The organism is Nocardia sp. NPDC055029 (assembly GCF_053608525.1).
In genome coordinates this window covers 1-56,051 of record NZ_JBSGVQ010000006.1, presented here as the reverse complement: position 1 = coordinate 56,051, position 56,051 = coordinate 1, and the positions used below count along the sequence as shown (strand labels likewise).

At 68.8% G+C, this 56,051-nt stretch carries 57 protein-coding genes (1 of these 57 running past the window's edge); 28 read left to right on the top strand and 29 right to left on the bottom strand.

From position 1 onward, the window contains the following. On the bottom strand, nt 1–37 hold the start of the coding sequence (locus tag ACWF9G_RS07730) for a deoxyguanosinetriphosphate triphosphohydrolase (protein WP_379311370.1). 1,217 nt of this gene lie to the left of the window's left edge; 37 of the gene's 1,254 nt are visible here — the first part of the coding sequence; it begins with the start codon at nt 35–37; its stop codon lies off the left edge, out of view. Nucleotides 38–117: 80 nt separating this feature from the next. Here ACWF9G_RS07730 and ACWF9G_RS07725 point away from each other — a divergent pair, with 80 nt between their 5' ends. Next, entirely contained in the window at nt 118–1,224 is a 1,107-nt protein-coding gene (locus ACWF9G_RS07725) for an RNA-guided endonuclease InsQ/TnpB family protein (protein ID WP_452514459.1), read from the top strand. Between the two features lie 104 nt (nt 1,225–1,328). Here the strand turns inward: ACWF9G_RS07725 and ACWF9G_RS07720 are convergent, their stop codons facing one another. The 3 genes from ACWF9G_RS07720 to ACWF9G_RS07710 all read right to left on the bottom strand — a co-directional run bounded on the left by ACWF9G_RS07720 (nt 1,329) and on the right by ACWF9G_RS07710 (nt 4,147). Beyond that, a complete protein-coding gene (locus ACWF9G_RS07720; RefSeq protein ID WP_452514458.1) occupies nt 1,329–2,021 on the bottom strand; it encodes a YdcF family protein in 693 nt (230 codons plus the stop codon). After that, entirely contained in the window at nt 2,018–2,956 is a 939-nt protein-coding gene (locus ACWF9G_RS07715) for a LysR substrate-binding domain-containing protein (protein ID WP_452514457.1), read from the bottom strand. The genes ACWF9G_RS07720 and ACWF9G_RS07715 overlap by 4 nt, the downstream gene beginning before the upstream one ends. A gap of 513 nt (nt 2,957–3,469) precedes the next feature. Then, on the bottom strand, nt 3,470–4,147 hold the full coding sequence (locus tag ACWF9G_RS07710) for an MBL fold metallo-hydrolase (protein ID WP_379311374.1): 678 nt from the start codon (nt 4,145–4,147) through the stop codon (nt 3,470–3,472). 121 nt (nt 4,148–4,268) lie between these two features. On the opposite strand from ACWF9G_RS07710, the gene ACWF9G_RS07705 reads away from it, so the two are divergent. Next, nucleotides 4,269–6,248: a TPM domain-containing protein gene (locus ACWF9G_RS07705; protein WP_452514585.1), complete on the top strand. Its 1,980-nt coding sequence runs from the start codon at nt 4,269–4,271 to the stop codon at nt 6,246–6,248. A gap of 48 nt (nt 6,249–6,296) precedes the next feature. After that, complete coding sequence (locus ACWF9G_RS07700) at nt 6,297–7,115, top strand: MerR family transcriptional regulator (RefSeq protein ID WP_452514456.1); 819 nt, start codon at nt 6,297–6,299, stop codon at nt 7,113–7,115. A gap of 14 nt (nt 7,116–7,129) precedes the next feature. On the opposite strand, the gene ACWF9G_RS07695 is transcribed toward ACWF9G_RS07700, so the two are convergent. Beyond that, nucleotides 7,130–8,398, bottom strand: a complete 1,269-nt coding sequence (locus ACWF9G_RS07695; protein WP_452514455.1) for a phthiocerol/phthiodiolone dimycocerosyl transferase family protein — start codon at nt 8,396–8,398, stop codon at nt 7,130–7,132. 125 nt (nt 8,399–8,523) lie between these two features. Then, on the bottom strand, nt 8,524–9,924 hold the full coding sequence (locus tag ACWF9G_RS07690; protein WP_379308589.1) for a glycine--tRNA ligase: 1,401 nt from the start codon (nt 9,922–9,924) through the stop codon (nt 8,524–8,526). A gap of 184 nt (nt 9,925–10,108) precedes the next feature. Between ACWF9G_RS07690 and ACWF9G_RS07685 the strand changes: the two genes are divergently transcribed. From ACWF9G_RS07685 to ACWF9G_RS07645, 9 genes are all read left to right on the top strand, one after another. Then, entirely contained in the window at nt 10,109–10,459 is a 351-nt protein-coding gene (locus tag ACWF9G_RS07685; protein ID WP_379308590.1) for an ArsR/SmtB family transcription factor, read from the top strand. After that, nucleotides 10,431–10,913, top strand: a complete 483-nt coding sequence (locus tag ACWF9G_RS07680; RefSeq protein WP_379308591.1) for a Fur family transcriptional regulator — start codon at nt 10,431–10,433, stop codon at nt 10,911–10,913. Before ACWF9G_RS07685 ends, ACWF9G_RS07680 begins: the two co-directional genes overlap by 29 nt. 128 nt (nt 10,914–11,041) lie before the next feature. Next, a complete protein-coding gene (locus ACWF9G_RS07675; protein ID WP_452514454.1) occupies nt 11,042–11,332 on the top strand; it encodes a type VII secretion target in 291 nt (96 codons plus the stop codon). Beyond that, a complete protein-coding gene (locus ACWF9G_RS07670; RefSeq protein ID WP_452514453.1) occupies nt 11,332–13,188 on the top strand; it encodes an alpha/beta hydrolase in 1,857 nt (618 codons plus the stop codon). Before ACWF9G_RS07675 ends, ACWF9G_RS07670 begins: the two co-directional genes overlap by 1 nt. Beyond that, complete coding sequence (locus ACWF9G_RS07665) at nt 13,185–13,688, top strand: hypothetical protein (RefSeq protein ID WP_452514452.1); 504 nt, start codon at nt 13,185–13,187, stop codon at nt 13,686–13,688. The genes ACWF9G_RS07670 and ACWF9G_RS07665 overlap by 4 nt, the downstream gene beginning before the upstream one ends. 78 nt (nt 13,689–13,766) lie before the next feature. Next, nucleotides 13,767–14,351 carry a DUF3558 domain-containing protein gene (locus ACWF9G_RS07660; RefSeq protein WP_452514451.1) on the top strand — a complete coding sequence of 195 codons (585 nt, stop codon included), beginning with the start codon at nt 13,767–13,769 and terminating at the stop codon, nt 14,349–14,351. A gap of 12 nt (nt 14,352–14,363) precedes the next feature. After that, nucleotides 14,364–14,744 carry a hypothetical protein gene (locus ACWF9G_RS07655; RefSeq protein ID WP_452514450.1) on the top strand — a complete coding sequence of 127 codons (381 nt, stop codon included), beginning with the start codon at nt 14,364–14,366 and terminating at the stop codon, nt 14,742–14,744. Further along, nucleotides 14,741–16,045, top strand: a complete 1,305-nt coding sequence (locus tag ACWF9G_RS07650) for a hypothetical protein (RefSeq protein ID WP_452514449.1) — start codon at nt 14,741–14,743, stop codon at nt 16,043–16,045. Before ACWF9G_RS07655 ends, ACWF9G_RS07650 begins: the two co-directional genes overlap by 4 nt. Further along, a complete protein-coding gene (locus ACWF9G_RS07645) occupies nt 16,032–16,802 on the top strand; it encodes an ESX secretion-associated protein EspG (protein WP_452514447.1) in 771 nt (256 codons plus the stop codon). The genes ACWF9G_RS07650 and ACWF9G_RS07645 overlap by 14 nt, the downstream gene beginning before the upstream one ends. 4 nt (nt 16,803–16,806) lie before the next feature. On the opposite strand, the gene ACWF9G_RS07640 is transcribed toward ACWF9G_RS07645, so the two are convergent. Then, nucleotides 16,807–17,643 carry a hypothetical protein gene (locus tag ACWF9G_RS07640; RefSeq protein WP_452514445.1) on the bottom strand — a complete coding sequence of 279 codons (837 nt, stop codon included), beginning with the start codon at nt 17,641–17,643 and terminating at the stop codon, nt 16,807–16,809. Nucleotides 17,644–17,808: 165 nt separating this feature from the next. Between ACWF9G_RS07640 and ACWF9G_RS07635 the strand changes: the two genes are divergently transcribed. Further along, entirely contained in the window at nt 17,809–19,419 is a 1,611-nt protein-coding gene (locus tag ACWF9G_RS07635) for a GMC family oxidoreductase (RefSeq protein WP_452514443.1), read from the top strand. A 67-nt stretch (nt 19,420–19,486) separates the two neighbouring features. Here the strand turns inward: ACWF9G_RS07635 and ACWF9G_RS07630 are convergent, their stop codons facing one another. After that, complete coding sequence (locus tag ACWF9G_RS07630; RefSeq protein WP_452514441.1) at nt 19,487–20,461, bottom strand: hypothetical protein; 975 nt, start codon at nt 20,459–20,461, stop codon at nt 19,487–19,489. A 102-nt stretch (nt 20,462–20,563) separates the two neighbouring features. On the opposite strand from ACWF9G_RS07630, the gene ACWF9G_RS07625 reads away from it, so the two are divergent. Continuing rightward, on the top strand, nt 20,564–21,160 hold the full coding sequence (locus ACWF9G_RS07625; protein ID WP_452514439.1) for a TetR/AcrR family transcriptional regulator: 597 nt from the start codon (nt 20,564–20,566) through the stop codon (nt 21,158–21,160). Nucleotides 21,161–21,268: 108 nt separating this feature from the next. Beyond that, nucleotides 21,269–22,021, top strand: coding sequence for an LGFP repeat-containing protein (locus ACWF9G_RS07620; protein ID WP_379308603.1), 753 nt, complete (start codon nt 21,269–21,271; stop codon nt 22,019–22,021). A gap of 3 nt (nt 22,022–22,024) precedes the next feature. Here ACWF9G_RS07620 and ACWF9G_RS07615 read toward each other — a convergent pair whose 3' ends face one another. The 5 genes from ACWF9G_RS07615 to ACWF9G_RS07595 form a co-directional block, all read right to left on the bottom strand. Then, on the bottom strand, nt 22,025–22,378 hold the full coding sequence (locus ACWF9G_RS07615) for a YbjN domain-containing protein (protein WP_379308629.1): 354 nt from the start codon (nt 22,376–22,378) through the stop codon (nt 22,025–22,027). Between the two features lie 74 nt (nt 22,379–22,452). After that, on the bottom strand, nt 22,453–23,268 hold the full coding sequence (locus ACWF9G_RS07610) for an isoprenyl transferase (protein WP_452514437.1): 816 nt from the start codon (nt 23,266–23,268) through the stop codon (nt 22,453–22,455). A 65-nt stretch (nt 23,269–23,333) separates the two neighbouring features. After that, nucleotides 23,334–24,101: a DNA repair protein RecO gene (gene recO / locus ACWF9G_RS07605; protein WP_379308605.1), complete on the bottom strand. Its 768-nt coding sequence runs from the start codon at nt 24,099–24,101 to the stop codon at nt 23,334–23,336. A 54-nt stretch (nt 24,102–24,155) separates the two neighbouring features. Then, nucleotides 24,156–24,758: a TetR/AcrR family transcriptional regulator gene (locus ACWF9G_RS07600; RefSeq protein WP_379308606.1), complete on the bottom strand. Its 603-nt coding sequence runs from the start codon at nt 24,756–24,758 to the stop codon at nt 24,156–24,158. Beyond that, nucleotides 24,745–25,611, bottom strand: coding sequence for an alpha/beta fold hydrolase (locus ACWF9G_RS07595; RefSeq protein WP_452514434.1), 867 nt, complete (start codon nt 25,609–25,611; stop codon nt 24,745–24,747). Before ACWF9G_RS07595 ends, ACWF9G_RS07600 begins: the two co-directional genes overlap by 14 nt. Before the next feature lie 150 nt (nt 25,612–25,761). Between ACWF9G_RS07595 and ACWF9G_RS07590 the strand changes: the two genes are divergently transcribed. Beyond that, nucleotides 25,762–27,189, top strand: a complete 1,428-nt coding sequence (locus ACWF9G_RS07590) for an amidase (RefSeq protein WP_452514432.1) — start codon at nt 25,762–25,764, stop codon at nt 27,187–27,189. Between the two features lie 18 nt (nt 27,190–27,207). Here ACWF9G_RS07590 and ACWF9G_RS07585 read toward each other — a convergent pair whose 3' ends face one another. From ACWF9G_RS07585 to hrcA, 9 genes are all read right to left on the bottom strand, one after another. Beyond that, on the bottom strand, nt 27,208–30,039 hold the full coding sequence (locus ACWF9G_RS07585) for an ABC transporter substrate-binding protein (RefSeq protein WP_379308609.1): 2,832 nt from the start codon (nt 30,037–30,039) through the stop codon (nt 27,208–27,210). A gap of 90 nt (nt 30,040–30,129) precedes the next feature. Then, nucleotides 30,130–31,035, bottom strand: a complete 906-nt coding sequence (era, locus tag ACWF9G_RS07580; RefSeq protein ID WP_379308610.1) for a GTPase Era — start codon at nt 31,033–31,035, stop codon at nt 30,130–30,132. Then, nucleotides 31,028–31,363 carry a cytidine deaminase gene (locus ACWF9G_RS07575; RefSeq protein WP_365042915.1) on the bottom strand — a complete coding sequence of 112 codons (336 nt, stop codon included), beginning with the start codon at nt 31,361–31,363 and terminating at the stop codon, nt 31,028–31,030. Before ACWF9G_RS07575 ends, era begins: the two co-directional genes overlap by 8 nt. Further along, entirely contained in the window at nt 31,356–32,687 is a 1,332-nt protein-coding gene (locus ACWF9G_RS07570; protein WP_379308611.1) for a hemolysin family protein, read from the bottom strand. Before ACWF9G_RS07570 ends, ACWF9G_RS07575 begins: the two co-directional genes overlap by 8 nt. Then, complete coding sequence (gene ybeY, locus ACWF9G_RS07565) at nt 32,684–33,238, bottom strand: rRNA maturation RNase YbeY (RefSeq protein WP_379038254.1); 555 nt, start codon at nt 33,236–33,238, stop codon at nt 32,684–32,686. Before ybeY ends, ACWF9G_RS07570 begins: the two co-directional genes overlap by 4 nt. Before the next feature lie 63 nt (nt 33,239–33,301). Next, nucleotides 33,302–34,363 carry a PhoH family protein gene (locus ACWF9G_RS07560; protein ID WP_379308630.1) on the bottom strand — a complete coding sequence of 354 codons (1,062 nt, stop codon included), beginning with the start codon at nt 34,361–34,363 and terminating at the stop codon, nt 33,302–33,304. A gap of 206 nt (nt 34,364–34,569) precedes the next feature. Next, on the bottom strand, nt 34,570–35,310 hold the full coding sequence (locus ACWF9G_RS07555) for a 16S rRNA (uracil(1498)-N(3))-methyltransferase (protein WP_452514429.1): 741 nt from the start codon (nt 35,308–35,310) through the stop codon (nt 34,570–34,572). A gap of 4 nt (nt 35,311–35,314) precedes the next feature. Continuing rightward, nucleotides 35,315–36,469 carry a molecular chaperone DnaJ gene (gene dnaJ / locus ACWF9G_RS07550; RefSeq protein ID WP_189033068.1) on the bottom strand — a complete coding sequence of 385 codons (1,155 nt, stop codon included), beginning with the start codon at nt 36,467–36,469 and terminating at the stop codon, nt 35,315–35,317. A 129-nt stretch (nt 36,470–36,598) separates the two neighbouring features. Beyond that, nucleotides 36,599–37,633 (bottom strand): heat-inducible transcriptional repressor HrcA, encoded by a 1,035-nt coding sequence (hrcA, locus tag ACWF9G_RS07545; RefSeq protein ID WP_189033067.1) that lies wholly within the window; start codon nt 37,631–37,633, stop codon nt 36,599–36,601. A gap of 293 nt (nt 37,634–37,926) precedes the next feature. Between hrcA and ACWF9G_RS07540 the strand changes: the two genes are divergently transcribed. Beyond that, nucleotides 37,927–38,325, top strand: a complete 399-nt coding sequence (locus ACWF9G_RS07540) for a hypothetical protein (RefSeq protein ID WP_379308613.1) — start codon at nt 37,927–37,929, stop codon at nt 38,323–38,325. Further along, nucleotides 38,322–39,734: a hypothetical protein gene (locus ACWF9G_RS07535; protein ID WP_452514426.1), complete on the top strand. Its 1,413-nt coding sequence runs from the start codon at nt 38,322–38,324 to the stop codon at nt 39,732–39,734. The genes ACWF9G_RS07540 and ACWF9G_RS07535 overlap by 4 nt, the downstream gene beginning before the upstream one ends. Before the next feature lie 103 nt (nt 39,735–39,837). Here ACWF9G_RS07535 and ACWF9G_RS07530 read toward each other — a convergent pair whose 3' ends face one another. The 4 genes from ACWF9G_RS07530 to ACWF9G_RS07515 form a co-directional block, all read right to left on the bottom strand. Then, a complete protein-coding gene (locus tag ACWF9G_RS07530) occupies nt 39,838–40,062 on the bottom strand; it encodes a hypothetical protein (protein WP_189033064.1) in 225 nt (74 codons plus the stop codon). Nucleotides 40,063–40,250: 188 nt separating this feature from the next. Further along, a complete protein-coding gene (locus ACWF9G_RS07525) occupies nt 40,251–40,805 on the bottom strand; it encodes a DinB family protein (protein WP_452514424.1) in 555 nt (184 codons plus the stop codon). 42 nt (nt 40,806–40,847) lie between these two features. After that, complete coding sequence (gene hemW, locus ACWF9G_RS07520) at nt 40,848–42,035, bottom strand: radical SAM family heme chaperone HemW (RefSeq protein ID WP_452514584.1); 1,188 nt, start codon at nt 42,033–42,035, stop codon at nt 40,848–40,850. Nucleotides 42,036–42,137: 102 nt separating this feature from the next. Continuing rightward, nucleotides 42,138–42,566 carry an SgcJ/EcaC family oxidoreductase gene (locus ACWF9G_RS07515; protein ID WP_452514422.1) on the bottom strand — a complete coding sequence of 143 codons (429 nt, stop codon included), beginning with the start codon at nt 42,564–42,566 and terminating at the stop codon, nt 42,138–42,140. 435 nt (nt 42,567–43,001) lie between these two features. On the opposite strand from ACWF9G_RS07515, the gene ACWF9G_RS07510 reads away from it, so the two are divergent. The 7 genes from ACWF9G_RS07510 (at nt 43,002) to ACWF9G_RS07480 (ending at nt 50,169) form a co-directional block, all read left to right on the top strand. Then, complete coding sequence (locus ACWF9G_RS07510) at nt 43,002–44,795, top strand: nitrite/sulfite reductase (RefSeq protein WP_379308616.1); 1,794 nt, start codon at nt 43,002–43,004, stop codon at nt 44,793–44,795. Nucleotides 44,796–44,815: 20 nt separating this feature from the next. After that, complete coding sequence (locus tag ACWF9G_RS07505; RefSeq protein ID WP_379308617.1) at nt 44,816–45,535, top strand: phosphoadenylyl-sulfate reductase; 720 nt, start codon at nt 44,816–44,818, stop codon at nt 45,533–45,535. Continuing rightward, on the top strand, nt 45,514–46,491 hold the full coding sequence (cysD, locus tag ACWF9G_RS07500; protein WP_379308618.1) for a sulfate adenylyltransferase subunit CysD: 978 nt from the start codon (nt 45,514–45,516) through the stop codon (nt 46,489–46,491). The genes ACWF9G_RS07505 and cysD overlap by 22 nt, the downstream gene beginning before the upstream one ends. Further along, the gene (locus ACWF9G_RS07495) at nt 46,491–47,786 is read left to right on the top strand and encodes a sulfate adenylyltransferase subunit 1 (RefSeq protein WP_452514419.1); all 1,296 of its coding nucleotides are present in this window, start codon (nt 46,491–46,493) and stop codon (nt 47,784–47,786) included. Before cysD ends, ACWF9G_RS07495 begins: the two co-directional genes overlap by 1 nt. Continuing rightward, the gene (locus tag ACWF9G_RS07490; protein WP_452514417.1) at nt 47,786–48,649 is read left to right on the top strand and encodes a sirohydrochlorin chelatase; all 864 of its coding nucleotides are present in this window, start codon (nt 47,786–47,788) and stop codon (nt 48,647–48,649) included. Before ACWF9G_RS07495 ends, ACWF9G_RS07490 begins: the two co-directional genes overlap by 1 nt. A gap of 32 nt (nt 48,650–48,681) precedes the next feature. After that, on the top strand, nt 48,682–49,104 hold the full coding sequence (locus tag ACWF9G_RS07485) for a VOC family protein (protein WP_452514415.1): 423 nt from the start codon (nt 48,682–48,684) through the stop codon (nt 49,102–49,104). 105 nt (nt 49,105–49,209) lie between these two features. Continuing rightward, nucleotides 49,210–50,169: a hypothetical protein gene (locus ACWF9G_RS07480; RefSeq protein ID WP_452514414.1), complete on the top strand. Its 960-nt coding sequence runs from the start codon at nt 49,210–49,212 to the stop codon at nt 50,167–50,169. Nucleotides 50,170–50,247: 78 nt separating this feature from the next. On the opposite strand, the gene ACWF9G_RS07475 is transcribed toward ACWF9G_RS07480, so the two are convergent. After that, nucleotides 50,248–50,874 (bottom strand): TetR/AcrR family transcriptional regulator, encoded by a 627-nt coding sequence (locus ACWF9G_RS07475; protein WP_379308623.1) that lies wholly within the window; start codon nt 50,872–50,874, stop codon nt 50,248–50,250. Nucleotides 50,875–50,976: 102 nt separating this feature from the next. Here ACWF9G_RS07475 and ACWF9G_RS07470 point away from each other — a divergent pair, with 102 nt between their 5' ends. Further along, nucleotides 50,977–52,401 (top strand): MFS transporter, encoded by a 1,425-nt coding sequence (locus ACWF9G_RS07470; protein ID WP_452514412.1) that lies wholly within the window; start codon nt 50,977–50,979, stop codon nt 52,399–52,401. Between the two features lie 10 nt (nt 52,402–52,411). Continuing rightward, nucleotides 52,412–53,104 carry an SGNH/GDSL hydrolase family protein gene (locus ACWF9G_RS07465; protein ID WP_452514410.1) on the top strand — a complete coding sequence of 231 codons (693 nt, stop codon included), beginning with the start codon at nt 52,412–52,414 and terminating at the stop codon, nt 53,102–53,104. Nucleotides 53,105–53,215: 111 nt separating this feature from the next. On the opposite strand, the gene ACWF9G_RS07460 is transcribed toward ACWF9G_RS07465, so the two are convergent. Next, nucleotides 53,216–54,154 carry a helix-turn-helix transcriptional regulator gene (locus tag ACWF9G_RS07460; protein ID WP_452514408.1) on the bottom strand — a complete coding sequence of 313 codons (939 nt, stop codon included), beginning with the start codon at nt 54,152–54,154 and terminating at the stop codon, nt 53,216–53,218. Nucleotides 54,155–54,244: 90 nt separating this feature from the next. Between ACWF9G_RS07460 and ACWF9G_RS07455 the strand changes: the two genes are divergently transcribed. Beyond that, complete coding sequence (locus tag ACWF9G_RS07455; RefSeq protein WP_379308627.1) at nt 54,245–54,667, top strand: VOC family protein; 423 nt, start codon at nt 54,245–54,247, stop codon at nt 54,665–54,667. 4 nt (nt 54,668–54,671) lie between these two features. Here ACWF9G_RS07455 and ACWF9G_RS07450 read toward each other — a convergent pair whose 3' ends face one another. Next, a complete protein-coding gene (locus tag ACWF9G_RS07450; protein WP_379308628.1) occupies nt 54,672–55,472 on the bottom strand; it encodes an HAD family hydrolase in 801 nt (266 codons plus the stop codon). Nucleotides 55,473–56,051 lie beyond the last annotated feature (579 nt).

Sequence of the window (56,051 nt, the reverse complement as noted above, 5' to 3'; positions counted from 1 at the left end):
TCCGTTCCCGGTCGTGCGGAGTGTAGCTGTCGCTCATCAGATGCATGGCTGCCCTTCAGGACCGGAAAGGACACGCCACCCTCCCTTCTTACATTCAAGTGCAATATTGTGTGAGACATGTCGAAGGTGGTGAAGCGGGCGTACAAGTTCCGCTGCTACCCCTCGCCCGAGCAAGCGGCGGAGCTGTCGCGCACATTCGGGTGTGTTCGTTTGGTGTGGAACAAGGCGCTCGACGCCCGCCAGCGGCGGTATGCCACGGAGTCGAAGTCCACTACGTATGTGCAGGCTTCCGCCGAACTGACCGGGTGGAAGAAGTCCGAGGATCTCACGTTCCTGAACGAGGTGTCGTCGGTGCCGTTGCAGCAGACATTGCGGCATCAGCAGGCCGCGTTCGCGGCGTTCTTCGCCAAGCGTGCCCGCTACCCCCGGTTCAAGTCCCGCAAGCGCTCGCGAGCCTCGGCCGAGTACACCCGGTCTGGGTTCCGGTGGCGCGACGGGCAACTCACCCTGGCGAAGATGACCGAGCCACTCGACATTCGCTGGTCGCGGGCGCTGCCCGAGGGTGCAGCGCCGTCGACGGTGACGGTGTCCCGCGACAGTAGTGGTCGGTGGTTCGTGTCCCTGCTTGTCGAAGAGTCCATCACGCCGCTGCCGACCACGACGAATGCCATCGGCGTGGACGTCGGCCTCAACTCGCTGGCCGCGCTGTCCACCGGGGAGAAGATCGTCAATCCGCGGCACGAGCGAGCTGATCGGCGCAGGCTGGCGACGGCGCAACGCGACCTCGCCCGGAAGGTGAAGGGGTCCGCCAACCGGGAGAAGGCCCGTCGAAAGGTGGCCCGCATCCATGCGCGGATCACCGACCGGCGCACCGACTTCCTGCACAAACTGTCCACGAGGCTGATCCGCGAGAACCAAGCAGTCGCCATCGAGGACCTGACGGTGCGCAACATGGTCGCCAACCACACGCTCGCCCGCGCGATCTCGGACGCGAGCTGGCGGCAGTTGCGCACCATGCTCGAGTACAAGGCCGACTGGTACGGCCGCGAGGTGCTGGTGGTGGATCGCTGGTATCCGTCGACCAGGGTGTGTTCGCACTGCGGTGCGCTGCACGACAAGCTGTCGCTGAACATTCGGGAGTGGACATGCCGCTGTGGGTCGGTCCATGACCGGGATGTTAACGCGGCCCGCAATATCCTCGCTGCCGGGCTGGCAGAGAGGTGAAACGCCTGTGGAGTCGGTGTAAGTCCGCAAAGGAGTTCTCCTTTATGGCAACTGATGGTGAAGCAGGAATCCCCGTCTTTCAGGCGAGGAGTAGTCAACGAATCTCACTGTCCCGCCGTGTAAGAGAAGTCTGCCGAGAAATGGGTGAGCTGATACCAGAGCAGCGCGCCGGTCTCGCGGGCGATGCCGTGGAACTGCGACTCCCTGGTGTAGACCGCCGGTCCGGTGCGGGTCGGCGCGGTCCACGCGGCCAGTCCGGCGTCGCGAGCCATCGTCCTGGTCCGCAGTGAATGCCACGGATCGCTGACGAGTACGGCCGATGACATCCCGCGCGACTCCATCTCGGTCGCCACCGCTTCGACGCTGCGCAGGGTGTCCGATCCGGTCTCCACCGCGAGGATGTCCGCGCTCGGCACGCCCTTGTCCTCGAGGTACCACTTGCCCGAAGCGGCCTCGGTGTAGAGATCGCCGTCCTGCTTGCCGCCGACGGTGATCACCCGCGGCGCCACGCCCGCCTCGTAGAGCCGCCACGCCTGGTACAGCCGCGCCTCGAACACCGACGACGGCGTGCCCGAGTACTGCGCGGCGCCGAGCACCACGATCGCGTCGGCGTTGGTGTAGTCGTCGATCCGCGCGACCTGCCACACCCGGACTGCGGTCCCGGCGACCAGTACCACCGCCATCAGTACCGCCCCCGCGATCAACCGGCCGACCCACAGCGAGACCGTCGGCACGAGCCCACGCGGACGCCGTGCGTCCGGGGCAGGGGCGGCCGTTCGCGGGAAACCCGATTTCATCCTGAAGAGTCTGCCAGGTCGGTCCGACGACCGATCATGCCAGCGGTCACCGCCCGATTCCGGTCCGGTGAACGGTCGGCCGCGGCGACGCTGTCCCAGGAAATCGTCGCCGCGATGTCGGTGATCGAGCGGACCAGCGGGCTGTGCCCGGCGCTGTTCCACGCCAGCACAAGGCTGCTCGGCGGCTTGTCGGCGAGCGGGATCACGGCGAGGCCGTCAGGCACCGGGTGGCCCAGCGGGGTGAGTCCGACGGTGCCGTTCCACAGGACGGTCTGCTGGCATTCGTGGACGGTGCGCACCACGGGACCGGTGTCCGGGTCGGTGGGGTGCGACCAGTAGCCGCGCCAGACCGGGTCGGCGTCACCGGGTAGCTGGAACCACGGCCGGGCGGTGAGTTCGTGCAGGTGCAGACTCGTGCGGTGGGCCAGGGGATCGTCGGCACGGAGCACGACGCCGACCGGGTCGGTGCGCAGCACCCGGGTGGTGATGCCGGTTTCGTCGAACGGGGTGCGGGTGAGGGCGATATCCACGCGCCCGGCGCGCAACCCCGCGGTCGGGTCGGCGAAGTCGCCCTCCCTGATGTGGACCTGCACGCCGGGGTGCCGGGCACGGTAGGCCGCGGCGAGTCGCGTGCCCGCCTGTTCGGCGATGGTGCCGATGGTGATCGCGGATCCCCCGGCGGCGACCGCGACCCTGGTCCGCAGCTGATGGGCCTGGGCCAGCAGCTCGCGTGCCTCGTCGTAGAGCGCGGACCCCGCGGGCGTGAGCGTCACGCCGGTCGGCGAGCGATGCAGCAGTGCACAGCCGAGATCGGCCTCGAGCTGTTTGATCGCCCGGCTCAGCGGCGGCTGGGTCATGTGCAGCCGGGCGGCGGCGCGACCGAAGTGGAGTTCCTCGGCCACCGCCGTGAAATATCTCAGCAGGCGAAGATCCATGAGCTGCGACGATACTCGCTCGGTATCGGGTTCGCCGGATCGGTCTTCTGATCCCGTCGCTCGTCAGAGGGCACGCCCATGCGCGGCGCGCAGGTCGATCTGGAGCGAGCCAGGGCGACCATGGCCTGACCGACCCTCGATTCGAGTAGCCGAGGCACTCGACATCACCTTGTCCGAAGGGTGTACTGGGTAGTGGTGACCTGCGACGGCAGGGCGCCACGATGGGTGGTCCGGGCAACCGGATCCCACCCGCGGCCGCCTGCACAGCGGGGCAGGCGACAGCTCAACCGAATTGTTGTTTATCGCGGTTCCTCGAAGGGGGTGCCCAACCGAACAACTACACCTCCTCGCGGCCTCCGTTCACCATCAGGAGGTCACGTGACCCGAACCGCCGGTCTCGTTGTCGGCCTCGGGTTGACGGTGTGACAACCGTCGGAGTCGACGGCGTTCGGACCGTCGGAGAACGGCACCTCGGCCCGCGTCTGGTGCCGTTCTTTTTGTGCCGGGACCGGTTCACCAGCCCCGATCGCGCCACTCGCCGAGGTGGGGGCGCTCGTCGCCGAGGGTGGTGTCGTCGCCGTGGCCCGGGTAGACGACGGTGTCGTCGGGGTAGCGGTCGAACAGCTTGGTGGTGACGTCGGTGAGCAGGGTGTCGAAGTCTGCCGGGCTGTGCGTTTTGCCCACTCCACCGGGGAACAGGGAGTCGCCGGTGAAGAGGTGGGTGCGGCCCGCGCCGTCGATGAGGGCCAGCGCGACCGAGCCGGGGGTGTGGCCGCGCAGGTGGATCACCTCGAGGACGAGGTCACCGACCTGGATGGTGTCGCCGTCGGCGAGCAGGTGCTCGGGGTGCACCGGCAGGATGCCCGCGTCGAGAGGGTGGGCGGCCGTCGGGACGTCGAGTGACGTGGTGACCTCGGTGAGGGCCTGCCAGTGGTCGGGGTGCTGGTGGGTGGTGATGATCAACGCGATCTGGCCCGGGGTTTCCTGGCCGATCAGTTCGATGATGCGCGCGGCGTCGTTGGCGGCGTCGAGGAGCACCGCGGCGCCGGTGGCCGTGCTCTGCACGAGGTAGGTGTTGTTGTCCATCGGGCCGACGGACATCTTCACGATGCGAGCTCCGGGCACGTCCCGCTGCTGGGCGGCCGCGCCTGCGGTGACATGTCCGGTGTAGAGGCGATCGACTGTGACCATGCGCCGATCGTAGAAGCCGCGCCCCGCGCCGTCGCACCCGCGGTCGCCGCGCGCCCGTTAGATTCGACACATGCCGCTGTCGAGGAAGAGTTCGGCCCCACGATCGGTTCCGGTGCGCACGATGGCCGGCCTGCTCTGCGCGGCATTGGCCGCGATCAGCCTGCTCTGCGCGCCGAGCGCGACAGCGGAGCCGCCGTCGCGGATGGGTCCGCGGGTGGTCGACAGCGCGGACGCGCTCAGCGGCGCCGACGAAGCCAGGGTGCTCGAGGCCGTCGACCGGCTCTCCCGCGACCACCAGGTCAAGCTCTGGGTGATCTACGTGCACGATTTCGCCTCGATGGCCCCGCGCGACTGGGCGGCGCGCACCTCCGAGCTGTCCGGTTTCAGCGACCACGATCTCCTGCTCGCGGTGGCCGTGGACGATCGCGGCTACTGGCTCGACGGCATCCTGCCCGACGGTGTCAGCGACGGCGAGCTGGATTCGCTGCTGGCTGGCACGGTGGAACCCGATCTGCGGGACGGCAAATGGGCGCAGGCCGGTGTCGACACCGCCGACGGCATCGGGTCGGCGATACGCGGCGGTGGGGTGCCGTGGGGATGGCTCGTCGGTATCGGACTTGTGGTCGTTCTCCTCGCCGGTGGCCTGCTCCTGTTCTCCCGCAAGCGCCGTCGCGATCGTGACCGCGCCGAACTCGGCAGCGCCCGTGCCGTCGACCCGGGTGATCCGGCCGCGCTGGCGAAACTGTCGCTGCCGACCTTGCAGGCGCTCTCGCGCGAACGGCTCGTCGAGATCGACGACGCCGTGCGCACCAGTTCCGAGGAATTGGCCTTGGCCACCGGCGAATTCGGGGAGACCGCGGTGACACCGTTCCGCACCGCGCTCGACGTTGCCCGTGCCGCCACCGCCACGGCGTTCACGATCCGCCAGCAACTCGACGACGCGGTCCCGGAAACCCCCGACCAGCAGCGCAGCATGCTGATCGAGCTGATCTCCACCGCGGGCAAGGCCGACCGCGAACTCGATGCCCAGGTCGCCGATTTCGATGCGATGCGCGATCTGCTCATCGACGCACCGGCCCGGCTGGACGGTCTGACCCGCGACATCGTCGACCTGACCGCCCGCAAGCCCGCCTCCGAAGCCGAACTGGCCCGGCTGAATTCGGCCTACCCGGCCTCGGTGCTCGCCCCGATTCACGACAACGTGCGGATGGCGGCGGAGCGAATGACCTTCGCCGAGCAGAACATCGACACCGCCCGCACCGCGCTGACCCAACCGGTCGGTCAGCAGGGCGGGGCGGTCGCGGCGATCCGCGGGGCGGAGGGCGCGATCGGTCAGGCGCGCCGCCTGCTCGATGCGGTCGACCAGGCGGCGACGAATATCCAGCAGGCACGCGACGGGCTGCCCGCCGCCCTCGACGAACTGCGCGCCGATCTCGGCGCCGCCTCGGGACTGACCGACTTCGGCGGTCCCGAACTGGCCGCCGCGGTCACCAGGGCGAACACCGCCGTGAATACCGCGGCGGCCACTGCCGAATCCGATCCGCTCGGCGCCTTTCACGAGGCGGTGACCGCCGACGCCGAGCTGGATCGCGCGATCGCGGCGGCCTCGGATCGCAAACTCGCCGTGGAGGATCTGCGGCGCAGGCTCGATCGCACGCTCACCGACGCGGCCGCCCGGATCGATGCCGCGTCCTCGTTCATCACCACCCGGCGTGGTGGAGTCGATGCCGAGGCACGCACGAGGCTGTCCGAGGCACAGCGTCATCTCGACGAGGCGCGCAGGCTGGCAGCCACCGCACCGGATCGCGCGTTGACCAGCGCGCAGACCGCCGCCGACCTCGGCGGACGGGCCTTGCAGCAGGCGCAGGCCAGCGTGCGGGCGTGGGAGTCAAGGCAACCGGTGGCAGGCGGCGGATCGCAGGCCGGTGCGGTGCTCGGCGGCATCCTGCTCGACGGTTTCCTGCGCGGCTCGATCGGCGGTGCGACACGACGCGGTGGTGGTGGATTCGGCGGGGGCGGACTCGGTGGCGGCGGGTACCGGCCGGGTTCCTACGGCGGATCATCGGGATCGCGCAGAGTCAGCCGAGGTGGCCGGTTCTGAAGCCGGCTTGACCCTCACACCGTGTGAGGTCGTACACCGGAGGGCGTCATGTTCAGTATCGGAGATTTCGCCAGACACGGTCAGGTGTCGGTGCGCATGCTGCGCCACTACGACGCCGTGGGATTGTTGCGGCCCGCACGGGTCGACCCGGCCACCGGTTACCGGTTCTATACGGCCGCGCAGCTGGCCAGGCTCAACCGCCTGGTCGCGCTCAAGGAGCTTGGGTTCACGCTGGAGCAGGTGGGCCGGATGCTCGATCCGGGTCCCGGCCTGGAGGAACTGCGCGGCATGCTCACGCTGCGCAGGGCCGAGCTGGAACAGCAGATCGCGGCCGACCACGCCCGGTTGACCGATGTCGAAGCGAGACTCCGCATCATCGAGAAGGAGGGCGTCATGCCCGATCAAGATGTGGTGATCAAGTCGGTGCCCGCGGTGCGGGTGGCCGAATCGACCGGACGGGCAGCGGGTTTCGAGCCGCAGGCGATCAGCCCGGTGATCCAGCCGCTGTTCGGCGATCTCAGTGATCGCCTGGCACAGGCAGGCATCGCCATCGCCGGACCCGCGATCGCCTATTACGACGCGCGCGACGACGGGACCGTCGACATCCACGCGTGCGTGCCGGTGAACGTGGAACCCGATGCGGCGCCGGGGTTCTCGATCGTCGATCTGCCCGCGCACGCGAGCGTGGCGACGACCGTCTACCACGGCAATGTCACCGGGATCGGCGCGGCGTGGCAGGCGCTGGGCCGCTGGGTGGAGGACAACGGCTACCGCACCGCGGCGCCGGTGCGTGAGGTGACGCTGGCGTGGACGCCCGATCCCGACGGCTGGGTCACCGAACTGCAAGAGCCCCTCGCACCGCGCTGACCCGAACCTCGGTATCAGGCGGTCGCGGCCTCGTGGTCGGCCTGCCAGGTCAGCTCGGCGGCGACGGCCGGCAGTAGTTCGGCCGCCCGCACGCCGCCGCCGAGCCTGCCGATGGTCAGTCTGCCCAGGTAGGTGTAGACCAGGAACGTGACCGCCGCCGAGGCGCCCGTCGACGGACGCGGATGGGCGGACAGGTAGACGATCTCGTAGTCGTCGAGGATCAGGCCCGTCGGCGCGCGGAAGGCCGGCACCGTGCCGGTGTTGGTGAGGGCGATGTGCCCGGCCGTCGAGTGGACGCGGGTGGGGCCGAAGAAGTCCGGGAAGTGCAGGACCGACTGTTCGATCACGCCGGTCGCCAGATCGTCGTGCAGGCTGGTGCCGATCCGCCGGGCAAGGGCGACGATGTCGTCGGTCCCGGCGGTGTCGGTGGTGAAGGCGGCGAGGCCGGAGACGTTCGTGCCCGCCGCCGCCTCGATCGGCGGGTCCAGCCGCCTGCGCATGTCGACCGGGTAGACACAGCCGACCTCCGCCACGTCGTAGACCGACGTGAACGCCCGCAGCGCCGCCGCGGTGACCAGCCCGTTCACACTCACCGCGTGCGTGCGCGCCAGGTCGAGCACCCGCGCGGTCTCGACGGGGTTCAACTGGATTCGCGCCGGCCTGGCCAGCGCGGCGGTGGCCTGCGGCGACGGCTCGACCACGCCCACCGCGTCGGCGACGACGAGCGGACGGGTCACGGTCTCCAGACCTGACCGTGGTCCACGCTCGGTCCCCCGCCGCGCCAGTAGCGATTCCAGCGACACTGGATACTCCCGCGACCCGGCCGCGATCGACCCGGTCTCGACGTGATCGGTGTAGTAATCCCACAGCCGCGCGAACAGTTCGACGCAATGCCCGGCGTCGGCGACACCGTGGTGCACGAACAGCGTGACCCGCGCCCGATCCTCTTCGGACAGAACCACATCCAGATATCCCAGCTGATCGGCGGGGTCCATCGACTCGGTCGGGATCCTGACCTCGTCGGGATCACCGAAACTCACCCAGGCGCCGACGGGCTCGATATGCCCGGGACGCAGCAGGATTCCGTTCTCCTCGACGTCCTCGACGATCCGGCACACCAGGATCGGGAAGGCGCGTTGCAGTGCCGCGAACGCCGCGCCGAGGGCCGCGGCATCGAGTTCACCGCGGACCGTCACCGAGCGCCCGGTGAAGGTGGCATGCCGGACGAATCGTTGTTCCGACGGGTCGAGCCCCCGCACCACATCTTCCGGTTCCCACAGCACAACGCACAGAGTGAGGCACGAGCCCGGCCGATGCAAACCGTCAGGTACGCACTGTGATCACGTCCACGCCCCGCCCACAGCGAAGCCCGCGCCGGATGGCGGCGCGGGCTTCGTCGTGATGCGTGTCAGGCGCCGATCAGATGGGTGGCGAGGTAGGACTCCACCTTGTCCAGGGCGATGCGTTCCTGCGCCATCGAGTCGCGCTCGCGGATCGTCACGGCCTGATCGTCGAGGGTGTCGAAGTCGACGGTGATGCAGAACGGGGTGCCGATCTCGTCCTGACGACGGTAGCGGCGGCCGATGGCGCCCGCGTCGTCGAAGTCGACGTTCCAGTTGCGGCGCAGCTGGGCGGCGAGGTCCTTGGCCTTGGGGGTCAGGTCGGCATTGCGCGAGAGCGGCAGCACCGCGGCCTTGACCGGCGCGAGGCGACGGTCCAGGCGCAGCACCGTGCGCACGTCGACACCACCCTTGGCGTTGGGCGCCTCGTCCTCGGCGTAGGCGTCGACCAGGAACGCCATCAGCGAACGGGTCAGACCGGCCGCGGGCTCGATGCAGTACGGGATGAAGCGCTCACCGGAGGCCTGATCGAAGAAGCTCAGGTCGGTGCCGGAGTGCTCCGAGTGCGTCTTGAGGTCGTAGTCGGTGCGGTTGGCGATGCCCTCGAGCTCGCCCCACTCGCTGCCCTGGAAGCGGAAGCGGTACTCGATGTCGGTGGTGCCCGCCGAGTAGTGCGACAGCTTTTCCTTGGGGTGCTCGAACAGGCGCAGGTTCTCCGGGTCGATGCCGAGGTCGGTGTACCAGGCCAGGCGGGTGTCGATCCAGTACTTGTGCCACTCGGCGTCTTCACCGGGCTTGACGAAGAACTCCATCTCCATCTGCTCGAACTCGCGGGTCCGGAAGATGAAGTTGCCGGGGGTGATCTCGTTGCGGAAGCTCTTGCCGATCTGGGCGATGCCGAACGGCGGCTTCTTGCGCGCGGTGGTCTCGACGTTCTTGTAGTTGACGAAGATGCCCTGCGCGGTCTCGGGACGCAGGTAGTGCAGGCCCTCTTCGTCGTCGACCGGGCCGAGGAAGGTCTTGAGCAGGCCCGAGAAGTTCTTCGGCTCGGTCCACTTGCCGGGCTGACCGGTCTCGGGGTCGTTGATGTCGGCCAGGCCGTTGGCGGGCGGGCGGCCGTGCTTCTCCTCGTACGCTTCCAGGAGATGATCGGCGCGGTAACGCTTGTGCGTGTGCAGCGACTCGACCAGCGGGTCGGAGAAGGTCGCGACGTGGCCGGAGGCCTCCCAGACCTGACGCGGCAGGATCACCGAGGAGTCGAGGCCGACGACGTCGTCGCGGCTGGTGACCATGGTGCGCCACCACTGCCGCTTGATGTTCTCCTTCAGCTCGACGCCCAGCGGACCGTAGTCCCACGCCGACTTGGTGCCTCCGTAGATCTCACCGCACGGGTAAACCAGGCCCCGGCGCTTGGCGAGGTTGGCAACGGTGTCCACCTTCGACTTGGGTGCCACGCGAGATATCTCCATCCACTGCGAGTCGGAATTGTTCGCTACCTGGCATTGCGGTGCCACGTAGCGTACGTATTGGGTCAAGGGTATCGGGAAGCGTCCAGTGAGATTGCAGCAGCCGACCGGTGCCGTCCGGCGCGTCATTTGACATGCGCACCCGTGCATATCAAAATGGAATCGGTTTCCATTAAGGAGTTGGTTGATGACCACCGATGCCACGGCCGCACACGCGCACAATCCGTATCACTCCCCCGCCCCCGCGGCGGTGCCCGCACGCCAGGTACTCGAGGACGCGGGTGAGCTGTTGCGGGCGCTCGCCGCGCCGGTGCGGATCGCGATCGTGCTGCAGTTGCGCGAGTCGCCGCGCTGTGTGCACGAGCTGGTCGACGCACTCGGGGTCACCCAGCCGCTGGTCAGTCAGCACCTGCGCATTCTCAAGTCCGCGGGCGTCGTGCACGGGGAACGCTCGGGCCGCGAGGTGCTCTACGAACTCGTCGACGATCATCTGGCGCACATCGTCGTCGATGCCGTCGCCCACGCCGAGGAAGGGTAATCCGTTGGCAGACAATCCCTCCGGAAAGCAGGTCGGGGTCCGCAGCACGCGTCAGCGCAGCGCCATCTCGGCCCTGCTCGGCGATATCGACGAGTTCCGCTCCGCGCAGGAACTCCACGACGAGCTCCGCAAACGGGGCGAGGGCATCGGCCTGACGACCGTCTACCGGACGCTGCAATCGCTCGCGGACGCGGGCATGGTCGACGTCCTGCGCACCGATTCCGGCGAATCCGTCTACCGCCAGTGCTCGAGCGGGCACCACCATCACCTGGTGTGCCGCCACTGCGGCCGCACCGTCGAGGTCGAGGGCCCGACGGTCGAGGCGTGGGCCGAGACGATCGCGGGCGAGCACGGCTTCACCGAGGTCAGCCACACCCTGGAGATCTTCGGCACCTGCCGCGACTGCGTGCGCGATCGCACCGATGCGGACAAGGACGAGACCGCGACGGTCTAAATTAATGTGACTCACGTCACATGATGGAACCCCCGGTTCGACAGCCCCGTCCAACCTTCACGAAGGGACCGATCCGCACGGTGGTACCGACGGCCTGTGGCCGGCTCGGCGCCGAAGGAGGGGGAATCGTGAGCACGCTGGGTGTCGAACCCGATCAACTGAAATCTCTGGCGACGACGTGGCGACAGGAGTCCGACGAGGTCGGCACACTCCCGTGGTCGGCGATGGGCGAGGCGACCGGCGACGGCAGCGATGCCCTCGCCGCCGTCCGCGCGATAGCCGATCCCGCACAGCAGGCGATGACCTCGATCGCGACCAGGTTCACCACCCTGGCCGATCTGGTGGACAAGTTCTCGGCGGACATCCAGGCCAAGGATGCCGAGATCGCCGGCGAGATCGGGAAGCTGAGCGCCCGCTGATGCGCCCGACGATCACCCAGCTCGACGGCTGGAATCTCGACGGTCTGCATCGCGCCGCCGACGCCGCGCGCGCCAATGCCGATGTCGTCTCCACCTCGGTCGACGACTGCTCCCGCGCGGTCTCGGCGACGGGCAGCTGGCACGGGCAGACCAGGGACGCGGCGAGCCGGCGGATCGACGAGGAAGTCGACCACGGCTACGAAGTACGCACCGTGCTGCTGCGCATCGCCGATGACGCGGAGGACGCCTACCTCGGGCTGAAGCACGCCAGGACGTATGTGCTCGACCAGCGGAATCTCGCTGTCGGACAGGGTTTCTCGGTCGCACCCGACGGCCGGGTGTCGCATTCCGACCCCGAGAAAGAGGGCGCGGCAGGCGTTTTCCAGCTCAACCTGTTCGGCGGGCTGGACGAGATCGAACGCCTGGACAACCAGTTCGGCACCAGCCTGAAGGAATCACTCGCCGATCTCACCGCCATTCGCGACGGTCAGCCCGACATCACTCTCGCGGACGGGACCATCCGTGACCCGGACGCCGTGGCGATCCAGCTGGCGTCGATGTCCGCCGACGAGCGGGCCAGTTTCCTGGCCGGGCTGAGCCCGGAAGCGCAGCGGCAACTCGTGATCGCCGCGCCGGAGAAGCTGGGCAATCTCAACGGGGTGCCGTTCGTGATGCGGATCGAAGCCAATGAAATCAACGTGCGCAATGCGCTGACGGCGGAGAAGGCGAAGCCGAATCGGGACGAGTCGCGGGTCCGACAGCTGGAGGCGATGCTCGCGCCGATCCCGAATCCGGAGGGGTCGGGCACGCTCGGCACCGCGCCCGCCTCGACCGGTGACACCGCGACTCCTCGGCTGGACATGGTCGATCGCAAGTTCGTCATGTTCAGTACCGAGGGCAACGGCCGGATGATCGAGATGATCGGCGATATGAAGGCCGGTTCACCCGGGGCCGGGGTGTATGTGCCGGGAACGTCGACCAATCTGAATGGTTCCGGGTCCAATCACGTCGCCGCGTGGAATCTCGCCGACCAGACCGGCGGCCCGATCTTCCTGTACATGGAAGGCGACTTCCCGCAGAGCCTGACCAGCCTGACCGACGGCGCGCCGAGCCCGAAGTTCGCGGCCGACATGGCGCCGAAGCTTGTCGACTTCGGCCGGGAAGTCGACCGCGAAGTCGCGTCCTCCGCGCCGGGAACACCGGTCTCCTACGTCGGGCATTCCTACGGTGGATCGATCGTCGGCTCGGCCGAGCAGCTCGGCTTGCGCGCCGACCGCATTCTCCATGCGTCGTCGGCGGGAACCGGGGTGTTCGACACCGGATGGAACAATCCGAATCCGAACGTCCAGCGGTATTCGATGACCGCGCCGGGCGATCTGATCGGCGTGGTGCAGTCGTATCCCGAAGAGGGACTGTCCATTCCGGGCGGGATCCGGCTGCCTGGCAATCCGCATGCGTCCGATGAGCTCGGTGGGGATCCTGACGAGGTTCCCGGAGTGATCCGGCTCGACACCGGCTACTACAGCGGCACCTCGACCGACCATCCCGGGGAAGTCGTTTTCGGAACCGACGGCCACGGCAAGTACTGGGACGATCCGGGATCGACTGCCTTCCGGAACATCGTCGGTGTGATCGAGGGCTCGTCCGCGACCGCCTACGTCGAGCGCGGTATCGAAACGCCGTTCGTCGATATCGGCTTGGGCGACAATGGAAACGGCGCCAAGGAATCCTTCGACGCCGCCAAGGCCGCCGCGGCCCAACAGGCGGCCGCCGCGTTCGATATCGAGATCGACCCCTACGCCGGACCGCGCGTCACCGACAATCCGGACCCCGGTGTGAAGATCAATATCCGATGAGAATCGCCGCTGTGCTCGCCATGGTGGCGGTCGTCGCGACAGGGTGCGCGACCTTGGACGACAAGGGTCCGACGAACGAGGACATCATGCAGCGCACCGGCCTGACTGTGGCCGCGGCCAGGCCGATCGTCGCGGACAATTTCGAGCTCATCTGGCCGGAACACCTGTCCGTCGACCCGGAGGCTGTCGATGTGAGCAAAGGCTGCCGGACCAGCATGGCGGCCATCAGCTACGAAGGCCCGCCGTGGCGCCCACGATACGAGCGGGAAGTGGACAACCCGTCGCAGGAATTCGTCGACCGGGCCATGGCCAAGCTCGAGGCGATGACGGCCCGTGGTTTCACCCTGGTGCCGAGCCAGAATCCGGACCAGGACCCGGTGAGCAGGTACTACCGCGACGCACAGGGATTCTCGGTGTCGTCGTCCCGGATCCGGGTGGGCCAGAACGACGAGGAAGTGCGATTCACCATGGCCGCCGCCTCCCCCTGCGCGGCAGAGTGACGGAGCGCGGTTCGGACTAGACTCTGCACAGCCGTAACCGCTCGAGGATTCGAGCGAAGCTGTCTACACCAGGAGGGGATGGTCGAGTTGACAGTGCGAGGCAATGTAGTGAAGGTCGTCGGGGTCGTGGTCGTGGGGATGGTCGCGGTTGGCTGCGGGGATGCCGGGAGTGGCACGACTCCCTCGCCGACGAGCAGTGTGAATGTGGCGGCTAGCCCGACTTCGGTGGATGCCGAGGCGAAGGTGTGGGATCCGTGTTCGCTGCCGGATTCGGCGGTCAGCGGGGTGGGGCTGAACGCCGGCAGCAAGAAGAAGGACGTGGCGGGCGTGGACTTCACGGGGTGGAAGGTCTGCAGCTGGACGGATTCGGAGAAGAAGTACACGTTCGCCGTCATGGCATCGGAGCACACCTTGGCTGAGTCGCGGCAGCGGACCAGCGAATACACCGGGTGGTCCGACCTGACGGTCGGGTCCCACAACGCACTCGAGTTCCGGCCGATCGGCTCCGCCAATGACGTGGCATGCTACGTCAGCGTTGAAGTTCCCACCGGCTCAGTTGATTTCAAGGTTCAGAATCGCGTCAGCGCAGTGGGAGCCGCTGATCCGTGCGGCGAGGCGCGCCGACTGAGCACTGCGTTGGTCCAGTATCTTCCTGCAAGCTGACGGGGGCAGCAGATGGTTCTCGGAATCAATCCAACTCAATGGAATCAACTACTTGTCCAAGCGAATGCGGGCGAGCTGGCACTCGATCCCGAGGTCGGCAGAGATTTGGACCGGGTCTGCGACGATCATCTGGATCGCCTTGAAGAAGTCTATGAGCTCGTAGACCGCGTCCAGCGCATCGACGGGTTCGGCTCGTTCAACTCGAGCCAGGTGCTGGCCAAGAAGTTCTCACTGACCGCATCCGGCGGCGATCGCGCGTTGGACACGGTCCTCCGGCAGCACATCGAGACCGTCCAGACCGCGAAAGAGGTTGTCGCCAAGGCGATTGCCAACTTCGTCGCCCAGGACCAAACGACCGGCGCCCACATCACCGCGGCGGGGGAACCCGGATGACCTACGACGAGTACAAGAGCAAGGTGATCGCCGCGCAGGAGCAGTGGAACACCGAGCGCGCCGGCATCTACAACCGCCAGCAGCAGGGCAACTACTCCACGATCTTCAGCGGCGACACCCAACCGCCGCACATCACCGTCCCCGACAGCTACGACTGTATGACGCTCGCGCAGATGCAGGCCGCGGCGGCGGCGATGAAGCCGCAGCTGGTCGACGACGCGGTGACGGCGTGGGCGAATATCGGCATGAACCTGATGGGCACGTTCTACAAGTTCAACCAGGAGTTCGCACGCACCGTCACCGGCGCGAACGGGCACGGCGGCTGGACGGGTGCGGCGGCGTCCGCGGCGGTGACCGCGGTGAACAACTATGCGGAGCAGTCGATCCCGTTGTCGCAGGCGGCCACGGCCATCAGTTTGAAGCTGTCCGAGATGCGCACGGGCATCGAGGAGACCCAGGCCCTGATGCCCGGCTTGACCGAGCGCGCGAACGTCACCGGCAAGACGCTGCCGCAGGACGGCGTGATGAAGGTCGACGAGTACAACCAGAAGGAAGCCGAGGACGAGGGCAGGCGGATCCTCTACTCGGTCTACGGCCAGGTGGCCGCCCAGACCGACAACGGCGTCCCCTATCTGCCGACGGCGCCGTCCATCACCGTGGGCACCGGCGACCCCGGCGCGACGGGCGGCAACGGCGGCACGAATACCGGTGGGACACAGGGACAAAACCCCGGCGACGATTCGACCACCGACGACCCGTCGACCGACACACCGGGCGAGGGCACGCCCACCGAAGACCCCGACACCCCATCCCCCACCACATCGCAATCCACCGACACGGGTTCGACGACACAGCAAAGCCCCAGCACCACACCGCAATCCACGACACCGACCGCGACCACACCGAGTTCGACCGCTCCCACCACCACAACACCGATCACCCCCGCCACGCCGGGAACCGGCAGCCCCTCGGGCGGCGGTCGCGGCGGAGGTGGCGGCACGCCGGGCAGCGGCACCCCCTCCTCCCCCGCTCCAGGCCGCAGCCTGCCCGGCGGCCAATCCCCCACCGCCGCAGCGGCCGCCGCCGCCAGATCCGGCGCGGCGAGCGGCGGCCGTGGCGCACCAGGCATGGCCGGAATGGGTGCGCCGGGCGCGGGCCGCGGCGGGTCCGACGACGAGCGGACCAAGGGCATCCCCGACTATCTGATCAACCAAGGCAACGGCGAGCTGCTGATCGGCACGGACGGACTCCGGACCGTGCCCCCGGTGATAGGCGGAGACCACGACAGTGCACCGAGCTGAATTCACCGGCATCGAATTCGAGATCCTGTGGGCTGGCTACGGCCGTGACCGTCTCCCCTACCCCTTGCAATACCGCACCGACATCGCGGACTTCGACGAACTGAAGCGGCATCGGGAAGCGGCGGTCGATAGCCTGCTCCGCAAATACGATCCCGCGGTCGAGCACGCCCTGACCGTCCTGCTCGACCCGGACGCCAGGGTCGAGTCCAAAGGCTTTGTCGGACAGGACACCTCGAACGCCATCCGTTTCCACGGCGCGATCCGCGGGCCTGCAGGGGCGACCCTGGCCCAAGCGCGCGGCACCGCCGAGGACATCGGCGGCGACGTCGTCATGACCTACTGCCGCGCAGACCAGGTGGCCGCCCTCGCGGTCGCGGCACTCCCCCGTGCGAAGCCGGGCACCAAGCCGCCGGTGGAAGTCCGCCGCGAAAGACTCGCCGCCGAAGAGGAACACTTCGAATACCGCGCGGGCCAGCTCAGCTCCGCCGACCAGCTCAACCGCGTCTTCCACCGCAAACGCCGCGCCTTCGGCGAAATCTCCACCTTCTCCGGCCCCGCCGTCGACGCTCGCCCCAGCCCCGGCCGCACCTTCTGGTGGATGGACTACGACGACGGCCGCTACTACGTCAAAACCGGCGACCCCATCATCGCCGAACCCCTCCCCACTGACCGCATGATCGCCGGTATCCGCCGCATGCTCGCCCGAGCCCAGCGCTACCACCAGGAATTCGGCGACCCCGACGAACGCCTCGCCTGAGCCCTCACCACCCGCCGTCGAACAACGCCCGCAACGCAGGCACCGGATCCGCCACGGTCGTCGTATTCGCCACCGCAACAACGAGAAACACCACCGCGAGCACCCCGGACCCCGCGAGCACGCGCCGCTTCCCGGACGACCTCCCCGCACGCCGCTTCCACAGCACCACACTCGCTACGGCGAAACCCACCGCGACAACGGCCGCGATCACCGCCATCACCACGTGATAGCGCGTGAAGCCATCAATCATCACGTCGAGCGCGGGCGAAGCACCCGGCCCTGCCGACGCGGCCAACTGCCGACCGACGTCCTCCAATGTCCCCGCCAGCTCCGGCCCCACCGCTTCGTCGAACAGCATCGGCAGCAACGACGCGTAAGGCGCCACCGCACCTTGCACATTCGCCATCACCGCCACCAACGCGACGAGTGCGAACACCGTAACGCCCACACCGGCCGTCCCGAGCGCCATCCTGCGCCCCCGCCCCAAATCACCCTTCCGCCCAACGGCTTTCCACAACACCGAGGCCAGCGCGACCAGAACACCCAGCAGCACAACAGCGATCAGCGCTTTGACCACGTGATACCGAAACCAGTACTCCACAACATCATCCAGCGCGGGCGAGAACTCGCCCGCGCCCGAACTCCAATACCCGACGAACGCCACCCGCAGCGCACCCCGAAGCTCTCCCTCGTCGCCGATCCCGCCCTCGGATCCCCATCCCGCCGCCATCCCGGGAACGAGCACGAACGCGACCACGAGCAACACCGCCGCCGCCACGAGCACCGCAACCCCACGCCCGGAAGAACGCACTCCCCGGGATGTCACCGCCAGACCGTCCACGACGATTCCTCCGATCAGAAACGGCCACCACGACACCGACAGTCGCTCACACCGATGCTAACGAGGCTCGCCAGAACCCCACCGACGTCAGCCGACTTCTGGCGCGAAGTAGATCGCGATAGAATCCGAAGGTCGTTTTGGGTCGACTCCCGACCGGAGAACAAGGTGACAGACGCCGACTATGTCGTTGTAGGGGCTGGCAGCGCGGGCTGTGCCGTCGCGCGCCGGCTCGCCGAAAGCGGCGCGTCCGTGGTGCTGCTCGAAGCGGGTGGGGCGGACGACAAGGGCTGGGCCAAGATGCTGTTCCGGATTCCGGGCGCGATCAATGTCATCCACTCGACGCCGCAGCTGAAGAAGCTGTTCGATTGGGGCGACAAGTCGACACCGCAGCGCCATGCGCTCGACCGCACGATCCCCATGGTGCACGGCCGGATACTCGGCGGGTCGAGCTCGGTCAACGGGATGCTTTTCGTCCGGGGCAACCGGAAGAACTTCGACGACTGGGCCGCCGAAGGCTGCCACGGGTGGGCCTACGCGGACGTCCTGCCCTATTTCCGGCGGATGGAGGACTGGGAGGGCGGGGCGAGCGAATTACGTGGGTCCGGCGGTCCGATCAAGGTCACCCGTCAGCACACCATCACCGACGCGGCGCGCGCGTTCATGGACGCCACCGCGACGCGCCTCGGTGTGCCGAAGCTCGATGACTACAACGGCGAGAGCCAGGAAGGTGTCGCGGTTTTTCAGCAGAGCGCCGCGAACGGTGTGCGGTACTCCGCGTCCAAGGGCTACCTGCACGAAGATCCGCTGCCCAATCTCACCGTGCTCACGGGGACGAAGGTGACGAAGGTCGTCATCGAAGGATCCCGCGCGACGGGCGTGGAGATCCTGGTCGACGGCGGCAAGCAGGTGATCGGGGCCTCGCGCGAGATCGTCGTATCGGCCGGTGTATTCGGGTCGCCGCAGATCTTGCAGCTGTCCGGGATCGGCCCCGCCGCGCATCTGAAAGAGCGGGGTATCGCCGTCAAGGCGGACTTGCCGGTCGGCGACAACCTGCACGACCACCTTTTCGTCCCCCTCTCCTTCGCGATGAAATCGGCATTGCGCAAGCCGACGACGTCGTACTTCATGCGCGGACTTGCGGCGGAACGATGTCGTCCCGGTTCGTCGTGGGCGGCCGGTTCCTCCTTCGAATCCGTCGCCTTCGTGCGCACCTCCCATGCCCGCGAGATCCCCGACCTGCAACTACTCAGCCTCTACTGGGTCTATCCGTCGCCGAATCAAGACTCCGACAAGCGAATCGTTCCGGCTACCAAAAAACCAGGTCAAAGCATTTTCCCCGCGCTCATCTACCCGGAGAGCCGGGGAACCGTCCGGTTGGCATCGGCAGATCCGACAGCCGCACCACTCATAGATCCGGCGTACCTGACGGCTCCCAAGGACACCGAGGTCCTTCTGGAAGGCATCGACATGGTCCGCGAGATCATGGCGGGAACCGGCGACAACAAGGGCGAAATAGTCCCCGGCGCGGATTTCACCGACGAAGCGGCGATGCGCGAAGAACTGCCGAACCGCATCCACACCGTCTACCACCCGGTCGGCTCGGTCCGCATGGGCGTCGACGAACGCGCGGTCGTGGATCCGCAGCTCCGCGTACGCGGAATCGACGGACTCCGAGTAGCCGACGCATCGATCATGCCGAGCGTGACGGGCGGCAACACCAACGCGCCCACCATCATGATCGGCGAGAAATGCGCAGACCTGATCCTGTACGGCTGAGGTTCAGCGCCCGGCGCGCGAAGATGCTCCGCACGTTGTTCGTGCGGAGCATCTTCGCGCGGGGACTTCAGGCGGGAACGGCGACCGGTGCCGGGGTGAGGTCCGGAGCGCCCGAGGGGCGAGCGCGCAGGGCACCGACGCCGAGCAGGACGAGACCGGCCGCCGACCAGGTGAGCAGCACCGCCAGCGGGGCCAGGGCGCTCGCGCCGTCGAAGTAGGCGACCGAGCGGAGCAGGGACGCGGCCGCACCGGGCGGGCACAGCTGGCCGATGGTGCCCCAGGGCTGCGGGAGGAGTTCGGGGGCGGAGGTGGCCGCGGAGAACGGGTTGCCGATCAGGAGCATGGTCATCGCGCCGAGGCCGATGCCGGGGCGGCCGATGGCGGCGGCCAGGCCGACGATGGTGGCGGAGACGGCGAAGGCGGCCAGGCCTGCGATGGCGGCGAGTTCCAGGTAGGAGCCGGGGACGATCGAGAGCCAGGTGTGGAAGACCAGGGTGCTGAGCAGGCCGCCGGCGATGCCGAAGGTGAGCAGGCCGGTGAGGCGGGCGGCGAAGCCGGGGATCAGCAGGGTGAGCAGGACGCCTGCGGCGATGCCGGACATCACCAGGGGCAGGACCATCGAGCCGAAGCCCGCGCCGCGCGGGTCGTCGGGGTCGGTGGCGACGATGTCCTGGACCGGGGCGGCCGGGGTGCCGCTGAGCTGCTGGGCCAGGGCGGTGAGTTGCTGGGCGACGGCGGGTGAGGCGGCCGAGGCGACCATGACCTGGGGCGCGCCGCCGCCGGTGACGATGGCGCCGTAGATCTCGTTGTCGGTGAGCGCGGTGCGGGCGGCGCCGGCATCGGCGAGGGTGGTGATCTCGAAGGAGTCGGGGCTGCGTTGCTGCAGTTGCTGGGTGATCTGCGCGGACTGCGGGCCGGTGACCGCGATGGGCAGGTCACGCGGGGCCAGGTTGACGGCGGGCCAGGCGAAGGCGATCAGGAGCAGAGCCTGCAGCGCGGTGGCTGCCAGACCGAGCGCTACTGCTCGTCGGGTGATCGTCATGGCGGTTCTCCCTTAAAGCGAATGTTCGTTCTTTTTGGTGGTTCAACGGTGACACCCACCTGCCTCGCTTGTCAAGAACGGATATTCGTTTTACTTTGGGGCATGCCCCGAGTCAGCGAAGAACACCTCGAACGCCGCAGGCAGCAGATCCTCGATGCCGCGCAGCTCTGCTTCGCCAGGAAGGGCTTCCACGAGACCTCGATGCAGGATGTGTTCGCCGAGGCCGGGTTGTCCGCCGGGGCCGTCTACCGGTACTTCACCAGCAAGAACGAGATCATCGCGGCACTCGTCATGCAGACGATGGTGCCGCTACGGCTGCGGCTGGCCGAGATCATCCGCGCCGAGACGGCGCCGGTTCCCGCGGAGGTGATGCGGATGCTGACCACCGAGGTGATCAAGCGCAGTGGTCCGGACGGGCCGTTGCGGCTGGCGCCGCAGGCCTGGGCGCTGGCGCTGGTGCAACCCGAGGCGGGCGTACCCGTGCGCGAGGGCATCGCCGCCATGCGTGACCTCTGGCTCGAGTATGTGGTGCGGATGCGCGAGCTGGGCTGGATTCCGGCCGACACCGATGTCGACGCGCTGGCCAAGACGGTCATCGGGATTCTGCCGGGTTTCATCCTGCAGCATCTGCTACTCGGCGACGTCGATCCGGACGAGGTCGCCAAGGGTGTCGAGGTGCTGCTGCCCGTCGATCGTTAGAAGGCTCACTGTCACCGGCGTCGGCGAACGGGTAGGTTCGGGTGCGGCACCGGAGGGGGTCCCGCGCGCCGGACATTGCTGAACATCGATCCGACCAGGGAGTTTCCTGTGGCATTGCACCGACGAACCCTTCGATCACGCGGCCTGGCCGCGCTCGCGACCGCGACCGTGGTGGCCGTACTGCCCGCCGCCCTCGCAGGCACCGCGCAGGCGCGCATGATCGGCGAATTCGAGGTGGGCGGCGCGATCGAGATCGAATACGACCAGGCGGGCGCCGCCGCGCTCGGCGACCCCACCTCCCCCGAATCCGACGCGGCCGCGGGCGGCAAGTACCAGACCTTCGCCAACAACGCGGCGATCTACTGGCACCCCGACACCAATGCCAATACCGTCGCCGGGCAGATCCGCGACAAGTTCGCCGAGCACGGCAACGAGTCGGGCAAGCTCGGCTACCCGGTCACCCGCGAGCAGTCGACGCCGGGCGGCGCCGGCCGGTTCAACCACTTCCAGAAGGGCTCGATCTACTGGTCCGTCGGTACCGGCGCGCACCAGATCAGCGGCCCGATCCGGGACAGGTGGGCCGCGCTCGGCTGGGAGTCGAGCCCGCTGGGCTTCCCGCTCAGCGACGTGTCCAAGGCGGGCAAGGGCGACGGCCAGTTCTCCATGTTCCCGACCGGCGCCATCTACTGGTCCTCGTCGACCGGCGCGCACGCGGTGTGGGGCAACATCCAGGCGGACTGGATCCGCGCGGGCGCCGAGGGCGGTCGCTACGGCTACCCCACCAGCGACGAATACGACTACCAGGGCGGCAAGGCCCAGGATTTCCAGGGCGGCAAGATCACCTGGAAGCCCTCGAGCTGACGCCTACGGCGCGAGCAGGCCCTGCCTGGCCCTGCTCGCGCCGGACAGGGCGAGCAGCAGCATGGTGGTGAGGGCCTGATCATCGAGGCCCTCGGCGGGGAACGTGTAGCGCAGGATGACGTCGCCCAGTTTGCCGCGCCCGATCAGGGTGACCGAGCCGAACTGGATCTCGTTGTTGCGCTCGGCGACGCGCTTGTGCAGCTGCGGCTTGAGCGGGCGGTCCCAGGCGAGCACCGAGGTCAGCGACAGCACGGTGAGGCCGGGCGCCAGGGTGACGGCGCGGATCGAGCACAGCGCGCCGTCGTACTCGAAGCCGAGCGAGCCGTCGGCGTCGACGCGAACGTCGATGTCCTGCATCTGCAGGCAGGCGCCGGTGCGCGCCTGCAGGTCCAGTTCGGGTGTGACCACCGCGTCCATCTCGGCTCCGTCGCTCATTTGGTGCCGCCGAAGCGACGATCGCGCTTGGCGTATTCCAGGCACGCGTCCCACAGGTTACGCCGATCGAAATCGGGGAAAAGCGTGTCCTGGTAGACGAATTCGGCGTACGCGGCCTGCCAGATGAGAAAGTTCGAGCTGCGGAACTCGCCCGAGGGGCGCAGGAACAGGTCGACATCGGGCATGTCGGGTTCGTCGAGGTACCTGGCGACGGTGGCCTCGTCGATCTTCTCCGGATCGATCTCCCCCGCCGCCACCCGGCGCGCGATTTCCCGTGCGGCGTCGGCGATCTCGGCGCGGCCGCCGTAGTTGACGCACATCGTCAGCGTCATCACGTCGTTGTCCCTGGTGAGCTCTTCGGCGATCTCGAGTTCCTTGATCACGCTGCGCCACAGGCGCGGTCGGCGACCGGCCCAGCGCACCCGCACCCCCATCTCGTGCATCTCGTCGCGGCGGCGGCGGATCACGTCGCGGTTGAAGCCCATCAGGAAGCGGACCTCGTCGGGGCTGCGCCGCCAGTTCTCGGTGGAGAAGGCGTAGGCCGAGAGCCACTTGACGCCGATCTCGATGCAGCCTTCGACGGCGTCCATGAGCACGGCCTCGCCGCGCTCATGACCGGCGGTGCGCGGCAGCCCGCGCTCCTGCGCCCAGCGGCCGTTGCCGTCCATCACCAGCGCGACGTGGTTGGGGACCAGCTCCGGCGGGATCGCGGGCGGACGCGCGCCGGAGGGGTGCGCGGACGGTGGGCGCACGGTGCGGGCAGCACCGGTTCCCTGCTTGGCCCCGGCGGAAGAGTCACGACGCAGAATCACGTCTTCTATCCTGCCTGATGGTCGCCCTGGCCTGATTTGCGGGCGGTGCGCTGAGCTGAGCGCGGTCAGCCCGCGACGGCCGAATGGTTCGTCGCCGGTGCGGCCGACCGCTCTACCAGCGGCAATGTGCGCAGCTGGCGTTCCAGGTGCCACTGCAGATGGGCCGCGACCAGACCGCTGGCCTGGCGGCGGACATTGTCGGGGACGCCCGCGATGTAGTCCCACTCCCCCTTCAGCAGGGCGACGAGCAGATCGAGCACACCGGCGGCCGGGGTGCTCGCGCCCGGCGGACGGCAGTGCACGCAGACCGCGCCGCCCGCCGCGACATGGAACGCGCGGTGCGGGCCCGGGGTGGCGCAGCGGGCGCATTCGTCCAGCGCGGGCGCCCAGCCGGCGAAACCCATGGCGCGCAACAGGTATGCGTCGAGGATCAGTTCGTGCGGGCGTTGCTTGGCCGCGATGGCGCGCAGGGCGCTCGCGGTGAGGGCGTGCAGTTTCGGCGCCGGTGCGCGTTCCTCGCCCGCGAGGCGTTCGGCGGTCTCGAGGATCGCGCAGGCGGTGGTGTAGCGGCCGTAGTCGTCGATGATGTCGGCGGCGAACGCCTCGACCGTGGTCACCTGGGTGACGATGTCGAGCGTGCGGCCGGGATGCAGTTGCACGTCGATGTAGGCGAACGGCTCCAGCCGCGCCCCGAACTTCGATTTGGTGCGGCGCACCCCCTTGGCCACCGCGCGCACCAGACCGTGTTGCCTGGTCAGCAGCGTGACGATGCGATCGGCCTCGCCCAGCTTGTGCTGACGGACCACCACCGCCTCATCCCGATACAACCGCACGGGCCCAGTCTTCCACGTCGACCCGACACCGCGGTCACGGACACGGTCGAGGCATCAGCTCTGCCGCAGCAAGCCGGCGATGAGGAGCAGCAGCGACTGCTGCGTATCGAGGCGGGCGCGGGCCGGGTCTTCGGCGTGGGCGACGATGAGGGAGGCTTCGGCGATCGCACTGAGCAACAATTGCGCGAGCACCGGGACCGGGACGGTCGCGATCAGCCCCGCGCTCGTCGCCCGGTCGAGCTGGTCGGTGATGAGGCCGAGGCCGTGGCGGGCCTCGAGTTCGCGCCACGCCTGCCATCCCAGCACGGTGGGGGCATCGGTCAGGGCGATGCGCAGAACTTCGGGGCGGGAACATATTTCGAGGAAACAGGCCAAACCGGCGGTCATGCCCGCCAAGACGTCATCGGGGTCGGTGACGTCGACTACGCGTTGCACCTCGGCGGTGATCTCCCCTTCGAGCTGCTCGAGAACGGCCAGGAACAGGCCGCGCTTGTCGCCGTAGTGGTGGTGCAGGGCACCCCGGGTGACCCCGGCGGCCGCGACCAGCTGCTCGGCGGACGTACCCGCGAAGCCGCGCTCGGCGAACAGGTCGCGACCTGCCTGCTCGAGTGCGGCCCTGGTGGTGCGGGAGCGATCCTCCTGACTACGGCGCTGCATGCAGCCGAGTGAACTCCACGATCAGTTCCGCGAGCAACTCCGGCTGGTCCTCGGGAACGAAGGTGTAGGAATCGTCGACGGTGCGCAGGCTCGCCTTCGGCAGGTCGGCGACCAGCCGGTGCGCCAATTCCATCGGGAACAGCTTGTCCTCGGTGGACCAGACGACCAGCACGGGCAGGTCGACCTCGGCGAAGCGCTCGGCGGCGGCGAGGGTGGACCGGTTGTCCACGCCCGCGGCGAAGCGGCGCAGATCGGCCCGGATCGCGGCGCTGCGCCGGGCGGGTAGCAGATATGACTCCGCGATCGCCGGTGGCAGTTCATGTTTGGTCACCCAGCCGAACGCGAGAGGCAGCCGCTGCAGGAGCCGCGACCGTAGCGGGGCCAGCAGCGGTGCGATCGTGCCCGGGATCTTCGCGACGCGCACCAGGGCCGTAAAGGGCCTCGGCGGGAACACTTCATAGCAGTCGACGGCGGCCAGGACGACGCGGCCGATCCGCTCCGGGCGGCGGGTCATCAGGATCTGGGTGAGCGCGCCGCCGGTGTCGTTGGCGACGATCGTGACGTCGGTGAGGTCGAGCGCGTCGAGGAACTCGGCGATCAGGTCCGCAATGCCGGTGGGTGTGAGGTCGGCGTCGGGCACCGGGATCGAATGCGAGCCGAGCGGCCAGTCGGGTGTGAGGCAGCGGTGTCCGGCGGCGACGAGGCCGGGCACCACCCCGCGCCAGATGTCGGCGTTGACGAGCAGGCCGTGCACGAACACGACCGGCGATCCGGTGCCGGTGTCGTGATAGCGGATGCGGCCGGACGACAGGGCGATCTCGCGTGCCGGGCCGAGTGCTGAGCTGATTCCCATGGGGTCCTCCCCTGGTCGAATGCTGGGCATATCCACTGTTACATACATTCCGTATGTATGTCTATAGCCGAAAAATCCACCCAGGGTATGTGGACGGGTGACCAGCTTCACGCTACGGTCGACCCGATTACCTGCAGAGATGGAGCTCACATGTCCGTGTCCGACCGCGTCGTGCCGAACCCCACGGCCGATCTCGGCCTCGCCGACCTGTCCGCCGCGCTCGCCGACGGCCGCGTCTCCTCGGTCGCGGCCGTCACCGACGCGATCGACCGGATCGAGGCGTCCCAGCCGACGCTCAACGCCTTCCGCGTCGTCCGCCGCGAGGCCGCGCTCCGGGAGGCCGCCGACGCCGACGCGCGGCTGGCCGCCGGTGCGCGGCTGCCGCTGCTCGGCGTGCCGATCGCGGTCAAGGACGACACCGATATCGCCGGTGAGGTCACCGCTTTCGGCTGCGGTGGGGAGTTCGCGCCGAAGACCGAGGACGCCGAATCGGTGCGCAGGCTGCGCGCCGCCGGTGCGGTGATCGTGGGCAAGGCCAATACCTGTGAGCTGGGCCAATTGCCGTTCACCAGCGGTGACGCCTTCGGCCACTCCCGCAATCCGTGGGATCGCACCCGTACCCCCGGCGGTTCGTCGGGCGGTTCGGCGGCGGCGGTCGCGGCCGGATTGGTCCCTGCCGCACTGGGTTCCGACGGCGCCGGCTCGGTGCGTATCCCGGCGTCGTGGACCAATCTGGTCGGGATCAAGCCACAGCGGGGTCGCATCTCCACCTGGCCACACGCCGAGGCGTTCTACGGGCTGACCGTCAACGGGCCGCTCGCGCGCACCGTCCGCGACGCGGCGCTGCTGCTCGACGTCGCCGCCGGGCCGCACGGCGGTGACCTGCACACACCGGCGCCGGTCGACGCGAGCGCTGCCGTCGGGCGCGATCCCGGCAAGCTCAGAATCGCACTGTCCCTGCGTATTCCGTTCACCGCGACCAAGACCGCGCTGGACCCGGAGATCGCGGCGGCGGTGCACGCGCTGGCGACGACGTTGCGCGCGCTGGGGCACACCGTCACCGTGGCCGACCTGCACTACGGGCTGCTGATCGGCGCGTCGTTCCTGCCGCGTTCGATGGCCGGGATCCACCGGGTGCACCGGGCGATGCCCGAGGCGATCGTCGACCCGCGGACCACCGCCAACTCCCGTGTCGGCCGGGTGCTCGGTGGACCGGTGCTCGCCGCGGCGCGGCGCCTCGAACCGTTGCTGCACAAGCAGATCGGCTCGTTCTTCGACGACTACGACCTGGTGCTCGCCCCGACCACCGCCACGCCCGCACCACGCGCCGAGGAGATCGACGGCATCGGCGTCGGCGCGACCAACAACCTGATCACCGGCGCCTGCCCCTACACCTGGCCGTGGAATGTGCTGGGCTGGCCGAGCGTGAACGTCCCCGCCGGCTTCACCGAGACCGGACTGCCGATCGGTGCTCAGCTGATGGGCACCGCGAACAGCGAGCCCATGCTGATCTCGCTGGCCGCGCAGTTGGAATCGGAGCTGCGCTGGGAGCGCAACCGCCCTACACCGTGGTGGTGAGTCACGGCAGGTCGAGCACTATCGTCCCGGTTCGACCCACCCCTCAAGATCGCTCTTCGTGCCCGACGGACATCCGTCCTGACCGGTCTGGCGCGGGAACATCACCAGGCAGCGCTGGGGTCCGGGGGCGCCGACTGCCGTCGTGACCAGCACCGCGATCGATGACCCGTCGGCGACGCGTCGCGTCGAGAAACCGAGCGTGCCGGTGACGCCGCGATAGTCGCTCTCGCGCAATTGCACCGCGATGGCGGTCCGGTTCGGCGGCAGGTCGGCCAGCACACCGCGACTGCTGCGTACGGCCTGCAGGAACAATCCACTGACGTCGAACGCGAGGCCGGTGCGGTCGCCCGCCCAACTCGGCCGGTAGTCGGTGAGTTCCGGGTAGCCGCGCAGGTCTTCGATCAGTCCGGCCAGTTCGACGCACAGCTGCTCGTGCTCGAACGGCACCGGCTGATTGCCGAGTTTGCCGACGCCGCCGACACAATCGGCCCCGCCGAGCATCACCGGCGCCGCCTTCGACACGTAGCGCACGGTCAGGTTCGCGGGCAGGGCGGCCGTGGCCTTCGGGTCGGTGATCAGCCGCGTCACCGCGTCGTTGCCGAGGATCGCCGGGCCCGCTCCGCTCAGGCAGCCGCGGCTGACCGACTTGGCGAAGGTCGGGAAGTCGTCGTTGCGGCCTGCGAAGAACAGCAGGGTGCGCCGGTCGAAGCCGTCGGTCTCGCACGGTGCGGGGAACCGGTAGAGCTGCTGTTGTTCGCGCCAGCTCAGACTCTCCTGCGCGACACCGCGGGTGGTGAGCTCGGCCTGCAGATCGGCGACCAGGCTCGTCACGTACAGATCGTCGGCGGACTCCGGGTGATAGATCGTCACCTTGTCGTAGCGGGGCGTGCCGTTGGCCGCCCGCGCGCCCTGCACGTAGTCCGCGATCAATCGCGCCTGTACGGCATTGCTCGGCGCCGCTTGGAAATACAGCGGCGAGGCCTGCTCGAGCCCGTCGGCGGACAGTGTCGTCGCCACCGCGGGCACGCCGAGTTCGCCGAGCCGGGTGATGGCCCCGCGGGTCTCGTCGGTGCTGCGGTCGATGCCGACCACGCCGAGCACGCTGGGATCGTCGGCGACCAGCGCGCGCAGTGGATGGTCGACGACCCAGCCTGCCTGTCGCATATCCGAGCCGCCGTTGGCGATGATGATGCGCAGCAGCGGTTCCGATTCGTCGGAGGCCAGCAGCGCGCGGCGCTGCTGCACCGCCAGCCCGGCCAGCTCCTCGACCTGGGCGTGCGGGTAGCGCACATTGGTGTCGGCGTAGCTGAGGCCGGCGAAGTACACCAGCGAGACCAGCGGACGGTTCGGATTGCTCTCGCGTGCCTCGGCCGCCGCGGTGTTGAGCCGGAACACTTCGCGCTGCATCGCCGTCAGCTCGGGATCGTCGGCGAACAGCTGCGCGGTGTTGTCGCTGTAGCCGACGCATTCGCCGTCACGCAGACTCACCGAGACGCCATCGGTCCACGGCCACTGCGAGCACGGCGCGTTGCGCAGCGGCGGGAAGTACACCAGCGCGGCGCCGATGGCGAGCACGATCGGGATCAGCACGCACAGCCCGACGAACCAGCTGCGCGCGGCCATCGGCGGCGCGGGCGGCAGGGCAAGCCCACGGAAGCGGGAATCGCTGATCCGCGGCGGCGTGTCGGCGGGCAGCAGTGCGCGCAACGGCAGAAACCAGGCGTCGGCCTGGCGATGGGTACGCCGGTTGTCGATCTCGCGCACCCAGGTTTGCAGCGGGTCCGGTGGCTGCGGGGAAGGCTGCTCGGCGAGGCTCTCCAGGGTGCGCAGCGTGCGCAGTTCACCGATGTTGCCGAGCTCGCCGACCTCGCGGTTCGGGCCTTCGTCGCGGAAGGCCACGATCACCAGCGGATCGAAATGGCCCGTCTCGTTCCTGATCTCGTTGACCCAGGTGAGGATTCGCGCGCCGTCACTGCCCTCGGCCAGGCCGCCGAGCAGCGCCACCGGGTAGGCGGTGCGCCGCCAGCTCGACGGCCGCCAGATCCGGCGCCGGTAGGCGTCGCGCAGGTCCTCGAGGAACGCGTGGATCAGGAGTTTGGCGACCTGCTCCTCGTTCTCGTCGACCCGGTGCGAGGCGGTCAGCCGGGACGCGAAACCCAGGAAACTGCCCGACAATTCGGGCGCGAGGTAGCGCTGGTGCAAGAACCACCTGGTCACCTTCGACATGCCGGGGATGCGACCCGACACCCACAGCCACAACCGCAGCACCGGCCACAGCGCGAGCACACCGAAGACCACCCGCGAGATCGTGTCGCCCGCAACGCCTTCCGCGGTGTCGGAGCGGCTGGTCGGCGAACCGCTGCGCAGCAGCTTGGGCAGCCTGCGGCGCAACTCGTCGGGCGCCTCGGACTCGTCGCTGGTGACGCGTTGGCGCGTCAGCCAATCGGCGGTGCGGTAGCGCGGGAACTTGATCGCGCCCATCGCCGTGTCGTCGGCCGCGAAGCCGGCGACCAGCTGCTGGATGATCGGCAGACAGTGCCCGGCGATCTCCTGATCGTCGTGCGAGCTGACCGCGGTGAGGTCGGGCGTGAGCGCGGTGCGCGGCAGATCGGGGGCGTGCAGGTCGATCTTGGCCCGCGGCGTCGCACGCCTGCCGTCTGATTCGCTCAGCCAGCTGTAGAGGTCGGCGACCAGCGCGGAATGCCCTTGCACCCCGACCAGTTCGACGATCGGCCGGGGCAGTGTGCGGCGCCCGCGCAGCAGCGTACGCAGCACCCGCGGTTTGGTGTCGGGAATCTCCAGCGCCCGCAGCAGCTCCAGCAGCTTGCCGACATCATTGGCATCGGGCACTTCGACGGCCTCCCCGGGCGATCAGCGAGCACGCCGGGCACTGTCGGCGTATTCGCCGAACGATACCCCGTACCGCCGACGCTCAACCGGTCAAAAGCCCAGCTTCCCCAGCTGTTTCGGGTCGCGCTGCCAATCCTTGGCTACCTTCACGTGCAGATTCAGGTAGATCCGGGTACCGAGAATGTGCTCGATCTGCTTGCGGGCGTTGGTGCCGACCTCCTTGAGGCGGGCGCCGTTCTTGCCGATGATGATCGCCTTCTGGCTCGGCCGTTCGACATACAGCAGGGCATGCACCTCGAGCATGTCCTCGTTCGCCTCGTACGGCTGGATCTCCTCGATGACCACGGCCAGCGAGTGCGGCAGTTCGTCGCGCACGCCCTCGAGCGCGGCCTCGCGGATCAGCTCGGCCATGAGGGTTTCCTCGGGCTCGTCGGTGATCTCGCCGTCGGGGTAGAACGCCGGGCCCTCCGGCATCTTCGAGGCGATCACGTCGACGAGCACCTCGACCTGTTCGCCCTTGACCGCCGACACCGGGACGACCTCGGCTTCGGGGCCGAGCAGCTTCGAGACCGCCATGAGCTGGTGGGCGACCTGGTCGCGGCTCACCTTGTCGATCTTGGTGACCACGCCGAGGACGGTGGTCTTGGGCGCCATCATCTTGATCTGCTCGACGATCCAGCGGTCACCGGGACCGATCTTCTCGTCGGCCGGGATGCACAGGGCGATCACGTCGACCTCGGAGTAGGTGTCGCGCACGAGATCGTTGAGGCGCTGGCCGAGCAGGGTGCGCGGACGATGCAGGCCGGGGGTGTCGACCAGGATCAGCTGGGCGTGGTCGCGGTGCACGATGCCGCGGATGGTGTGGCGGGTGGTCTGCGGGCGCGAGGAGGTGATCGCGATCTTGGTGCCGACCAATGCGTTGGTCAGCGTCGACTTGCCGGTGTTCGGCCGGCCGACGAAACAGACGAAGCCGGAACGGAATTCCTTCTCAGCCACCGTGCACCTCGCTCAGGACGGCGCCGCTGCGGTCGGTGCGGATCACCGCGGCCGACGGCGAGACCTCGCGCACCGCGGCGATACCGGCGTCGTCGGACTCACCGCCGACGACCACCGCCGCCTCGAAACCCTCGGCGCCGCTGGAGATCGCGGCGGCCACGGCGGCCTGCAACGCGGTCAGGCGCAGCGCGGTCAGCGCTACCTCGCCCGCGGCGTAGGTGCGGCCGTCGGTGTCGCGGATCGCGGCGCCGCTCGCGCCCCCGGTGCGGCCCAGCGCGCCACGCGCCAGCACCAGCAGTTTGTTGTCCTCGGCGTCCAGTTCACTCATCGGTTTCTCCGTTGTCGTCGGGCACGGTGACCTCGGCGGACTCGGCGCCCGCCGCGGTCTTCTTGTTCTTCTCGGCCGCGCGGCGCACCAGCACGGTGTTCACCCGCATCCGGCCGCGGGCATCGGCGCCGCCCTCGCCGCGCAGGACCAGCCCGTACACGGTCACTTTCGAGCCAGGCAGCGGGACACGACCCAGCTCGTGGGCCAGCAGACCGCCCACCGTGTCTACGTCGGAGTCCTCGATATCGAATCCGTACAGCTCGCCGAGGTCTTCCACCGACAGCCGTGCCGACACCCGGTAGCGGCCGTCGCCCAGGTCTTCCACGGGCGGGGTCTCGTCGGTGTCGTACTCGTCGGCGATCTCGCCGACGATCTCCTCGAGCACATCCTCGATCGTCACCAGACCCGCGATGCCGCCGTACTCGTCGACCAGCAGCGCCATGTGGTTGCGGCGGCGCTGCATCTCGTCGAGCAGATCGTCGAGCGGCTTGGAGTCGGGGATGAACACCGCGGGTCGCATGACCTCGCGCACGGTCACCTTGCGGCTGCGATCGGCATACGGGACAAGGTCTTTCAGGTACACGACGCCGAGCACGTCGTCGACGTTCTCACCGACAACGGGGATCCGGGAATGACCGGAACGCACCGCCAGCGACATCGCCTGGGACGCGGTCTTGTCGGCCTCGATCCACACCATCTCGGTGCGCGGCACCATCACCGCGCGGGCGACGGTGTCGCCGAGTTCGAAGACCGACTGGATCATCCGGCGTTCGTCGTCGGCGACCACGCCGCGCTCGCGGGCCATGTCGACCACTTCGCGCAGCTCGATCTCGGACGCGAACGGGCCGTTGCGGAAACCCTTACCCGGGGTGATCGCGTTGCCGAGCAGGATCAGCAGCCTGCTCACCGGGCTCAGCACCGCGCCGATGATCTGCAGCGGCACCGCGGCGCCGAGTGCGATCGAATAGGCGTGCTGGCGGCCGAGGGTGCGCGGGCCGACGCCGATCACGACGTAGGAGACGACCACCATCACCGCGGCGGCGACCAGCAGCGCGGTGCCCGCGGTCCACAGCTCCAGGGTCGCCGCGGCGAGCAGGACGGTGGCGGTGATCTCGCACAGAATGCGCAGCAGCACCATGAGATTCACGTACCGCGGGCGGTCGTCGACGATCTTGCGCAAGCGCGCGGCACCGGGGCGTTCCTCCCGGACCATGTCGTCGAGGCGAGCCCTCGACACCGTGTTCAGTGCCGAGTCGACCCCGGCGAACACCCCGCCGAGCCCGATCAGCAGGATCGCGAGCAGGATCTGGGTCAGTGAGGTCACGCGGGGCCCAGTGCGTCACCCGGTGCGGTGAAACCTGCCTTGCCGAGTAGTTGGGCGTCGCGCTCGGCCAGTTCGGCGCGGCGCTGTTCCTCGCGCAGGCTCACATACCACTCCTCGAGGAGCTGGGCCTGCAGCGCGAACATCTCCTTCTCCTCCTCCGGCTCGGCATGGTCGTAGCCGAGCAGGTGGAGCACGCCGTGCACGGTGAGCAGGGCCAGCTCGTGGTCGAGCGAATGGCCCACCTTCTGGGCCTGACCCATCGCGAACTCCGGGCACAGCACGATGTCACCGAGCATCGACGGGCCGGGCTCGGGGCTGTCGGGGCGACCGCCCGGCTCCAGCTCGTCCATCGGGAACGACATCACATCGGTCGGGCCGGGCAGGTCCATCCAGCGCACGTGCAGGTCGGCCATGGTGTCGAGATCGACGAGCACCATCGACAGCTCGGCGGCGGGATGCACGTCCATCCGGCCGATCACGAAACGTGCGACGCTGACCAGGTCTTCTTCGGGGACGTCCATGCCCGATTCGTTGGCGATCTCGATGCTCACCTGTTCAGCCTACGGTGCCGACCCGACGCCGCCGGGAGCGGCATCGGGCCAGCGTGGCGTGAGTTACCCGCGGTTCGTACGACCGGCAGCACGGCGCTGCGCCCGGTTGCCCGGATAGTGCGGACCCGGCACCGCGCGGGTGTCGGACTCGTACCGGTCGTAGGCGTCGACGATGTCGGAGACCAGCCGGTGCCGGACCACATCGGCGCTGGTGAGCTCCGAGAAGTGGATGTCCTCGATATCGGTGAGGATCTCCGCGGCCGCGCGCAGACCCGACCGCTGCCCGTTGGGCAGGTCGACCTGCGAGATGTCACCGGTGACGACCATCCGCGAGCCGAAGCCGAGGCGGGTCAGGAACATCTTCATCTGCTCGGCCGTGGTGTTCTGCGCCTCGTCGAGAATGATGAACGAGTCGTTGAGGCTGCGGCCACGCATGTACGCCAGCGGCGCGACCTCGATGACACCGGAGGCGAGCAGCTTGGGGATCGCTTCCGGGTCCATCATGTCGTGCAGCGCGTCGTAGAGCGGCCGCAGGTACGGGTCGATCTTGTCGTTGAGCGTGCCGGGCAGGAAGCCGAGCCGCTCACCGGCCTCGACCGCGGGCCTGGTCAGGATGATGCGGGTGACCTGCTTGGACTGCAGGGCCTGCACCGCCTTGGCCATCGCCAGGTAGGTCTTGCCGGTACCGGCGGGACCGATGCCGAACACGATGGTGTTGGCGTCGATCGCGTCGACGTAGTGCTTCTGGTTCAGCGTCTTGGGGCGGATGGTCTTGCCGCGACGGGACAGGATGTCCAGGCTCAGCACTTCGGCCGGGGATTCCGATGAACCTTCGGTGAGCATCGAGACGGTGTGCCTGACAGCTTCGGGGGTGATCACCCGATTACGGCCGGTCAGCGCGACGAGCTGCTCGATGACGCGCTCTGCCAGCGCCACATCGCCGGCCTTACCGGTGATGGTGACGGTGTTGCCGCGGACATGGATGTCGGCCGGGAGCAGTTTCTCCAGCTGACGAAGGTTCTGGTCGGCCGAGCCGAGGAACGGGAAAACAGACTCCGGGGCGAGTTCGATGCTGGAACGCACTGTGCGCGCCGCGGGACCCGCGTTGTTTCCGCCTGCGACGATGCCTGTTACGGGGTTGGTGGGGTCGCCGATCTCGCCTGAGTTCTTCAAAAGTGCCTATGGCCTGCTTCCGGTCTCGACTGTGTGTTCGATGAGCTCAGTTTAACGCGCGGCACCGACACCGCCCAGCGATATAACGGGGGGATCGGCCGAACCGCGATCGACCGGTGATCGCAGGTCACAGCCGGGTCGGCCGCTCGGGACCGGAATTACCAGCGCGGGGTCATGGCGCCGAGGGCACCGAGGGCCACCGCGGCGGCGGTCGAGGTGCGCAGGACCGTCGGGCCGAGCAGCACGATGTCGGCGCCCGCCTCGGCCAGTGCGGACAGTTCGGTGTCGTCCAGGCCGCCTTCGGGGCCGACGATCAGGACCACGTCGGTGGTCTGTCCCAGCGGCAGCTCGGTGAACTTGCCGGTGCCGGATTCGTGCAATGCGGCGACGATCGCGCCGTCCGCCTTGGCCTTGCGCACCAGATCGAGCAGATCACGGGTGCGGTGCAGGTCGGCGACCTCGGGGATGTAGGCGCGCCGGGACTGCCTGGCGGCCGCGCGAGCGGCGGCCCGCCACTTCTCGATCCCTTTGGCGGCCTTGGCTTCCCAGTTGGCGACGCAGCGCGCGGCCTGCCACGGCACGATGACGTCGGCGCCCGCCTCGGTCATCAGCTCGACGGCCAGTTCGGAGCGATCCGACTTGGGCAGTGCCTGCACCACGGTCACCTTCGGGGTCACCGGGGTGGCCACCCGCCGCGTGCGTACCGCGAGTTCGAGCCGGTCCTTCTGGGCCGCAACGACTTCCGATTCGGCGAGCACACCGTGTCCGTCGGACAGGGTGATCGGCTCGCCGACCTTGATCCGGCGCACGGTCGCCGCGTGGCGGCCCTCCGGACCGTCCAGGACCGCGGCGGCGCCCGGTTCGGGTACCTCGTCGAGGTAGAAGACCGTCGCGGCCACCGGGTCAGCGTCCGCTGAAGGAGGCGCGCAGCCGGGCGAACAGGCCGCTGTTGTGCTCGGACTGGGCCGACATCACTTCGGCGCGGTCCTTGTCGCGCATGCCCTTGAACTTGCGCAGCAGATCGGTCTGCTTGCCGTCCAGCTTGGTCGGCACGACGATGTCGAGGTGGGCCAGCAGGTCGCCGCGGGCGCCCGAACGCAGCCGGGGCATGCCGTGAGCGCGCAGCTGGATGACCTCGCCGGGCTGGGTGCCCGCCGCGATCGTCAGCTCGGTCGGGCCGTCGAGGATGGTGTCGACGACGACCGTGGTGCCGAGGATGGCGTCGACCATCGGCACCCGGACGGTGCAGTGCAGGTCGTCGCCGTCGCGGACGAAGGTGTCGTGCGGCTGCTCGACGACCTCGACGTAGAGGTCACCGGCGTGGCCGCCACCGGGGCCGACCTCGCCCTGAGCGGCCAGGCGAACGCGCATGCCGTTGGCGACGCCGGCCGGGATCGGCGCGGCGATCTCGCGACGCGCGCGCACGCGGCCGTCGCCGCCGCACTTGTGGCAGGGGTCGGGGATGGTCTCGCCCGCGCCGCGACAGGTCGGGCAGGGCCGCGAGGTGAGCACCTGGCCGAGGAACGAGCGCTGCACCGACTGCACTTCACCGGCGCCGTCGCAGGTCTCACAGCGCACCGGCTTGGAATTGCCGTTGGTGCCGGCGCCCTGGCAGATGTCGCAGAGGATGGCGGTGTCGACGGTCAGGTGCTTGGTGACGCCGACCGCGCATTCGGCCAGGCTCAGCCGGGTGCGGATCAGCGAGTCGGCGCCGGGCTGCACGCGGCCGCGCGGCTTGCGCGCGCCACCGCCCTGGCCGCTCATGCCGCCGAAGAACGCCTCGAAGACGTCGCCGAGACCGCCGAAGCCCGCGCCGCTGAATCCTGCTCCGCCGCCGCCGTTTTCGAGCGGGTCACCGCCGAGGTCGACGATCCGGCGCTTCTCCGGGTCGGTCAGCACCTCGTAGGCGGTGGAGACTTCCTTGAACTTGGCCTGGGCGGCCTCGTCCGGGTTCACGTCGGGGTGGAGTTCGCGGGCAAGCTTGCGGTAGGCGCGCTTGAGCTCCTGGTCGGTGGCGTTCTTGCCGACGCCGAGCAGTCCGTAGTAATCCCGTGCCACTGTGAGTTCTCTAGTCCTTGGTCGCTGTGGTCCAGCCGAGCGCCGGGCGCATCCTTAGTCGAATCCACTCAACTTTACCGGCCGAAGTATCGACCTTAACAGTGCGGGTTGGCCGTTCCCGGCCCGCCGTCACCTTTCCGCCAGTACTTCCCCGATGTAGCGGGCGACGGTGGCCACCGACGCCATGGTTCCCGGATAGTCCATCCGGGTGGGACCGAGCACACCCATGCCACCCAGGACGGCGCCAGCCGCGCCGTAGCCGGTGGAAACGACCGAGGTGCCGCGCATTTGCTCGACCTGGGTCTCCTCGCCGATCTGCACCATCACCTGGCCGGGCTGCTGCGCCGCGGCGAGCAGTTTCAGCACGATCACCTGCTCTTCGAGCGCCTCCAGCACCGTGCGCAGGGAGCCGGGGAAACCGAAATCGGCGACATTGCGGGTGAGGTTGGCGGTGCCGCCGAGGACGAGCCGTTCCTCGGGATGCTCCACCAGTGTCTCCACCAGCACCGTCGAGACGCGGACCAGCACGTCCTTGATCTTGGCCGGCGCGCGTTCGGGCAGGCCGGCGACCGACGCGCTGGCCACCGACAGCAGCTTGCCGTCCATCGCGCCGCCGAGCAGGCCGCGCACCGCGGCGAGATCGTCGTCGGAGATCACCGCGCCGAGGTCGACGATGCGCTGGTCGACCCGGCCGGTGTCGGTGATCACCACCAGCAGCAGGCGGGCCGGATTGAGCGCGACGACCTCGATATGGCGCACGATCGAGGCCGAGACCGTGGGGTACTGGACGACGGCGACCTGGCGGGTCAGCTGCGCAAGCAACCGCACACCGCGGCGCAGGACGTCGTCGAGATCGACCCCGGATTCGAGGAACTCCATGATCGCTCGGCGCTCGGCGCCCGAGAGCGGCTTCACCTCGGCGATCCGGTCGACGAACTCGCGATACCCCTTGTCGGTGGGGATGCGGCCGGAGCTGGTGTGCGGCTGGGTGATGTACCCCTCCGCTTCCAGCACGGCCATGTCGTTGCGGATGGTGGCACTGGATACGCCGAGGCTGTGCCGTTCCACGAGCGACTTGGAGCCGATCGGTTCCTTGGTGGCGACGTAGTCCGCAACGATCGCTCGCAGGACCTCGAACCGCCGATCCTCGGTGCTCGACGCCATCGACCCCACCTCCTCGCTCGTGCCGGGTACGTCATCGGCCCGCGTGTGCTGCTGTGTACGCCGCACAGACTCGCACGCGGACGCTCGGAGCGTCTCGTTGTCCAGTCTAATTGTCCGGTCCCGGCTCGCCCGCTCACATCGCTGCTGTGGGCGGGGTTATCCACAGGCGGCGGTTTATCCACAAGCGGCAGACAGGGGCTGGCCGAGCTCTGCGCACCGGCGTACGTTCGGCACTGATTCAACTGTTTACCAGCGGTTTTCAGATGTCGTCGGCGGGTCGGGAGGGGCTTGTGATGCAGCAGAACGGGAGCACCGCTGCCACGGTGGTGGCACTGGATCCGGCGGAGTTCGCCGGGTTCGATCGGGGGTGCGGGGATTTTCTGCGGGTGATCGACCAGATCAGGGTGCTGGCCGGAGAGATCGGCGATCAGGCGCATTGGGGGCTGGGCGAAGGTGATGCGCGGCTGATATCCGGCGCCACGGTGGTGGCGCGGTTGCGGGCGAAGGCCGGCGGCGAGGGGAACAGCATCGATGCGGTGATGGCGGAGCATGCGCGCGTTGTCGCCGGTATCCGTGCGACGCGTCTGGTGGTGCGGGATCGGGTGATGCTCGCGGACGAGGAGTGGGCTGGGCGGGTCCGGTCGGCGGAATCGGTTGCGGGACACCTTGATCTGCTGGAGACGGCGCTGTGACCGCGTATGAGCCGCGTGGCATTCCGGGTGGTGGTGAGAACGCGCAGAGTTGGCGTCATCGGGAGATCGCCGCGGCCTTCGCGCCGCTCGAGGTGACCGATGCCGTCGCGCAGGCGGACAGGTTCGCGCGGATCGCTCGTTTGTGGGAGGACGGGGTGGCGGCCTTCGAACGGGCCACGCGCGACTCGGCGGGGTGGTCCGGTGCCACCGCTGATGCCTCGAGTGCGGCTGTCGGCAGCTATGTCGTGCAAGCTCGCGAGCTGACCGCTGTTCTGGACCAGTTCTCCGGCTTGGTTCGGACTGCGGCCGATGCGATCGTGGCGACCAAGTACGCGATCCCGGAACAGGTCGTCGCCGAGGTCGGTCCGCCCTTGCTCGCGACGGGTCAGGCGGAGTCGCATCGCGCGGCTACCGCGGCGCTGGAGGACGCGCGGCTCGCGATGCGTGAGCGGTATGTGGTGCCCTTCGGCGAAGTAGATGCCCGGATTCCGGTGTTGCCCATGCCGAGTCGGCGGGACGTTCCCGGTGGGGATTCTGGTGATCGGCTGGTGCGCGGAGGCAGGTCGGCCGAGATCTTCGGCGCGCATTCGGGCAGTGGCGCCGAAGGTGGGTTCGCGCAGTCGGAGTCACTGGACTCACCGCACTCGACCCGGGCAGCGAGGCTCGGACCTGCCTCGACCGGCTCGGAAAACGTTGTTCCTGACCTCGCTACGAGTGCACCGGGCGGCGCGTCAGCCAGGTCCGATGACGGCTCAGCGCTAGGCAGCGACCTGGCGGGGCCGGGAAACGACTCGGTGGGGCCGCATGGCGGCTCAACGGGGTGGGGCGACCGCCCGGCGGGGCCAGGTGGCAGCTCGGTGGGGCCGGGTGGCAGCTCGGTGGGGGCAAGCGATGCGACGGTGACCATGGGTTCGGCTTTTCATTCGGCGTTGTTCGACGGGCTTGGATTGCCGGGTACTGCTGCGGGGGCAGTCACGTCGGTGGTGGACCCAACCATGACGTCGATGGGCCACAGCGGGTCGGCACATGCGGGCGGCGCGCAGCCCGCCTTGGCTGCGGCACCGATAGCTTCGGGCGATCAATCAGCCCGGGGCACACCCTCTTTGCCTGCGCACGACGCGGAACCGCTGCGGCCAGGTGCCGGGCGAAGCATGCCGGGCGCGGCAGGATCGGTGGTCGGGGCGAACTCACCGACCACGCCGTCGCCGACCCGCGTGCTCGATCGACTGTTTCATTACGCCGTACCGCCTTGCGCTGGGCAAACGCCGGACAGCGAAGCCGAGCGTGTGCTCCCGGACTACCTGATCACACAGGCGAATACCGATGCACTGCTTGGCAATCCGCGACCAACGGTCAGCGGGGGCGTGATCGGAGGTGGGGACGGTGGCTGGCCGGGCACGCAGCACTGAGCTGCGGCTCAGGCCCGCCGTTACCAGCGAGCCGAGGGCACCGAGCCACACGGTCGATCCGAGCGACCGGCGAGGGCCGCCCGAGAGGGCGGCCCAGACCGGGTCAGCTCCGGGCTGCGGAGGAAGCGGCGCCCACCTGCTTGCCCGCGAGGGCATCCAGGCCGAGCATCGCCAGCAGCGATACGCAATCTTCCGCGTCGTTGGAATGCGACGCGACCGTGCGAGCGGCGACCGCGCACTGCCGCGCGTTCTCCGCCTTCTCCGCAGAGCGCGCTTCAGCGAATTCGCTCTGCTCGTGGACGAGGGTGATGTGCCGTTCGGTGGACATATAGCTCCCTAGGATCGAGTCGAAGCCTACGCCCCCAATCGTTATCTTCGACCCCGAACCCACCGAACCTTCCACTTCGCGACCCCGGTGCGAACTGCCCTCGGTGAGGTGTGCATCACGTCATCTCATGACGTTGACCGGGCGATCCTCGATGTGGCCCCGAGCACCCGCCGACCCGGAAATCCGGGTCACGAATAGGTGTCAGGCGACCCGGCGCCCACTGCTCGTTGTAACCGCAACTGACCGATCTCGGCCACGTTCTTCATCAGCTCGGCATCGACCCAGGAGACCAGATGAGCGATCGTCAGTCCGGCCTCGGCAGGCCACGGATAGGCCGAGCCGGAGTCCAGCGCGGCATCGTCGAGCGTGTCGACGATCTCGATCCAGTCCGCCCGCAACCGCCGCAGCCACTCGACGGTGGGCGACCCCGGTCCAGGCCAGGCGATATCGGTCCGCTCGCGCGGCGGCCGGTGCCGCACATGATCGAGGGCAACGCTCCACCACCAGCCGATATGCCAGCTCAGCCAGCCGATCGTCGGAACCGGAATCGGATCGGGTTCGGTGTCCGCCCAGTCCGCGACCCAGCCGCCACTGCCGTCCGGGCGCATGGTCCAGCACAACGCGGCCGGTTCCCAGAGAAAATCCTCCGCCGACAACCGCTCCAGATGGAACTCGAACAGCGACCAGACCAGGTCGAACTGCCACCGCACCAGCTCACTTCGCGACGTTGCCACGCGGCGCATCGTGCCACGGTCCGCGCGGCATGGAAACCAGTTTTTCGAGGGTCAGTCGAGCAGGTCGCGGACCACTCCGTCGGCGAGGAGGCGGCCCCGGTCGGTGAGGACGAGGTGGTCGTCGGCGACGACGGCGAGGCCGTCGGCGAGGATGCGGTCGAGGGCGGGCTGAGCCGACGGCGCGAGGGTCTGGAGCGGGAGCCCGGTGCGGAGCCGGACGGTGAGCATGAGGTGCTCGGTGTAGCGCTCGTCGTCGGTGAGGGCTTCCCAGCCTGCGGAGGGAAGGCCGCCGAGTGCGACGCGGTCGGCGTAGCGAGCGGGGTGTTTGACGTTCCACCAGCGAACACCGCCGACGTGGCTGTGGGCGCCGGGTCCGGCGCCGAGCCAGTCGCCGCCGTCCCAGTAGCCGAGGTTGTGGCGGCAGCGGGCGGCATCGTTCGCGGCCCAGTTCGAGACCTCGTACCAGGACAGGCCCGCCTCCGCCAGGCGGGTGTCAATGCGTTCGTAGCGGCCGGCGAGGACGTCGTCGTCGGGGGCGGGCAGTTCACCGCGACGGACCTTGCGCGCCAAGGCGGTTCCGTCCTCGACGATCAGGGAGTAGGCCGAGACATGGTCGACACCGGCGGCCAGCACGGCATCGAGACTCGCGTCGAGATCGGCATCGGTCTCGCCGGGGGTGCCGTAGATGAGGTCCAGGTTGACGTGCTCGAACCCGGCAGCCCTTGCTTCCTTCGCTGCGGCGACCGCGCGCCCCGGCGTATGGGTGCGATCGAGCACCTTCAGCACATGCTGCGCCGCGGACTGCATGCCCAGCGACACCCGCGTGTATCCGGCAGCCCGGATGCGCTCGAAGAACTCGGGCGAGGTGGATTCCGGGTTGGATTCGGTGGTCACCTCGGCCCCGGGCGCCAGGGTGAAGTTGGCGCGCACCGCGTCGAGGACCGAGGCCAGCCCGTCGCCGCCGAGCAGCGACGGCGTCCCGCCGCCGACGAAGATGGTCGACACCGCGGGCGTCTCGCTCGGCAACGCGGCGAACTCGCCCGCCGCGGTCGCCAGCTCGCCGCGCAATGCCTCGAGCCACGACTGCGGCGACGCCGACGTCCCCAGCTCCCCCGCCGTATAGGTGTTGAAGTCGCAATACCCGCAGCGCGTCGCACAGAACGGGACATGCACGTACACCCCGAACGCGCCGCCCCCGAAATCGCGCAGCACCGGCCGATCGGCATCGGCCGGTGTCACGCCGGGAGCCCCGGGAGCAGCGCTGGTAGTCACCCCTCCAGTCTGCCGGGCCCTGGTGAACGTCCCCGCACGGCCCCTTCGCCCGGCAAGCGACTCAGCGCGTCAGTCCGTCACCACGAGGGTGTTCTGGTTGGCGGTGAGGACCCAGGCGCCGTCTTCCTTGGTCATCACGTACATGGGCGTGCCCTGCCCGGACAGCTCGCCGTCGAGGGTGAAGTAGCTTTGCCGGATCTTGACGGCGGCGACATCGGGCCGCAGGAACAGCACATGTTCGATCTCGTAGGTCGCCTTACCGTGCGTAGTCGCTCCGGGCAGCACCTCGGCGGTGAACTCGGCGATCGCGGGCCGCCCGAACAGCCGCTTGCCGTGGCCGGTGGTCCAGATCGCGTCGGCGCGGAAGACGGCGGTGAACTCGTCGATCAGTTCGTTGTCCTGGGCGTGGGCGATGGTGTCGACCACGGCGGTGATGGCCGCGAGTTCGGTGTCGAGCTCGCCGGGGGTCTGGCCTGTCACGGTGATGTCGTTGCTCATGTGACCCACCGTGCAACCTCAACGACACTCCAGGTCAATGCGCTGTGCCGCACCGCACATGGAGGGTCCATGACGAATCACCGGTCGCTTCCGGTCGGTGAACTATGACCCCCGTCACAGAACGGGACGGCCGTCCAGGGAATTTCCCCCAAAAGTGCGGGAAATATCTCCTTGCGGTCGGAACGACCCGGCTGACATGGCACAATAGGCCCATGCACGCAACTGGAGTACGACTCGTGGCCCGGCGCCACGTCGACTTCCAGCGTGTCTGCAGCGCCTGCTGTCGGCCCGGTTTCCCCCGGTAGCGCAGCGGCGTCCACGCCCGGGTTTCCCCCGGTGCCATCGACTTTCATCGGCCCGCTGACCACCTGACGCGAGCCAGCCCCTCGCGCCTTCAGCACGGATGTACCACCCACCCCGCAGGAGCGACCCCACATGACGTCGAGCACCGACGCCGCTTCGACCGAACAGTCGACGGCGCAGGCCCGCCCCGAGCGCCCGGCAGCCGAACGCCGCGTGCGGCCCGATCGGCCGCGCAGCGAAGCCCCCGTCGCGCCGCGCGAGCGCACCGGCAAGCCGGTCCGCCGCCGCTCCGAAGGCCAGTGGGCCCTCGGCTACCGCGAGCCGCTGAACCCGAACGAGCAGTCCAAGAAGGACGACAACCCGCTCAACGTGCGCGCGCGCATCGAGAACATCTACGCCAAGGGCGGCTTCGACTCGATCGACAAGGCCGATCTGCGCGGCCGCTTCCGCTGGTGGGGTCTCTACACCCAGCGCGAAGAGGGCTACGACGGCACCTGGACCGACGACGACAACATCGACATCCTCGAAGCCAAGTACTTCATGATGCGGGTGCGCTGCGACGCGGGCGCGCTCAATGCCGCCCAGCTGCGCACCATCGGCCAGATCTCCACCGAGTTCGGTCGCGACACCGCCGACCTCTCGGACCGCGAGAACGTCCAGTACCACTGGATCGAGGTCGAGAACGTCCCGGAGATCTGGCGGCGGCTGGAATCGGTCGGCCTGCACACCACCGAGGCGTGCGGCGACTGCCCGCGTGTTGTCCTCGGTTCGCCGCTGGCCGGTGAGTCCCTCGACGAGATCATCGACCCGACCTGGGCGATCGACGAGATCGTCAAGCGCTACATCGGGAAGAAGGAGTACTCCAACCTTCCCCGCAAGTTCAAGACCGCGATCTCGGGTCAGCAGGACGTGGTGCACGAGATCAACGACGTCGCCTTCGTCGGCGTGAACCACCCCGAGCACGGCCCCGGCCTCGACCTGTGGGTCGGCGGTGGCCTGTCGACCAACCCGATGCTGGCCAAGCGGGTCGGCGCGTGGGTGCCGCTCGACGAGGTTCCCGACGTGTGGGAAGCCGTCGTCTCGCTGTTCCGCGACTACGGCTACCGCCGCCTGCGCACCAAGGCCCGCCTGAAGTTCCTGATCAAGGACTGGGGCATCGAGAAGTTCCGTCAGGTGCTCGAGGACGAGTACCTGAAGCGCAAGCTGATCGACGGTCCCGCGCCGGAGCAGCCGGCCAAGCCGATCGACCACGTCGGCGTGCAGAAGCTGCGCAACGGTCTCAACGCCGTCGGCTTCTCCCCCATCGCCGGTCGCGTCTCGGGCACCATCCTGAGCAAGGTCGCCGACGCCGCCGAAAAGTACGGCTCGGACCGGATCCGGTTCACCCCGTACCAGAAGCTGATCATCCTCGACATCGCCGACGACCAGGTCGACGCGCTGATCGACGAGCTGGAACCGCTCGGCCTGCAGGCCCGTCCGTCGATCTGGCGGCGAAACCTGCTCGCCTGCAGCGGCATCGAGTTCTGCAAGCTGTCCTTCGTCGAGACCCGCAAGCGCTCGCAGGTGCTGGCGCCGGAGCTCGAGCAGCGCCTGGCCGACATCAATGCCGAGCTGGACGTGCCGATCACCATCAACATCAACGGCTGCCCGAACTCGTGCGGCCGGTCCCAGATCGCCGACATCGGCTTCAAGGGCCAGCTCGTCGACGACGGCAACGGGAATCAGGTCGAGGGTTTCCAGGTTCACCTGGGTGGCAGCCTCGGCCTGGACAGCGGGTTCGGCCGGAAGCTGCGTCAGCACAAGGTGACCAGCGTCGAGCTCGGCGACTACATCGATCGCGTCGTCCGCAACTTCGTCAAGAACCGGGAATCCGGTGAACGTTTCGCGGTGTGGGCAGTGCGCGCCGACGAGGCCGACCTCCGATAGTCGATGAGGAGATCCCCACAGTGACAACGAATCTCGCCGCGAAGCTGTCCGAAGACGAGTTGCGCGCCATCGCCGAGCAGGGCGCGGCCGAACTGGGCACCGAGGCCTCGGCCGCCGACCTGATCGCCTGGACCGACCGCACGTTCGGCAACAACTACATCGTCGCCTCGAACATGCAGGACGGCGTGCTGGTGCACCTGGCCGCGCAGACCCGTCCCGGCGTCGACGTGCTGTTCCTCGACACCGGCTACCACTTCGCCGAGACCATCGGCACCCGCGACGCGGTCGAGGCCGTGTACGGGGTGAACGTGGTGAACGTGCGTCCCGAGCACAGCGTCGCCGAGCAGGACGAGCTGCTCGGCAAGGATCTGTTCGCCCGTGACGCCGCCGAATGCTGCAGGCTGCGCAAGGTCGTTCCGCTGAAGAAGTCGCTGGCCGGCTACAACGCGTGGATCACCGGCATCCGCCGGGTCGAGGCGCCCACCCGCGCCAACGCGCCGCTGATCTCCTTCGACGAAGCCTTCGGCCTGGTGAAGATCAACCCGATCGCACCGTGGTCCGACGACGAGATGCAGGCCTACATCGAGGCCAACGGCATCCTCGTCAATCCCCTGGTGGAGGAGGGCTACCCGTCCATCGGCTGCGCACCGTGCACGCGCAAGCCCGAGCCGGGGTCCGATCCGCGCAGTGGCCGCTGGGCCGGCCTCGCCAAGACCGAATGCGGATTGCACCAATCATGACCATCACCACCACCGGGAGTGAGCCTGTGAGTACCGACACCACCGAACGCGACCTCGGCCTGACCGAGTTCGACACCCTCGCGGCGCTGGAGTCCGAGGCGATCCACATCTTCCGTGAGGTCGCGGGCGAGTTCGAGCGGCCGGTGATCCTGTTCTCCGGCGGCAAGGACTCCACGGTGCTGCTGCATCTGGCGCTCAAGGCCTTCTGGCCCGCGCCGCTGCCGTTCGCGCTGCTGCACGTCGACACCGGGCACAACCTGGACGAGGTGCTCGAGTTCCGCGACAAGGTGGTGGACAAGTACGGCTTGCGCCTGCACGTGGCCTCGGTCGAGGAGTACCTGGCCGACGGTCGCCTCACCGAGCGTCCCGACGGCATCCGCAACCCGCTGCAGACCGTCCCGCTGCTCGACGCCATCACCGAGCACCGCTTCGACGCGGTCTTCGGCGGCGGCCGGCGCGACGAGGAGCGTTCGCGCGCCAAGGAGCGGATCTTCTCGCTGCGCAACGCCTTCGGCCAGTGGGATCCGAAGCGTCAGCGTCCCGAGCTGTGGAACCTCTACAACGGCAAGCACGCACCCGGTGAGCACGTGCGCGTGTTCCCGCTGAGCAACTGGACCGAGCTCGACATCTGGCGCTACATCGCCCGCGAGGACATCGATCTGGCCAGCATCTACTACGCCCACGAGCGTCCGGTGTACCAGCGTGACGGCATGTGGATGACCCCCGGTGTGTGGGGCGGCCCGAACGACAACGAGGTGCTCGAGACCCGGTCGGTGCGCTACCGCACCGTCGGCGACGGCTCGACGACCGGCGCCATCATCTCCGACGCCGCCGACAACGAGGCCATCCTGGCCGAGGTCGCCGCGTCCCGACTGACCGAACGTGGTGCTACTCGCGGCGACGACCGTGTGTCCGAGGCCGCGATGGAAGACCGCAAGCGAGAGGGTTATTTCTGATGTCCGACCTATTGAGGCTGGCCACCGCCGGTTCTGTCGACGACGGCAAGTCAACCCTGGTCGGACGGCTGCTCTACGACACGAAGTCCGTGCTGGCCGATCAGATCGACGCCGTCACCCGCGCCTCGGTCGACAAGGGTCTGTCGACCCCCGACCTGTCGCTGCTCGTCGACGGTCTGCGCGCCGAGCGTGAGCAGGGCATCACCATCGACGTGGCGTACCGCTACTTCGCCACGCCCAAGCGCTCTTTCGTGCTCGCCGACACCCCGGGGCACGTGCAGTACACCCGCAACACGGTCTCCGGCGCGTCCACCGCGCAGCTGGTGATCCTGCTGGTCGACGCGCGCAAGGGCGTCATCGAGCAGACCCGCCGCCACGCCGCCGTGCTGGCGCTGCTCGGCGTGCCGAAGCTGGTGCTGGCCGTGAACAAGATCGACCTGGTCGACAACCCGGCCGAGGTGTTCGCCGAGATCTCGTCCGAGTTCAACACCCTCACCTCGAAGCTGGGCTGGGCCGACGAGGACGTCCTCGAGATCCCGGTGTCCGCGCTGCACGGTGACAACATCGCCAGCCGGTCGGCCAACACCCCGTACTACGACGGTCCCTCGCTCATCGAGCACCTGGAATCGGTTCCGGTGGACGCGGATTCGACCGGCACGCACGCGCTCGGCCTGCGTTTCCCCGTGCAGTACGTGATCCGTCCGCGCACCGCCGAGTACCCCGACTACCGCGGCTACGCGGGTCAGATCGCGGCCGGTTCGGTCTCCCCCGGCGACGAGATCGTGGTGCTGCCCTCGGGCAAGCGAACCACCGTCGAGCGCGTCGACACCCCCGACGGTGAGCTGGCGGTCGCGCAGGTGGGTCGCAGTGTCACGCTGCTGCTCGCCGACGAGGTCGACATCTCGCGCGGCGATATCATCGCCTCCCCGGCCGACGCGCCGGAGCCGATCGATACCTTCGACGCGACCGTCTGCTGGCTCGGCGACAAGGCACTGCGCCCCGGCGCGCGGCTGCTGCTCAAGCACGGCGCCAAGACCACCCAGGCCATCGTCGGCGCGCTCGTCGAGCGCTTCGACGAGCAGACCCTGACCGCGCAGGAGAGCCCGGAGTCGTTGGAGCTCAACGACATCGGCCGGGTCTCGCTGCGGCTGGCCGAGCCGATCCCGGCCGACGACTACCGCACCAACCGGCACACCGGGTCGTTCCTGCTGATCGACCCCGCCGGTGGCAACACCCTCGCCGCGGGCCTGGTCGGCGATGTGCTGACCTCCGTCGAGGTCGGTACCGCGGTCTGATGAATCGCACGCTCGCCCCGCTGCGCGGCCCCGCTGTGGCGCCGCGCGGCGGCGGCGAGCCCGCGCTGATCGCGGTCGCCCATGGCAGCCGCGATCCGCGTTCGGCGGCGACGATGGCGGCCGCGGTCGCCGAAGTCGCCGCTGCCCGACCGGATCTCACCGTCCGGCTCGCGTTCCTCGATCTGAGCGCGCCCTCGGTGGACCAGGTCGTCGACGACCTCGCCGCCCAGGGACACACCGAGGCGATCGTCGTTCCTCTTCTGCTCGGCAACGCTTTCCACGCCCGCGTCGACCTGCCCGCGCTGCTCGCCGATGCGGGTCGCCGTCATCCCCGACTGCAGCTCACGCAGGCCGACGTTCTCGGCGCCGACCCGCGACTGATCGACGCGCTGGCCGATCGGATCGACGCGGCCACCTCCGTCCCACCGTGCGCGGACCGGATACCGGCGCACTCCTTCGGCATAACCGGCTGTCTCCCAGGGGGGTTCGGTCCGGCGGAGGGGCACGCGGGATCGCTGGGCGTGGCAGTCGCCGCGGTCGGATCGCGAGACGCGGCCGCCAATCGGCGGACCGCCGCGGTAGCGAGACGATTGGCGACCCGAACCGGGCTCCGCACCGAAATGTGCTTCGCGACAGTAGAACCCGGTATCAGCGGCGCGATCGACCGGCTGCGGGCCCGTGGTGCCGAGCGGATCGTGGTGGCGCCGTGGTTCCTCGCGCCCGGGCTGCTCACCGATCGGCTCGTCGCCGCGGCACCCGATGTCGTGCACGCGGGCGTCATCGGGGCGCACTCCGCGCTGACCGACGTGGTCTGGGCGCGCTACGACAGCTCGATCGCGGCGGAGCTCGAACTCACCGCCTGAGTTTCCGCGGCCGCACTACAGTGGGGCCGACCATGCCCGATCTTCTCGGAATCAATCATCTGACGCTCGCCACTGCCGACCTCGACCGGCTCGTGGCGTTCTACACCGACTTGCTCGGGGCGGTACTCGCCTTCGAGCGCGCGGCGACTCCGTTCGATCCCCGGATAGCGGTGGTCGACGTCGGCGGCAACGACCACCTGATGATCGTCGAAACCGCGACCTTTCCGCGCACCGACACCGACCCGCTGGGCCGGGGAGGTTGGGGGCTGCGAGTAGGGAATCATGCCCAACTGCGCGCGGTGCGCGATCGGATCCTGGAGGCCGGATGGCCGGTGGGACCGATCGAGACGCTGCCCACGCAATGGACGATGACGGCGCACGATCCCGATGGGCGTCCCGTGGACGTTCGTGCGCATCGCCCGCGTCCCACGTCGTCGGGATCCCCCGCCGCTTAACCTCACTCCACGCGTGACCCAGTTCACAGGCCATCGCCTTTACTGCATACCCCCTAGGGGTATACATTTCCTGTCAGAAGCACAGCGAACTGAGAGGCGAAAACGATGACCACCAACGCCCACGCCGGACACCACACCCACGCCGGTCACGCTGACACCGCGACCCAGCCCGCGCACGCGGGACACCAGGACAACCACGCCGGGCACGGAACCGATACCGACGGCCATGCGGCACACCAGCATCACGGCAGGCACGCCGCACCCGAGCGCACCCCCGTCGACGCGCACGCAGGCCACGGTGACGCCCACGCAGGCCACGCCGCGGGAGCCCCCGGCGGCCTGCTGGTCACCCAGGACGGGTACACGCTCGATCTCGAGACCACGATCGCCGAGCCGGGTGGTATCGACTTCCGGTTCCGGATCCTCGGGCCGGACGGGACCGCGGTCACCGAGTTCGATCCGATTCACGATCGCGAACTGCATCTGATCGTCGCGCGGCGGGAGCTGACCGGGTTCTGGCACGTCCATCCGGTGCGCGAGGCCGATGGCACCTGGGTGATCCGCCTCGACCTGCCGGAGGCGGGCGCCTACCGCGTGTTCACCGACATCGCGCCGCGCGCCCTCGGCCGGACGATCACCCTCGGCGCAGATCTCGCCATCGCGGGTCACTATGCGCCGCAGCCGGTTCCGGTGGTCGACCGGACCACGGAGGTAGACGGCTACGAGGTGACCGTGGACGGCGAGTTGCGCACCGAGGGCGACCTGCTGACGCTGACCGTGCGCAAAGACGGTGTGCCGGTGACAGATCTGCAGCCCTACCTGGCCGCCTTCGGCCACCTCGTGATCCTGCGGGCAGGCGATCTCGCCTACGTGCACGTGCACCCCACTGGCGAACCGGGCGACGGGATCACCCCGGCGGGACCGGAGATCACCTTCCACACAGCGGTTCCCGGTCCGGGCACCTACCGGTTGTTCCTCGACTTCCAGCACGGCGATGTCGTCCGCACCGCCGCGTTCACCCTGACCGCGGGCGTTGCCGCGCCGCAGCACGCACACCACCACTGAACAACGTTCCCCGCACGACGGCGCTGCTACCCGACATGGGTACCGGCGCCGTCCGCGTTCATCCCCCCGGATCTGGAATCAGGCGGTACCGGTCGGCCCCGGGGACAGGAGTCGGGTCGCGATGGACCGGGCGGCGTCGACTCGCGCGGAATCACCGATCTGGCGGGCGATATTGGCGGCACTCACGACCGCGTCGAGCTCGAACACCAGGAGCTCGGGGTCGGCGCCGGCGAAGTCGCCCAGTTCCTGCGCCTTGCGAACCTCGTCGGCCAACAGAGCCAACCACTCGTCACGATCGGCGACCACGGCGTCGTGGATCGGGCCGGACTTGCTGCTGAATTCGGTCAGCGTGGCGACGCGGAAGCAGCCGCCGGGGAAGGGCGGTTCGTCGATATGGGCGAACCATCGATCGATCAACGTCCGGATCCGGCCGATGCCGCGCGGTTCGCGCAGGCTCGGCGCGATGACCTGTTCGATGAACACGTCACGGGCGGCCTGCACGGCGGCCAGCTGGAGCGCTTCCTTGGTGCCGAACAGCGTGGCGATGCCGCTCTTGCTGATGCCCAAGTCGGTGGCGAGCATGCCGATACTGAGACCGTCCAGCCCCTCGATGGAGGCGAGTTCGGCGGCGCGGCGCGCGATGGTCGCCCTGGCGCGGGCACCCTTGGCCAGTCGTTGATCGCCGGGCTCGGTCAGCTGGGTCATGGAAACCATTGTTCCACCGCCTCTTGCATGAGTGAACGATCGGTCGTACTTTTACCTACGAACGATCGTACGTTCTTATTTCTCTCCTGCAAAGGACTCCCCATGACCGACGTTTCCGCGCGGCCCGAAGATCCACCGACCAGCACGACGGCCGGCACCGGCGCAGCGGGCCGCACCCTGGCCGTAGCCTCGGGCGCCGCGTTCATCGCCTTTCTCGATCTGTCCGTCGTCAACATCGCGTTCCCGACCATCGCGACCACCTACCCCGGCACCCCGACCAACACCCTGACCTGGATCGTCAGCGGCTACGCGGTCGCCTTCGCCGCGCTGCTCACCCCGGCGGGCCGCCTCGCCGACGCGCTCGGACGGCGCAGGCTGTTCGCGCTGGCGCTGGCGGGCTTCGCGCTCACCTCGCTGCTGTGCGGGCTCGCACCCGGCGCGGGCTGGCTCATCGCCGGTCGCGTCCTGCAGGGCATGACAGCGGCGTTCATGGTGCCCGCCGCGCTCGGTCTGGTCCTGGCGGCCACGCCGCGGGAGAAGATCGGCTCGGCCATCGGCGCCTGGTCGGCCGCGGGCGGATTCGCCGCGGTGGTCGGTCCGGCGGTCGGCGGCGCGCTCGTCGAGAGTCTCGGCTGGCGCGCGGTCTTCCTCGTCAACGTGCCGATCGCGATCGCGCTGATCGTGCCGGGGCTGCGCCTGCCCGTCGTCGACGACACGCGCCGCGACTCCGCGCTGCCCGATCCGGTCGGCATCCTCGCCGTCGCGCTCGGCCTCGGTGCCGTCATCGCCGCGGTCACCGAAGGCCAGAGCTGGGGATGGACCGCACCGGGCACGCTGCTCGCACTGATCGGCGGCACCGCGCTCGTGGTGTTCGCGCTGGTCCGCTCGACGCGGCACCCTGAACCGGCGGTGGCCGTATCACTGTGGCGGAACCGGCAATTCGCGTTCGCCAACGCGGGTTCGTTCCTCTTCGGTGCGACGATGTTCGCCTGGCTGCTCGCGGGGCCGATGTTCCTGGACACACTCTGGGGCTATTCGGTGCTCGAGTCGGCGGCGGCGCTCACCGTCGGCGCGGTGGCCGCCATGGTGACCTCGGTACTCGCCGGCCGGATCACCACACCGCAGGGTCAGCGCTGGGCCGGGGTGGTCGGCGCGCTGATGTACACGGCCGCGCTGGTGTGGATGAGCACCGACGCGTTCGGACCCGACCCGGCGCTGTGGTCGGCGTGGGTTCCCGCCGGGCTGCTCGGCGGTGGCGGCATCGGCATCGTCATTACGGTGCTCGGCACCGCGGCCGCGAGTTCGGTTCCCCCGCAACAGTTCGCGGCGGGCATCGGCATGACGGTGACCGCCAGGCAGGGAGGTGGCGCGCTCGGTGTCGCGATGCTCGCCGCCGTCTTCACCGCCGTCCCCGACGACGCCGTGCGCGCCTTCCACACCCTGTTCACCGTGTGCGCGGTGATCGGCGTCGCGGTAGCCCTGCTGCTCGCCGTGCCGTCGCACGCCCGTGCGGCCGACCAGAGCTAGGAGTTTCGAGATGTCTTCCACCACACCGTTGTCCGCGCAGTTCACCGAGGCCGACGACCCGCTGCTGATCTCCCCCGACGAGGCCGTCGCGCTGCTGCGCGGTGCACCGTGGCAGCGTTTCGCGGTGCTGGGCGACTCGTTCGCCGCGGGCACCGGCGACCCGAGCCCCGGCTACGCGTCCACCGGCTGGGCGGACCGGGTCGCGGCCATTTTATCCGCGGTCAATCCCGCACTGGCCTATCGCAATACCGGGCGGATCGGCGCCACCAGTACCCAGGTTCGCGAACGCCAGCTGCCCGAGATCCTGGAATTCGCACCGGATCTCGTGCACGTCAGCTGCGGCGGAAACGATCTGTTCGAGGCAGGCGGCGATCTGGGTCGGCTGCGGGAGAACCTGTCCGCGATGTTCGCGGCGCTGACGGAGGCGGGGGCCCAGGTGTCCGCGTTCACGGTGGCCGACGTCTGGGAGATCGAGCGGATGGCGCCGATGCGCGCGATGCGGCCGCGGATGGCCGCCATGAACGACGTGATCCGGTCGGTAGCAGCAGAATACGATGCGGTGCTCACGGAGTTCTGGGATCACCCGGTGCGCACGCGCGCCGATCTGATGAGTGCCGACCTCATCCATTTCACGATGAGCGGGCACGCGGTGGCGGCGAGTGCGGTCGTCCACGCCCTGGCCGGACGACTCGATCGCGCCTAGCGGGCATCGACGGCGAAGTGCGCCTGGTCGCCGCCCCGCGCGGTCCTGACCCGCAGGCGCTTCCACCCAGCCTGGAACCGGCTGCATCGCGCAGCCGGTTCCGCGGTCCGGTCAGCTGTTGCCACGCACCAGCTCGGTGCCAAGGGCGACGAGTTCCGCCCGGACTTCCGGCGGCCCGACGACTTCCACGTCGGCGCCCCAACCCGCCAGTTGCCGGGCGACCATCTTCGCGGTGTCGGCCGTGATCTCGGCGCGGACCCGGCCGTCGTCCGAAGGCCCGAGCAGGGTGCAGTTGCGGCCCTGCTGATCGGCCAGGATCGGTGCCAGTGTGGCGGAGACGAGGACCGTGGCGGCCACGGCGGCGCGACGCTGCTCCATCCGGGTGACGATCTGCGACCACTCGGCCTGAAGATCGAAATCCGCAAGGCGGTCGGCTGTTTCGTCGAGAACGGTGACCTCGCCGATCCGGTCGAGGCGGAAGGTCCGGCGGCCGCGGTCGGTGCCCGCGATCAGGTACCAGACCGTTTCCTTCTCCACCAGTCCCCAGGGGCTTACCGTGCGGACGGTGCGCTCCCCTGATCGCACATACTCGATGCGCGCCCGGCGGCGATCCACCACCGCCTGCTGCAGTAGTGACAGCGCGGCAGGCGGTTCCGGATCCGGACGGCCCCAGCGGGCGGGATCGACGACGACCGCATCGGCCGCGGCGGCCGCGTCCTCCCGGAAGGTGTGCGGCAGCGCCCGCACCAGTTTGCGCAGTGCGGACTTCAGCTCGGGTGCGGCCTGCGCCGCGGGGCCTGCCAGCAGGAACAGGGCCCGCGTCTCACCCGCTGTCAGCCCGGACAGGTCGGTGCGGGCGCCGCCGATCAGCGACCAGCCGCCACCGCGCCCGGCCTGGGGATACACCGGGATGCCCGCCGCCGACAATGCCTCCAGGTCGCGGCGCGCGGTCGCGACCGACACCTCGAGTTCGGTGGCGACCTCGGCGGCCGTCACCCGGCCACGCGCCTGCATCAACAGCAGGGTGGCTACCAATCTGTCCGCTCGCATACTCGGTGATTCTGCCGAACAAAGTGCTCATTCGGTGAGCACTTTGGCTGGCAGAGTTGTCCTCACCACAACGACGACACAGGAGCAGACATGCTGCGCGGAATGGCCACCACCACGTACTACGCCGACGACCTCACCGCCGCCAAGGACTGGTACGCCGAATTCCTCGGCATCGCACCGTATTACGAGGTGCCGGGCGGCTACTACGAGTTCCGGGTCGGGCCGATGCAGGCCGAACTCGGCATCATCAATCGCGCCTACGCTCCCGCGGGGGCGCGCAACGCCCCCGGTGGCGGCGGTGTCGTGTTCTGGCATGTCGAGGACCTCGCCGCCACCTTCGCCCGCCTGCTCGAGCTGGGAGCTACCGAGTACGAGCCGATCACCGAGCGCGGTGAGGGTGCGGGGTTCGCGACCGCGGCGGTGCTCGATCCGTTCGGCAATGTCCTCGGGATCATGAGCAACCCGCATTTCGTCGCGATGACCGCCGACCGGGCTGCGGCGGCCTCGGCCTGACAGGTCAGGCGGCGAACCAGCGCTCGAGGACGGTGGCGACACCGTCCTCGGCGACGTCGCCGGTCACCTCGTCGGCCAGGGCGAGCACCGCGTCGGGCGAGCCCGCCATCGCGACCGAATGCGCCGCCCAGCGCAGCATCTCGCGATCGTTGAAGCCGTCGCCGATGGCCAGCGTGGCCTCCGGTTCGACGCCAAGGGAGCGTCGGAGTCGTTCGAGCGCCCAGCCTTTGGACACCCCGCGCCGGGACACGGTGAGCCAGGGGCCGAATTCGCCGTGCACCCACGAGGTGTCGGGTACCACCAGCGAGGCGAGCAACCGCACCATCTCCTCGGCGCTTCCACCGGGCCACCAGCCGTTGAGCCGTGGCGTCGGCACACTGCTCAGCATGTGATGGTCGACCAGCTGGAACTCGCCGATGGAGAACTCCCCCGGTCCGTGGCCGGTCGCCCAGACGCCCTCGCCCACCCGTTCGGCCGCGAAGATCATGTCGGGAAACAGTGCGCGCAAGGCCAGTACGGCCGGCCCCGGATCGAACGACTGCACCGCGACCGGTTCACCGCGCGCGACGTCCACATGCACGGCCCCGTTGGAACACAATGCGTGCCCTTCGGTGAGCCCCAATTCCTTCAGTACCGGCCGCGTCGTGAGCACGGTGCGGCCGGTCGTCACCACGACATGCGCTCCCGCCGCCACCGCGGCCCCCACCGCCGCCGCGACCCGCGCACTGATCGCGAACCCCGTCGCCAACAGAGTTCCGTCCACATCGAGCGCAATCAATTTCGGCGCTCCCCCGAGTCCTGCCATCAGCCTATTGTGCCCGCCCCCACCGACACCCACGCGATATTTCCCACCGCTACCAGCAACAATTGCCGATCGATCACTCCCCTTCGGTATCCCGGTCCCCACTGCCTCAGCTGCACGACCGCCCGACGCCGATCCACAGCCGCTGGAGAGCACGAGAGCTGTCCCGTGAGAGTCGGCGCAGACCTGCCATCTGCGATTGAGCACGCACCTCTACATCGGTTGTCCTACAGGCACTTCCGGAAACGCTGCGGGTCGCGCCTCCACCGAGGCAGTCGCAACCGAATCATCGACCCTGGTGTGCCCCTGTTGATGTGAATGACCGCAGGTCGTACCGCAGACGATTCCGACACCTTGGCTGAGCGCTCGGTGGAGTTGACCGGGTCATCCAGCGGGTACAGCGACCGATCCACCGGGTCCGCCGGCAGGGGTGTGGGTGGCTATGCACTGCGTATCGCCCAGTCACCCGGCGACGCGGGCTATTCCGCCGCCACCATGCCGCTCGCCATCGTTCCGCACAGGGACGATGGCGTGCGGCGGCCGGGTCCCGGGAAGATTCGCCGGGGGGTTGTGGCTGGTGGT

Excerpts from the sequence above, each read along its gene's own strand:
- ACWF9G_RS07725 (WP_452514459.1), top strand. The coding sequence starts at position 118 with ATGTCGAAGGTGGTGAAGCGGGCGTACAAGTTCCGCTGCTACCCCTCG.
- ACWF9G_RS07720 (WP_452514458.1), bottom strand. The coding sequence starts at position 2,021 with ATGAAATCGGGTTTCCCGCGAACGGCCGCCCCTGCCCCGGACGCACGG.
- ACWF9G_RS07715 (WP_452514457.1), bottom strand. The coding sequence starts at position 2,956 with ATGGATCTTCGCCTGCTGAGATATTTCACGGCGGTGGCCGAGGAACTC.
- ACWF9G_RS07710 (WP_379311374.1), bottom strand. The coding sequence starts at position 4,147 with ATGGTCACAGTCGATCGCCTCTACACCGGACATGTCACCGCAGGCGCG.
- ACWF9G_RS07705 (WP_452514585.1), top strand. The coding sequence starts at position 4,269 with ATGGCCGGCCTGCTCTGCGCGGCATTGGCCGCGATCAGCCTGCTCTGC.
- ACWF9G_RS07700 (WP_452514456.1), top strand. The coding sequence starts at position 6,297 with ATGTTCAGTATCGGAGATTTCGCCAGACACGGTCAGGTGTCGGTGCGC.
- ACWF9G_RS07690 (WP_379308589.1), bottom strand. The coding sequence starts at position 9,924 with ATGGAGATATCTCGCGTGGCACCCAAGTCGAAGGTGGACACCGTTGCC.
- ACWF9G_RS07685 (WP_379308590.1), top strand. The coding sequence starts at position 10,109 with ATGACCACCGATGCCACGGCCGCACACGCGCACAATCCGTATCACTCC.
- ACWF9G_RS07680 (WP_379308591.1), top strand. The coding sequence starts at position 10,431 with ATGCCGTCGCCCACGCCGAGGAAGGGTAATCCGTTGGCAGACAATCCC.
- ACWF9G_RS07670 (WP_452514453.1), top strand. The coding sequence starts at position 11,332 with ATGCGCCCGACGATCACCCAGCTCGACGGCTGGAATCTCGACGGTCTG.
- ACWF9G_RS07665 (WP_452514452.1), top strand. The coding sequence starts at position 13,185 with ATGAGAATCGCCGCTGTGCTCGCCATGGTGGCGGTCGTCGCGACAGGG.
- ACWF9G_RS07660 (WP_452514451.1), top strand. The coding sequence starts at position 13,767 with ATGGTCGAGTTGACAGTGCGAGGCAATGTAGTGAAGGTCGTCGGGGTC.
- ACWF9G_RS07655 (WP_452514450.1), top strand. The coding sequence starts at position 14,364 with ATGGTTCTCGGAATCAATCCAACTCAATGGAATCAACTACTTGTCCAA.
- ACWF9G_RS07650 (WP_452514449.1), top strand. The coding sequence starts at position 14,741 with ATGACCTACGACGAGTACAAGAGCAAGGTGATCGCCGCGCAGGAGCAG.
- ACWF9G_RS07630 (WP_452514441.1), bottom strand. The coding sequence starts at position 20,461 with ATGACGATCACCCGACGAGCAGTAGCGCTCGGTCTGGCAGCCACCGCG.
- ACWF9G_RS07625 (WP_452514439.1), top strand. The coding sequence starts at position 20,564 with ATGCCCCGAGTCAGCGAAGAACACCTCGAACGCCGCAGGCAGCAGATC.
- ACWF9G_RS07615 (WP_379308629.1), bottom strand. The coding sequence starts at position 22,378 with ATGCAGGACATCGACGTTCGCGTCGACGCCGACGGCTCGCTCGGCTTC.
- ACWF9G_RS07600 (WP_379308606.1), bottom strand. The coding sequence starts at position 24,758 with ATGCAGCGCCGTAGTCAGGAGGATCGCTCCCGCACCACCAGGGCCGCA.
- ACWF9G_RS07595 (WP_452514434.1), bottom strand. The coding sequence starts at position 25,611 with ATGGGAATCAGCTCAGCACTCGGCCCGGCACGCGAGATCGCCCTGTCG.
- ACWF9G_RS07590 (WP_452514432.1), top strand. The coding sequence starts at position 25,762 with ATGTCCGTGTCCGACCGCGTCGTGCCGAACCCCACGGCCGATCTCGGC.
- ACWF9G_RS07575 (WP_365042915.1), bottom strand. The coding sequence starts at position 31,363 with ATGAGTGAACTGGACGCCGAGGACAACAAACTGCTGGTGCTGGCGCGT.
- hrcA (WP_189033067.1), bottom strand. The coding sequence starts at position 37,633 with ATGGCGTCGAGCACCGAGGATCGGCGGTTCGAGGTCCTGCGAGCGATC.
- ACWF9G_RS07540 (WP_379308613.1), top strand. The coding sequence starts at position 37,927 with ATGCAGCAGAACGGGAGCACCGCTGCCACGGTGGTGGCACTGGATCCG.
- ACWF9G_RS07530 (WP_189033064.1), bottom strand. The coding sequence starts at position 40,062 with ATGTCCACCGAACGGCACATCACCCTCGTCCACGAGCAGAGCGAATTC.
- ACWF9G_RS07525 (WP_452514424.1), bottom strand. The coding sequence starts at position 40,805 with ATGCGCCGCGTGGCAACGTCGCGAAGTGAGCTGGTGCGGTGGCAGTTC.
- ACWF9G_RS07515 (WP_452514422.1), bottom strand. The coding sequence starts at position 42,566 with ATGAGCAACGACATCACCGTGACAGGCCAGACCCCCGGCGAGCTCGAC.
- ACWF9G_RS07510 (WP_379308616.1), top strand. The coding sequence starts at position 43,002 with ATGACGTCGAGCACCGACGCCGCTTCGACCGAACAGTCGACGGCGCAG.
- cysD (WP_379308618.1), top strand. The coding sequence starts at position 45,514 with ATGCGGATTGCACCAATCATGACCATCACCACCACCGGGAGTGAGCCT.
- ACWF9G_RS07495 (WP_452514419.1), top strand. The coding sequence starts at position 46,491 with ATGTCCGACCTATTGAGGCTGGCCACCGCCGGTTCTGTCGACGACGGC.
- ACWF9G_RS07490 (WP_452514417.1), top strand. The coding sequence starts at position 47,786 with ATGAATCGCACGCTCGCCCCGCTGCGCGGCCCCGCTGTGGCGCCGCGC.
- ACWF9G_RS07485 (WP_452514415.1), top strand. The coding sequence starts at position 48,682 with ATGCCCGATCTTCTCGGAATCAATCATCTGACGCTCGCCACTGCCGAC.
- ACWF9G_RS07480 (WP_452514414.1), top strand. The coding sequence starts at position 49,210 with ATGACCACCAACGCCCACGCCGGACACCACACCCACGCCGGTCACGCT.
- ACWF9G_RS07475 (WP_379308623.1), bottom strand. The coding sequence starts at position 50,874 with ATGACCCAGCTGACCGAGCCCGGCGATCAACGACTGGCCAAGGGTGCC.
- ACWF9G_RS07470 (WP_452514412.1), top strand. The coding sequence starts at position 50,977 with ATGACCGACGTTTCCGCGCGGCCCGAAGATCCACCGACCAGCACGACG.
- ACWF9G_RS07465 (WP_452514410.1), top strand. The coding sequence starts at position 52,412 with ATGTCTTCCACCACACCGTTGTCCGCGCAGTTCACCGAGGCCGACGAC.
- ACWF9G_RS07460 (WP_452514408.1), bottom strand. The coding sequence starts at position 54,154 with ATGCGAGCGGACAGATTGGTAGCCACCCTGCTGTTGATGCAGGCGCGT.
- ACWF9G_RS07455 (WP_379308627.1), top strand. The coding sequence starts at position 54,245 with ATGCTGCGCGGAATGGCCACCACCACGTACTACGCCGACGACCTCACC.
- ACWF9G_RS07450 (WP_379308628.1), bottom strand. The coding sequence starts at position 55,472 with ATGGCAGGACTCGGGGGAGCGCCGAAATTGATTGCGCTCGATGTGGAC.